The sequence below is a fragment of the Tetragenococcus halophilus subsp. halophilus DSM 20339 genome, assembly GCF_003841405.1.
In the GTDB taxonomy this organism is placed as follows: domain Bacteria; phylum Bacillota; class Bacilli; order Lactobacillales; family Enterococcaceae; genus Tetragenococcus; species Tetragenococcus halophilus.
The window spans coordinates 518,144-575,814 of sequence record NZ_PXYA01000003.1 but is presented as its reverse complement, the minus strand read 5'-3'; the positions used below and the strand labels follow the sequence as shown (position 1 = coordinate 575,814).

General features: G+C 36.6%; 56 protein-coding genes and 3 pseudogenes (1 of these 59 cut by a window edge). 43 read left to right on the top strand and 16 right to left on the bottom strand.

What is annotated here, in order from left to right; genetic code table 11:
* The first annotated feature begins 54 nt into the window (after positions 1-54).
* The 3 genes from ltrA (C7K42_RS12560) to C7K42_RS12550 all read left to right on the top strand — a co-directional run bounded on the left by ltrA (C7K42_RS12560) (position 55) and on the right by C7K42_RS12550 (position 3,168).
* Positions 55-1,353, top strand: coding sequence for a group II intron reverse transcriptase/maturase (gene ltrA, locus C7K42_RS12560; protein ID WP_014124169.1), 1,299 nt, complete (start codon positions 55-57; stop codon positions 1,351-1,353).
* 159 nt (positions 1,354-1,512) lie between these two features.
* Positions 1,513-2,031, top strand: coding sequence for a PBECR4 domain-containing protein (locus C7K42_RS12555; protein ID WP_231834382.1), 519 nt, complete (start codon positions 1,513-1,515; stop codon positions 2,029-2,031).
* 759 nt (positions 2,032-2,790) lie between these two features.
* Entirely contained in the window at positions 2,791-3,168 is a 378-nt protein-coding gene (locus C7K42_RS12550; protein WP_014125704.1) for a pyridoxamine 5'-phosphate oxidase family protein, read from the top strand.
* A gap of 443 nt (positions 3,169-3,611) precedes the next feature.
* Here the strand turns inward: C7K42_RS12550 and C7K42_RS12545 are convergent, their stop codons facing one another.
* Positions 3,612-4,298 carry a DUF6448 family protein gene (locus C7K42_RS12545; protein WP_014125702.1) on the bottom strand — a complete coding sequence of 229 codons (687 nt, stop codon included), beginning with the start codon at positions 4,296-4,298 and terminating at the stop codon, positions 3,612-3,614.
* A 148-nt stretch (positions 4,299-4,446) separates the two neighbouring features.
* Between C7K42_RS12545 and C7K42_RS12540 the strand changes: the two genes are divergently transcribed.
* Positions 4,447-5,127 carry an IS6-like element ISTeha2 family transposase gene (locus tag C7K42_RS12540; RefSeq protein ID WP_016897246.1) on the top strand — a complete coding sequence of 227 codons (681 nt, stop codon included), beginning with the start codon at positions 4,447-4,449 and terminating at the stop codon, positions 5,125-5,127.
* A 234-nt stretch (positions 5,128-5,361) separates the two neighbouring features.
* On the opposite strand, the gene C7K42_RS12535 is transcribed toward C7K42_RS12540, so the two are convergent.
* Both C7K42_RS12535 and C7K42_RS12530 read right to left on the bottom strand, forming a co-directional pair.
* Complete coding sequence (locus tag C7K42_RS12535; RefSeq protein WP_014125700.1) at positions 5,362-7,056, bottom strand: oleate hydratase; 1,695 nt, start codon at positions 7,054-7,056, stop codon at positions 5,362-5,364.
* A 39-nt stretch (positions 7,057-7,095) separates the two neighbouring features.
* Entirely contained in the window at positions 7,096-7,230 is a 135-nt protein-coding gene (locus C7K42_RS12530; protein WP_014125699.1) for a hypothetical protein, read from the bottom strand.
* A gap of 155 nt (positions 7,231-7,385) precedes the next feature.
* On the opposite strand from C7K42_RS12530, the pseudogene C7K42_RS12525 reads away from it, so the two are divergent.
* Positions 7,386-7,862, top strand: a pseudogene (locus tag C7K42_RS12525) (IS6-like element ISTeha2 family transposase); the annotation flags it as partial.
* A gap of 367 nt (positions 7,863-8,229) precedes the next feature.
* Here C7K42_RS12525 and C7K42_RS12520 read toward each other — a convergent pair.
* Positions 8,230-9,552 (bottom strand): IS1380 family transposase, encoded by a 1,323-nt coding sequence (locus C7K42_RS12520; RefSeq protein ID WP_014123528.1) that lies wholly within the window; start codon positions 9,550-9,552, stop codon positions 8,230-8,232.
* A 276-nt stretch (positions 9,553-9,828) separates the two neighbouring features.
* On the opposite strand from C7K42_RS12520, the gene C7K42_RS12515 reads away from it, so the two are divergent.
* Positions 9,829-10,671, top strand: coding sequence for a hypothetical protein (locus C7K42_RS12515; RefSeq protein ID WP_094244138.1), 843 nt, complete (start codon positions 9,829-9,831; stop codon positions 10,669-10,671).
* Between the two features lie 165 nt (positions 10,672-10,836).
* Here C7K42_RS12515 and C7K42_RS12510 read toward each other — a convergent pair whose 3' ends face one another.
* The gene (locus C7K42_RS12510; RefSeq protein WP_002331383.1) at positions 10,837-11,517 is read right to left on the bottom strand and encodes an IS6-like element IS1216 family transposase; all 681 of its coding nucleotides are present in this window, start codon (positions 11,515-11,517) and stop codon (positions 10,837-10,839) included.
* A gap of 368 nt (positions 11,518-11,885) precedes the next feature.
* Between C7K42_RS12510 and C7K42_RS12505 the strand changes: the two genes are divergently transcribed.
* Together C7K42_RS12505 and C7K42_RS12500 are read left to right on the top strand one after the other, a co-directional pair.
* Positions 11,886-13,214 carry an IS4 family transposase gene (locus C7K42_RS12505; protein WP_094244139.1) on the top strand — a complete coding sequence of 443 codons (1,329 nt, stop codon included), beginning with the start codon at positions 11,886-11,888 and terminating at the stop codon, positions 13,212-13,214.
* A gap of 189 nt (positions 13,215-13,403) precedes the next feature.
* Positions 13,404-14,069 carry a class I SAM-dependent methyltransferase gene (locus C7K42_RS12500; RefSeq protein WP_014125693.1) on the top strand — a complete coding sequence of 222 codons (666 nt, stop codon included), beginning with the start codon at positions 13,404-13,406 and terminating at the stop codon, positions 14,067-14,069.
* A 114-nt stretch (positions 14,070-14,183) separates the two neighbouring features.
* Here C7K42_RS12500 and C7K42_RS12495 read toward each other — a convergent pair whose 3' ends face one another.
* Positions 14,184-15,476, bottom strand: a complete 1,293-nt coding sequence (locus C7K42_RS12495; protein ID WP_014125692.1) for an acyl-CoA thioester hydrolase/BAAT C-terminal domain-containing protein — start codon at positions 15,474-15,476, stop codon at positions 14,184-14,186.
* Positions 15,477-15,548: 72 nt separating this feature from the next.
* Complete coding sequence (locus tag C7K42_RS12490) at positions 15,549-16,562, bottom strand: phosphotransferase (RefSeq protein WP_014125691.1); 1,014 nt, start codon at positions 16,560-16,562, stop codon at positions 15,549-15,551.
* A 386-nt stretch (positions 16,563-16,948) separates the two neighbouring features.
* Here C7K42_RS12490 and C7K42_RS12485 point away from each other — a divergent pair, with 386 nt between their 5' ends.
* The 7 genes and pseudogenes from C7K42_RS12485 (at position 16,949) to brnQ (ending at position 23,017) form a co-directional block, all read left to right on the top strand.
* A complete protein-coding gene (locus tag C7K42_RS12485; RefSeq protein WP_050989782.1) occupies positions 16,949-17,284 on the top strand; it encodes a helix-turn-helix domain-containing protein in 336 nt (111 codons plus the stop codon).
* A 15-nt stretch (positions 17,285-17,299) separates the two neighbouring features.
* Complete coding sequence (locus tag C7K42_RS12920) at positions 17,300-17,467, top strand: hypothetical protein (RefSeq protein WP_014125689.1); 168 nt, start codon at positions 17,300-17,302, stop codon at positions 17,465-17,467.
* A gap of 85 nt (positions 17,468-17,552) precedes the next feature.
* Positions 17,553-18,518, top strand: a pseudogene (locus C7K42_RS12480) (glutathione S-transferase family protein).
* A gap of 568 nt (positions 18,519-19,086) precedes the next feature.
* Entirely contained in the window at positions 19,087-19,947 is an 861-nt protein-coding gene (ltrA, locus tag C7K42_RS12465) for a group II intron reverse transcriptase/maturase (RefSeq protein WP_014125684.1), read from the top strand.
* A 53-nt stretch (positions 19,948-20,000) separates the two neighbouring features.
* Positions 20,001-20,357, top strand: coding sequence for a group II intron maturase-specific domain-containing protein (locus C7K42_RS12460; RefSeq protein ID WP_014123482.1), 357 nt, complete (start codon positions 20,001-20,003; stop codon positions 20,355-20,357).
* A gap of 387 nt (positions 20,358-20,744) precedes the next feature.
* Positions 20,745-21,626: a serine hydrolase gene (locus C7K42_RS12455; protein ID WP_014125683.1), complete on the top strand. Its 882-nt coding sequence runs from the start codon at positions 20,745-20,747 to the stop codon at positions 21,624-21,626.
* 74 nt (positions 21,627-21,700) lie between these two features.
* The gene (gene brnQ, locus C7K42_RS12450) at positions 21,701-23,017 is read left to right on the top strand and encodes a branched-chain amino acid transport system II carrier protein (RefSeq protein WP_014125682.1); all 1,317 of its coding nucleotides are present in this window, start codon (positions 21,701-21,703) and stop codon (positions 23,015-23,017) included.
* 164 nt (positions 23,018-23,181) lie between these two features.
* Here the strand turns inward: brnQ and C7K42_RS12445 are convergent, their stop codons facing one another.
* Positions 23,182-23,481 carry a hypothetical protein gene (locus tag C7K42_RS12445; RefSeq protein WP_231834352.1) on the bottom strand — a complete coding sequence of 100 codons (300 nt, stop codon included), beginning with the start codon at positions 23,479-23,481 and terminating at the stop codon, positions 23,182-23,184.
* Between the two features lie 107 nt (positions 23,482-23,588).
* On the opposite strand from C7K42_RS12445, the gene C7K42_RS12440 reads away from it, so the two are divergent.
* The gene (locus C7K42_RS12440) at positions 23,589-23,804 is read left to right on the top strand and encodes a helix-turn-helix domain-containing protein (protein WP_014125680.1); all 216 of its coding nucleotides are present in this window, start codon (positions 23,589-23,591) and stop codon (positions 23,802-23,804) included.
* Between the two features lie 175 nt (positions 23,805-23,979).
* The gene (locus tag C7K42_RS12435; RefSeq protein ID WP_014125679.1) at positions 23,980-24,288 is read left to right on the top strand and encodes an MGMT family protein; all 309 of its coding nucleotides are present in this window, start codon (positions 23,980-23,982) and stop codon (positions 24,286-24,288) included.
* A 385-nt stretch (positions 24,289-24,673) separates the two neighbouring features.
* Here C7K42_RS12435 and C7K42_RS12430 read toward each other — a convergent pair whose 3' ends face one another.
* Both C7K42_RS12430 and C7K42_RS12425 read right to left on the bottom strand, forming a co-directional pair.
* A complete protein-coding gene (locus C7K42_RS12430) occupies positions 24,674-25,111 on the bottom strand; it encodes a VOC family protein (protein WP_014125677.1) in 438 nt (145 codons plus the stop codon).
* 62 nt (positions 25,112-25,173) lie between these two features.
* Positions 25,174-25,953 (bottom strand): helix-turn-helix domain-containing protein, encoded by a 780-nt coding sequence (locus C7K42_RS12425; protein ID WP_014125676.1) that lies wholly within the window; start codon positions 25,951-25,953, stop codon positions 25,174-25,176.
* Between the two features lie 162 nt (positions 25,954-26,115).
* On the opposite strand from C7K42_RS12425, the gene C7K42_RS12420 reads away from it, so the two are divergent.
* The 5 genes and pseudogenes from C7K42_RS12420 to C7K42_RS13330 all read left to right on the top strand — a co-directional run bounded on the left by C7K42_RS12420 (position 26,116) and on the right by C7K42_RS13330 (position 29,526).
* A complete protein-coding gene (locus tag C7K42_RS12420; protein WP_014125675.1) occupies positions 26,116-26,472 on the top strand; it encodes a DUF2200 domain-containing protein in 357 nt (118 codons plus the stop codon).
* Positions 26,473-26,722: 250 nt separating this feature from the next.
* Positions 26,723-27,316: a GrpB family protein gene (locus tag C7K42_RS12415; RefSeq protein WP_014125674.1), complete on the top strand. Its 594-nt coding sequence runs from the start codon at positions 26,723-26,725 to the stop codon at positions 27,314-27,316.
* A gap of 185 nt (positions 27,317-27,501) precedes the next feature.
* Positions 27,502-27,922, top strand: a pseudogene (locus C7K42_RS12410) (23S rRNA (adenine(2058)-N(6))-methyltransferase Erm(C)); the annotation flags it as partial.
* A 502-nt stretch (positions 27,923-28,424) separates the two neighbouring features.
* Positions 28,425-28,955: a hypothetical protein gene (locus tag C7K42_RS12405; protein ID WP_124175438.1), complete on the top strand. Its 531-nt coding sequence runs from the start codon at positions 28,425-28,427 to the stop codon at positions 28,953-28,955.
* Positions 28,956-29,400: 445 nt separating this feature from the next.
* Positions 29,401-29,526 (top strand): hypothetical protein, encoded by a 126-nt coding sequence (locus C7K42_RS13330; RefSeq protein ID WP_256729338.1) that lies wholly within the window; start codon positions 29,401-29,403, stop codon positions 29,524-29,526.
* A gap of 828 nt (positions 29,527-30,354) precedes the next feature.
* On the opposite strand, the gene C7K42_RS12400 is transcribed toward C7K42_RS13330, so the two are convergent.
* A complete protein-coding gene (locus C7K42_RS12400) occupies positions 30,355-30,525 on the bottom strand; it encodes a transposase (protein ID WP_014125670.1) in 171 nt (56 codons plus the stop codon).
* A 535-nt stretch (positions 30,526-31,060) separates the two neighbouring features.
* On the opposite strand from C7K42_RS12400, the gene C7K42_RS12395 reads away from it, so the two are divergent.
* Positions 31,061-31,477, top strand: coding sequence for an ester cyclase (locus tag C7K42_RS12395; protein ID WP_014125668.1), 417 nt, complete (start codon positions 31,061-31,063; stop codon positions 31,475-31,477).
* A gap of 148 nt (positions 31,478-31,625) precedes the next feature.
* On the opposite strand, the gene guaA is transcribed toward C7K42_RS12395, so the two are convergent.
* On the bottom strand, positions 31,626-33,191 hold the full coding sequence (gene guaA, locus C7K42_RS12390; protein ID WP_014125667.1) for a glutamine-hydrolyzing GMP synthase: 1,566 nt from the start codon (positions 33,189-33,191) through the stop codon (positions 31,626-31,628).
* 40 nt (positions 33,192-33,231) lie between these two features.
* Complete coding sequence (gene coaA, locus C7K42_RS12385; protein ID WP_014125666.1) at positions 33,232-34,155, bottom strand: type I pantothenate kinase; 924 nt, start codon at positions 34,153-34,155, stop codon at positions 33,232-33,234.
* 186 nt (positions 34,156-34,341) lie between these two features.
* On the opposite strand from coaA, the gene C7K42_RS12380 reads away from it, so the two are divergent.
* The 14 genes from C7K42_RS12380 to C7K42_RS12315 all read left to right on the top strand — a co-directional run bounded on the left by C7K42_RS12380 (position 34,342) and on the right by C7K42_RS12315 (position 48,454).
* Positions 34,342-34,953 carry a class I SAM-dependent methyltransferase gene (locus C7K42_RS12380; protein WP_014125665.1) on the top strand — a complete coding sequence of 204 codons (612 nt, stop codon included), beginning with the start codon at positions 34,342-34,344 and terminating at the stop codon, positions 34,951-34,953.
* Positions 34,950-35,966, top strand: coding sequence for a LacI family DNA-binding transcriptional regulator (locus C7K42_RS12375; RefSeq protein WP_014125664.1), 1,017 nt, complete (start codon positions 34,950-34,952; stop codon positions 35,964-35,966). The genes C7K42_RS12380 and C7K42_RS12375 overlap by 4 nt, the downstream gene beginning before the upstream one ends.
* Positions 35,967-36,143: 177 nt before the next feature.
* Positions 36,144-37,445, top strand: a complete 1,302-nt coding sequence (locus C7K42_RS12370) for a pyrimidine-nucleoside phosphorylase (RefSeq protein WP_014125663.1) — start codon at positions 36,144-36,146, stop codon at positions 37,443-37,445.
* Between the two features lie 11 nt (positions 37,446-37,456).
* A complete protein-coding gene (gene deoC / locus C7K42_RS12365; RefSeq protein ID WP_103096945.1) occupies positions 37,457-38,158 on the top strand; it encodes a deoxyribose-phosphate aldolase in 702 nt (233 codons plus the stop codon).
* Complete coding sequence (locus C7K42_RS12360) at positions 38,131-38,529, top strand: cytidine deaminase (protein ID WP_103096947.1); 399 nt, start codon at positions 38,131-38,133, stop codon at positions 38,527-38,529. Before deoC ends, C7K42_RS12360 begins: the two co-directional genes overlap by 28 nt.
* 63 nt (positions 38,530-38,592) lie before the next feature.
* The gene (locus C7K42_RS12355; protein ID WP_103096948.1) at positions 38,593-39,663 is read left to right on the top strand and encodes a BMP family lipoprotein; all 1,071 of its coding nucleotides are present in this window, start codon (positions 38,593-38,595) and stop codon (positions 39,661-39,663) included.
* A gap of 218 nt (positions 39,664-39,881) precedes the next feature.
* Positions 39,882-41,420, top strand: coding sequence for an ABC transporter ATP-binding protein (locus tag C7K42_RS12350; protein WP_373852843.1), 1,539 nt, complete (start codon positions 39,882-39,884; stop codon positions 41,418-41,420).
* Positions 41,413-42,546 (top strand): ABC transporter permease, encoded by a 1,134-nt coding sequence (locus C7K42_RS12345; protein WP_014125658.1) that lies wholly within the window; start codon positions 41,413-41,415, stop codon positions 42,544-42,546. Before C7K42_RS12350 ends, C7K42_RS12345 begins: the two co-directional genes overlap by 8 nt.
* A complete protein-coding gene (locus tag C7K42_RS12340) occupies positions 42,546-43,502 on the top strand; it encodes an ABC transporter permease (RefSeq protein WP_014125657.1) in 957 nt (318 codons plus the stop codon). Before C7K42_RS12345 ends, C7K42_RS12340 begins: the two co-directional genes overlap by 1 nt.
* Before the next feature lie 87 nt (positions 43,503-43,589).
* Entirely contained in the window at positions 43,590-44,408 is an 819-nt protein-coding gene (locus C7K42_RS12335; RefSeq protein WP_103099662.1) for a purine-nucleoside phosphorylase, read from the top strand.
* Positions 44,409-44,423: 15 nt separating this feature from the next.
* On the top strand, positions 44,424-45,128 hold the full coding sequence (gene deoD, locus C7K42_RS12330) for a purine-nucleoside phosphorylase (RefSeq protein ID WP_103099661.1): 705 nt from the start codon (positions 44,424-44,426) through the stop codon (positions 45,126-45,128).
* A gap of 180 nt (positions 45,129-45,308) precedes the next feature.
* Positions 45,309-45,674, top strand: a complete 366-nt coding sequence (locus C7K42_RS12325) for a hypothetical protein (protein ID WP_103099660.1) — start codon at positions 45,309-45,311, stop codon at positions 45,672-45,674.
* 125 nt (positions 45,675-45,799) lie between these two features.
* Complete coding sequence (locus C7K42_RS12320) at positions 45,800-46,993, top strand: iron-containing alcohol dehydrogenase (RefSeq protein WP_103099659.1); 1,194 nt, start codon at positions 45,800-45,802, stop codon at positions 46,991-46,993.
* Positions 46,994-47,125: 132 nt separating this feature from the next.
* Complete coding sequence (locus C7K42_RS12315; protein WP_012345024.1) at positions 47,126-48,454, top strand: ISL3 family transposase; 1,329 nt, start codon at positions 47,126-47,128, stop codon at positions 48,452-48,454.
* Positions 48,455-48,581: 127 nt separating this feature from the next.
* On the opposite strand, the gene gpmA is transcribed toward C7K42_RS12315, so the two are convergent.
* Positions 48,582-49,250, bottom strand: a complete 669-nt coding sequence (gene gpmA, locus C7K42_RS12310) for a 2,3-diphosphoglycerate-dependent phosphoglycerate mutase (protein ID WP_014125652.1) — start codon at positions 49,248-49,250, stop codon at positions 48,582-48,584.
* A 134-nt stretch (positions 49,251-49,384) separates the two neighbouring features.
* Positions 49,385-50,059 carry a ribose-5-phosphate isomerase RpiA gene (gene rpiA, locus C7K42_RS12305; RefSeq protein ID WP_014125651.1) on the bottom strand — a complete coding sequence of 225 codons (675 nt, stop codon included), beginning with the start codon at positions 50,057-50,059 and terminating at the stop codon, positions 49,385-49,387.
* Between the two features lie 302 nt (positions 50,060-50,361).
* Between rpiA and rpsL the strand changes: the two genes are divergently transcribed.
* From rpsL to tuf, 4 genes are all read left to right on the top strand, one after another.
* Positions 50,362-50,775, top strand: a complete 414-nt coding sequence (gene rpsL, locus C7K42_RS12295; RefSeq protein ID WP_014125650.1) for a 30S ribosomal protein S12 — start codon at positions 50,362-50,364, stop codon at positions 50,773-50,775.
* Positions 50,776-50,816: 41 nt separating this feature from the next.
* On the top strand, positions 50,817-51,287 hold the full coding sequence (gene rpsG / locus C7K42_RS12290; protein ID WP_014125649.1) for a 30S ribosomal protein S7: 471 nt from the start codon (positions 50,817-50,819) through the stop codon (positions 51,285-51,287).
* Between the two features lie 77 nt (positions 51,288-51,364).
* Positions 51,365-53,449, top strand: coding sequence for an elongation factor G (gene fusA / locus C7K42_RS12285; RefSeq protein ID WP_103099761.1), 2,085 nt, complete (start codon positions 51,365-51,367; stop codon positions 53,447-53,449).
* Positions 53,450-53,599: 150 nt separating this feature from the next.
* On the top strand, positions 53,600-54,787 hold the full coding sequence (tuf, locus tag C7K42_RS12280; RefSeq protein WP_014125647.1) for an elongation factor Tu: 1,188 nt from the start codon (positions 53,600-53,602) through the stop codon (positions 54,785-54,787).
* 251 nt (positions 54,788-55,038) lie between these two features.
* On the opposite strand, the gene C7K42_RS12275 is transcribed toward tuf, so the two are convergent.
* Entirely contained in the window at positions 55,039-56,499 is a 1,461-nt protein-coding gene (locus C7K42_RS12275) for an aminotransferase-like domain-containing protein (RefSeq protein WP_428843390.1), read from the bottom strand.
* Between the two features lie 96 nt (positions 56,500-56,595).
* On the opposite strand from C7K42_RS12275, the gene thiD reads away from it, so the two are divergent.
* Both thiD and C7K42_RS12265 read left to right on the top strand, forming a co-directional pair.
* Positions 56,596-57,432, top strand: a complete 837-nt coding sequence (gene thiD / locus C7K42_RS12270; protein ID WP_014125645.1) for a bifunctional hydroxymethylpyrimidine kinase/phosphomethylpyrimidine kinase — start codon at positions 56,596-56,598, stop codon at positions 57,430-57,432.
* On the top strand, positions 57,416-57,671 hold the start of the coding sequence (locus tag C7K42_RS12265; RefSeq protein ID WP_103091665.1) for an ECF transporter S component. Its footprint extends 272 nt past the window's final position; 256 of the gene's 528 nt are visible here — the first part of the coding sequence; it begins with the start codon at positions 57,416-57,418; its stop codon lies off the right edge, out of view. The genes thiD and C7K42_RS12265 overlap by 17 nt, the downstream gene beginning before the upstream one ends.

Genomic DNA, 57,671 nt, shown 5'->3' with positions numbered 1-57,671 from the left:
GAAAAGTAGTGAGGACGATCTTGGATCCATCTACACCTAGAGGAGGAACAGCGCATGAGATTCATTGAAAAGATCACGAGCCAGCAAAACATGAGACAAGCCATCGAGCAGGTCAAAAAGAATAAAGGCGCTCCGGGTGTTGATAAAATGACAGTCGACGAACTTGACCATTATTTCTATCAACACGGACATTCCCTTGTTCAAGAGATTCGATCGATGACTTACCGTCCGAAAACAGTCAAACGAGTTTATATCCCTAAGCCCGATGGAAAACAAAGACCTTTAGGGATTCCAAGTGTCGTGGACCGTGTGGTACAACAAGCAACCGCGCAACAGCTGAGTCGCATTTTCGATGTTCACTTCAGTGAAAGCAGTTATGGTTTTCGTCCCAATCGAAGTGCACATCAAGCGATTGAAAAAGTTCTTGATTACTTGAATGAAGGTTATGAATGGCTCATTGATATGGACATTGAGAAATATTTTGATACGGTTCATCATGATAAATTAATCTCGACCCTTAGAGAACGGGTCAAAGATAGAGAAACGCTTCACTTAATACGTGTTTTCTTAAAAGCAGGGATTATGGAAAATGGCTTTGTTCGTCCGAATGAAACGGGCGTTCCGCAAGGCGGACCTTTAAGTCCCATTTTAGCGAATATTTATCTGGACAAATTGGATAAAGAACTAGAAGCAAGAGGACTCTATTTTGTCCGTTATGCGGATGATACGGATATCTTTGTCAAAAGTGAGCGGGCAGCCAATCGTGTAATGAAATCTATTACGAGTTGGATTGAAAGAAAGCTTTTCTTACGAGTGAACGTCACAAAAACCAAGGTGGTACGACCGACACAGAGTCAATTTTTAGGGTTTACCTTCTGGAAGAACCAGAAGGGTTGGCAGTGTAAACCGAGCAAAGTCAGTAAAACAAAGCTCTATGATAAAACGAAAGCCATCCTTAAAAGAAAACAGGCTGTGTCACGACCCTTAGCGGTGACATTCACGAAACTCAACCAAACGATAAGAGGCTGGATCAATTACTACCGTATCGGGAATATGAAAACCTATCTAGCAAAGTTTGGGCAATGGTTACGACATAAAGTCCGAGTGATCATCATAAAGCAATGGAAACTGCCACAACGAATCTATACGAATCTACAACAATTAAACCGATTATTCAAATGCCATTTTACCAAAGAAAATATTTATAAGGTGGCAAATTCGAGATTAGGTTGGTATAGGAAATGTGGCATGGACGTCGTCAATTTTACCCTAAGTCCGAAAGTTTTAGCCATAAAGAAAAAGGATCGACCTGGATTGGTCAATCCTTTAAATTACTATCTTAATCAAGCGTGAAAACAATACAAATGGAGCGCCGTATACGAGAACCGTACGTACGGTGCGACGGGAGGGGCGGAAATCTTATTTCCCCTCTACCCTATTGGGAAAAAGGAGCATTCTTCGCACGTGGCAAAAAAAGAATACAAACGCATGTCTATAAAAGAGACAACCTAAATTACCAGACAGTTAAACGTGATTTATAAGGCTGCCCATCTCTTACAAGAACATTTTGTAGATAAAAAAGTATCCTTTGTCGGAGAAGTCTCAACGGTAGCGATTATTTTTTCGACAACTAATTTTATGCACCTCTGTGGCATTGATTATCGCAGAGGCACACACTTGTTTTTTCAAGATGCCTTAGACAGGAAAATAAATTTACAGGATATTCAAATCAAAACGGATGGGACGACCTTTCAGAAATTACAAGTAATAGGTAGCCTTGATTTATTATTGGGGAAGCATATTTCTATTGTTGGCAGAGGTGTTTACTCTTCTCTTCGCTATGATGCAGCTATTCGAACAAGGAAAAAAATATTGGCTCTATCTTTGAAACAAAACGGATTAATCTATATCCCTATCTCTTTGTTAAACCTATCATCAAAGGAAATTGGACCTGGACAAAAAGTTACTGGCATTTTTAGCGAGGATTTAACATCCGGGGAACTTAAAATGATTATGGAAGTCATCGATTAATCATTAATAGTGATATGCGACGTCATTTTGAAGTAATTATTCTATTTTGGGTTATAAAATAAAGCATTTTAAGACGATTTCAAATCATTCATGTGGGTTATTTTATCACGGATGAGCTTGAAATCGTCTTTTATACGTATCAGATTGAAATGTTCGGCATACAATCTATCGTTGTTACTACATTACTAATTGTCACTTGTTAAGGAACTTGGATCCTTTCTAAACATTCCCTAGAGATAAATTTTACTTTATCCCTCCGTTAATATCCAATTTAAGCACCCTTCCGATTCAGGGTTAATTTGCATATCAAGTGCAGTTTATGTTCTAGTAAGATTAGCCCATTTAGTCCGGCTGAGTTGACTTATGGATATAAGATATGGTCATAGCAAATAGACACTACGTATAGTCTGTTAATTTAGTGTTATTAATCTTAAGTTATGAGTACGAGGAGGTATATTCCTCCTCTATGCTATGTTTTTCTGCATCAAAAAAAGCAGGAATCAATTATACGTTTTAACTAATTCGATTTGGTTCATATCTAGAATTGCGTCCATGTTTTGCTCCTTTAATACACAGGAACTCAAGATTGCAAGAACCGGTTGAATATCTTCACGAGCTTCATAAAAACCATTGATTAAATGTGTGGCACCTGGTCCAACTTAGCCCAAGGGGTTCTCCAACCAACACTCCCATTGAACATATGTTCTTTTAGTGGTATGATTCCTATGAAATACGATAGATTAATATAGGAGGCGAAATATGTTAAGTGAAAATTTTTTCAAAGTTATCCAGCACGAGGGTGTGGTTTCTGTTACATCATGGGGAAGCAGTGAGACCCCACATGTTCGTTGTACTTGGAACTCATATTTACGTATAACTAACGATGAACGCATCTTAGCTCCAATCGCTGGATTTACAAGCGTTCAAGCAGATATGATAAAGAACGACAAAGTTATCTTAACTCTAGGTAGTCGAGAAGTTGAAGGTTTCAATGGTTATCAAGGAACAGGATTCTTAATTGAAGGACGGGCACGTTTCCTCGATACTGGCGAAGAGTTTGACCAAATGAAAGAGGACTATCCCTTTATGAATAAATTACTTGAAGTTACCGTAGAATCTCAAAAACAATTGCTTTAATCTCTTATTAAAAGTTTGGTTATTATGAATTACTATATTTCTAAAAGGGTTAATCGTTTAAGAGACATGAAAACCAGCAAAATGATGCATTGATTAAAAAAAGGACTTTACTGCTTAAACAGCGTCAGAGTCCTTTTTTATCTGGATTGTAAGTAGAACGCAAATAAAAAACCGCTCTACAAAAATGTAGATCGGTTCCATTACTTACAATTAATTGAAAAGTCCAAATCCACTATTCCAGCTAATCTTTTCAGCGCCATCTAGAGCAACGAAAACTTGGTTCTTAGCATCTGCGTCATCACCTGCAACTAAAACAGTTGTTTGGTGGGGAGCACCAATAGTTTTGAAACAATTTTTAAGATGCTCTCTACACAAGAGAGCTGTCTAACAAAAAATAAGTTTCTTGAAAAAACTTCTTTTTTGTATGATTTATGTTTATTTAATTAAAACCAGTCACTAAAAAGTTGTGTAAACCAGTTGCCTTCTGTTTCTTCTGACTCTGCGTTCACTTCTTCAGTATGTGCGTCCTGTTCCTCTTTATGTCCTTCTTCTTCATGTGCTTCATCATGACCTTCTTCGAATAAGTGGGTGAACGTGACGTAGTTTTCAACATAAGCACGGCCTGCCTCTGTGTCACCAGTTTCAAAAATCTTGGTTTCAAGTAGGTCAGTAAATACTTCTTCGACGTGTTCGCGGTTGTCATCGGTCACAAAGCCTGCTTCTTCTAATGGGGCTAAGCTTTCTTGTTCGATACTCTCATCAGCAGCTGCCACTCCTGGATCAACCGGTTCATGACTGATTCCTGTGTAAGGAGCACCTTCACTAGTACGGTGGATACGGACAAAGTTTTCAAAGAGGTAATCATCAGCTAAGTCGTTAATTTCTGCATCTTTTGTTTTATTTTTCACGGACATTGTACGCTCAAAGTACGTTTTTAATTCTGCTTCGTCCGCTTCTGGCACCCAATGTGCGATATAGTCAAAGCTTCTTTCCTCTAAAGACGTTTGGAGGGCGTCATAGACTGGTCCTTGTTCCGTATCGCAGTGTGCTTCAGCAGTCAGTGGATTGGCTAAAAATAAACCTGCGCCAACTGCTGTAACTCCGAGTAACTTTTTAAAATTCTTTTTCATCTTTGTTTCCTCCATATTTTTTATATTTTAGTCACTGATAACATCTTCAACAACTTGACTACAGTATAGAAGAAAGGTTCTGTTGCAAAGTTCCCCATAACACCTGATTTATTGTAAAATGTAATAAAAAAGAATGCGAGGACAACAGATGAATCATTTTAAGGGCAAACAATTCCAAAAAGACGTGATTATTATCTCTGTTGGGTATTATCTTCGCTATAATTTGAGTTATCGTGATGTTCAAGAGATGTTATATGATCGTGGCATTAACGTTTCTCACACAACAATTTACCGTTGGGTTCAAGAATATGGTAAGCTGATCTATCAAATCTGGAAAAAGAAAAATAGACAGTCCTTTTATTCGTGGAAAATGGACGAAACTTATATTAAAATTAAAGGGAAGTGGCATTATCTCTATCGTGCAATCGACTCAGAAGGCATGACACTGGATATTTGGCTAAGACGAAAGAGAAATACTCAGTCTGCTTATGCTTTCTTTAAACGACTATACAAGCAGTTTGGGGAACCGAAAGTTATCGTGACAGATAAAGCACCATCAATTGCTAGTGCTTTTAGGAAGTTACAAAAGCAGGGGCTATACAGCGAAACTGAGCACCGGACAGTCAAGTATCTCAATAACTTAATTGAGCAAGATCATAGACCTGTTAAACGTCGAAATAAACTTTATCAAAGTCTTCGTACTGCATCAACTACGATTAAGGGCATAGAAGCATTGAGAGGCATATACAAAAAGAACCGAAGAAATGGAACGCTCTTCGGCTTTTCGGTATCTACTGAAATTAAAGTTTTGATGGGTATACCAGCATAGTCAAAGTATCAGAATGGGACTTTTGTACTCAGTATTGAAACTTTGCAACAGAACCGTATATCCAAATAATTTACTGTTATAAATTGTTTTGAATCGTTTAGAAAAACTTCTCGCAATCCTGGTTTATTGTTTACGACTATCATCTATACCAAAAAAGCCGCAACCTTTGATTACAGGATCAAGGAAGCAGCTTTTTTGTGTAGGCGCATGTATTCATTTTTCAGTCTGCAGGTCTTACGCAAACATCTTCTTCGCCGCACGAGCCAACGTTTTCAAATCTTTGTCATAGCGTGGTGTAGGTACCAACCGTGACATTGGTATGCCGGCAAAGTGGAATGCCGCAATTTCCCCAGAACGGACAGCACTTTGTTCTGTGAAAATCATTTGATAGGGTTGTTCGACGAATTCTCCAGTGAAAGCCAGATTGGTGGAATGAGCTGGAATCACTTTTGGCCGATCACTTTTGGCACGATTGTTGAACAATGCAGAGGCATACGGCATATACACAGGAATATTGTTGATGACACTATCCATGATCAATGCTTCTTTGTCTCGAATATTGCCCGGTCCGGGATCGACTTTAGACAACTGGCCAATCAATTCTTGCACCATTTCTTTCCCAGTCATTTCGATATAGGGTTTAGTCACAAATTCTCCTACTCGACGCGGATATAAGAAGTACCCCCAAATGACGGTTTCATTCGGTTTTTGACTGGTGAAGTGTGGTTGGTGATGGACCACGATCGACATATTGACATCTTTTTGATGTAAAGGCGAAATCGGCGTTGTGGAAATAAATGAATTCAAGGCATTTCCTGGTTCTTGTGTAGTGATACGTGTGATTTCATTCAGTAATAGATGGTCTTTGGTCGTCAAAGTAAAGCTGACCCACTCGCTCGCATCACGATCCGCGAAAAATTTATCCGGGGTACCCAAATTATAAAACTGCTCAGCCGCTTTCTTCCAAAGACTAGAGGCTGCACCGTAATCCATATTTTCTGCAGCTGGTGTATCAAGATCACCTAATGTCGCTGAATCAGTGATTGACCCATTGGTAAAGATAACAGCTGTATCATCATCAACTGCAACATACTCTTCTTGATTGGTCGTCACATTCAACATATGCAACCCAGTCACAGTGATTTTATCTTGCATCGTGGTGTCTTTGAACGACCAATCTGTGACTAACCGATCGAGGACGATGTGGCACCCTTGTTCTTTCAAGTAATTGATCAAAGGCAGCATAATGCTTTCATATTGATTGTAGCGTGTCCGATTGACCCCAACTAAATGCTCGATTTGTGTAAATTCGTAAATCATTTGGTGCATATAGCGCCGTAATTCTTGCGCGGAACTCCGGGTCCGAAAGGCAAACGTTGTTTCCCACATGTACCAAAAATTGGATTCAAAAAAGGCTGGATCTTCTTTGAAGTATTCGGCAATGGTGACATTGTCTAATTTTTCTTCATCACTGTCAGACATCATGATCATTTGTGTCAGCAACATACGGCTTTTATTGTTCAAACCTAAATGACCGCCATCAATGATCCCCTTGCCGCCTTCCAATAGTCTGGCTTTATCAAATGTCCGATGTTTCGCATCAAAATCGCGGGTATCTTCTGCAGCGGTCATGTTTGGTTCCGTCGCAGAAGGAATCCGATCCAACAGATCCATCAAGTCCACGTAGGTTCGATAGTTTAACATTCGGCCGCCTCGCGCCACATACCCTTTTTGATTCTCCATAGGATGATTCTTGTTCCAGTATTCATCTGTGACATCCCCAGTAGGTGCCCCATCATTTGATCCATGATCGTCGAGAGAGTAAAACGTGATTTGGTCGCCTTGCCATTTGCCTTCTTGAATCAGGTAAACTGCGGCTGCCATATTGGATAATCCTGCACCGATCATGATTGCTTTTTTCTTTTGCATTGCGCTTCCTCCTATTTATACATCTTGCTCAACTTCCAGTTAATTCAATGTTGAATCATATTCATCGTATAACCAAGCATCATCTTCAAAGAAACCTGTCTTCTTCGCTAGATATCCTGCACCAGCTGCAGCGATGCCTAAACCGATACTTGATAAGATCATTTTTTTCTTCATGTGATTTCGCTCCTTCGTGATTATTCTATGTCTTATTCAACTTACGGGTTCATTGTAGTCCTTAGGAGGAAATAGTTCAAGTGGTTCTGTTGCAAAGTTCCCCATAACACCTGATTTATTGTAAAATGTAATAAAAAAGAATGCGAGGACAACAGATGAATCATTTTAAGGGCAAACAATTCCCAAAAGACGTGATTATTATCTCTGTTGGGTATTATCTTCGCTATAATTTGAGTTATCGTGATGTTCAAGAGATGTTATATGATCGTGGCATTAACGTTTCTCACACAACAATTTACCGTTGGGTTCAAGAATATGGTAAGCTGATCTATCAAATCTGGAAAAAGAAAAATAGACAGTCCTTTTATTCGTGGAAAATGGACGAAACTTATATTAAAATTAAAGGGAAGTGGCATTATCTCTATCGTGCAATCGACTCAGAAGGCATGACACTGGATATTTGGCTAAGACGAAAGAGAAATACTCAGTCTGCTTATGCTTTCTTTAAACGACTATACAAGCAGTTTGGGGAACCGAAAGTTATCGTGACAGATAAAGCACCATCAATTGCTAGTGCTTTTAGGAAGTTACAAAAGCAGGGGCTATACAGCGAAACTGAGCACCGAATTGTTACTTTGTTTTGTTATCCTTTTCTTATAAACAAGAATATTACCTGATAATCCTCTCATAAGCCTTCTAAGCATATTTAAGTTACTTATGTATAATTAGCCATATTTTGTTTTAAAACGATCACAGCAAAGAAATAAACAGCAAATAAAGCAAAATAGATTCATTCACCTGGATGATTTCTAAAAAGCTTGTGGATAACTTTCGTGCCGAATGAAAGCGTCTTTTTGATGTTATTGAATCATTTCTTTGCCTTTTTTGGCAAATGACGGTGCTGGACAACTTTCTATATCTAAAAGTGAACATACTTCTTCCTAGAATGTCTTTAAGGCGAAAATCAAGACGCTATTTTTTCTTCTTTTTTTCTCATTTTTATAGATTCAGTCGCTGGATTCTGGCAAGAACGTCCCAGAATAAAGTGTCATAAACATTCGTATTCGAAAGATGGATTTGAATTTGTCGTGCATGCGCCGTCATTCTGCCTGCTATATGAAACAGTTTAAAACGGATGGTATCGATCACTGTCGCTTTTTCTGTCGAAGGAAAGGTTAGATGCTTCATCAAGTGAATAATGTTGTAAGCCATAAAACTTAAGGCTAAACGCGCTTGATTGGCGGTAAACGAAGCGCTATCTGTTTTTTCGGCAAAGAAGCCGCCTTTCATTTCTTTAATGAAGTTTTCCATGTTCCCTCGTTTTTGATAGAGTTGAAAAATCGTCTTGGGATCGAGATTCTCAAAGTTTGTAACGATAAACTGAAAATCGCTAAAAAGTAAGGACCCGGCAAGACGAGTGGCTTTCATGGCGACTCGACGTGATTGTCGCCATTTGTTAGCCCGATAGTCCATTAGAAAATATTGCTGTTCGGTTTTCGTATAATCGGTGTCATCTTGATAAAGGACTTGATGTTGAATGTGGTCGAGCAAACGGGCGTTGCTTTTGAGTTTGATCACATAACGGACTTGACGGTCTTCGCAATGGGAAAAAATTTCGGGCTTGGCAAATCCGCTATCTCCACGAACCATGATCAGAGGATCACTGGATCGCTGCTGATATCGATCTAACATCTCCTCGAGATAATCTTCGGCATGGGTAGACGTATAGGATTTTCCGTGACGATGGCGAACATCTAAAGCAAGCCCGGTCAATCCTTCAAAAGTGACAAACGGATGATAGCCATTGATGCCATAGTGATAGATAAACTCGGCTTCTTCTTGTTCCCCGTAGGTGGGACAAGCCGTCGAATCAAAATCGAGCACTAAGTGTTGTGTATTGTCATGGTCTAACCATAGATCCGCTAAGTCTTTGGCTACTTGTGAAAGTTGCGACACATTTTCTGTCGTTAATGTATGCAGAAAGGTCGAAAGCATGGACTGCGAACTAAGGTTTTCTTGTTGAAGCGCTTCTTGAAAGAGGCGATCGTATTGCACTTTATTGGCGTCTCGATCGCGTGAATATCCCGCAATCAATTGATAAAGCCATTGTTTCAAGATTTCTAGCCAGGAATGATGTGAAAATTTGCGGCCATCGTTGATATAAATCCGTTCATTTAATAACTGATCAAAATGAATCTTCTTTAAAAATTCGGCAACCAATACCATTCCGGCATCATTGGTTAAGGCGCCCCCATCATTGGCGATAGAAATTTTCTTTTGAGAATTGAACATTAATGGTTTTTGTTGTAAAGTGAAAGACATAAGAACGCACTCCTTATTGTTATGTTTTGTCGACTTTACAATAACACGAAGTGCGTTCTTTTTGTACACCCAAAAGGTGAAGCAACTAAACTTTTAGAAAAATGAGCATACCAAGGATTGAATCATTCTTGGAAAAATTTATAAATCATTCAGGATTCATAATGTTTTTTAAGATTTTTTGGTTTTGAAAGGAGTGTTTAATTACGGATAAAAAAGAAGCACTGGAACAACAGATTAAACTAAAGGGATTAGAATCTTTTCTGCTAGAGCAAGGAATTGACAAAAAAAGCATTAAGAAAAGTAAGGTTGAAAATAAGAAATCCAAGAATAGCAGGAGATCCGAAAGAAGAATATCTCTGGTATTACGATAAAGGACAAACTAAAAACCATGTAACGATTCCTGTTTCGCAAATAAAAGGGGTTAGTAGGCTTAGTGGTTATTCATGGTTTGAATTGTTGAATTATAGTGTTTTAGGTGTTCCACCTGATATACCACTACAATCATTTAATTTAAATAAAATAAAATTTCTCAATTTATTATTACTGCTAGAAACAAAAGATACAAGAACCGTTAAGCAAGCCTATCAAAAGAAAGATGACATAACGTTTCATTGCTATGTAAAGGGCGATGCGAAAGAATACTATGGTTCAGAAGGAAATCATCGAACAATCACAGCTAAAATTTACGGATGGGATGTACTAAAAGCTCAATCCGTTGATTATCATGTGTTTAACGAACAGAAATATCATGAACTCCAGTTATACAAAAAACAAAAAGCAAAAATAAAAGCGTTGATTGCTCCCCTAAACTTGTCCATTGATAACGATGATATGATCATTTTTAAATTTCGTGAATGTTACAAACAGATCAATTTATCTTTTGAAGATCTAAAAAGGGAATGTGATTCAGCAAGTGAACTCAACCAGACTATGAACTTTATAAAAGAATCTCTTCAAAGAGTAACTAGCTTAGTCAACTTTTATCGGTTTCTGTATCAACGTTATCCGCAGAAGCTAAAAAAAGCCTCTTATTTCTTACTCGAACATAGTGATCCCAAAAAAAGGCAGCATCGTGAAAAACAATTAGCAAAGTTAATTGCCCTAAAATCTGTTTGGTAACTTCAATATAGATGTTTTATATATAAAAAAGAAAGGACTGATCGTATTGTTCTTTCGTAACTCTTTAAGAAATTTATGCTCGATCGTTTATTTTTTGTGTATGTTTTTATTGGTTCTGTTGCAAAGTTTTAAATAAAGAATAAAACCCCTTACGGTATCTATGATTTAAGCTGGGATTCCCAATAATACCTTGATTTCAGTACAGACCGAAAACCCGAAGAGAGTGCCTTCTTTTCGGGTTTTCTTATATAATCCTCGAATGGCTTCCATGCCTTTAATCGTGGTAGAGGCAGTGCGTAAACTTCGATAGAATTTATTGCGTCTCTTTACTGGACGATGGTCTTGTTCAATCAAATTATTCAGGTATTTAATGGTACGATGTTCTGTCCCTTGATAAAAGCCGTATTCTTTTAGTTTCTTAAAGGCACTTGTAATAGAGGGGGCTTTATCTGTGACTACAACCTTCGGTTCATCAAACTGCTTCACTAACCGCTTAAGAAAAGCATAGGCTGCTTGTGTGTCCCGTTTTTTACGTAACCAAATATCCAAGGTTAAACCATCTGCATCGATGGCTCGATACAAATAATGCCATTTTCCTTTAATTTTGATGTACGTTTCATCCATTTTCCATGAATAAAAGGATTTTTTATTTTTCTTTTTCCAAATTTGATAGAGTAGTTTGCCATATTCTTGCACCCAACGATAAATCGTCGTATGAGAAACGTTAATGCCACGATCATATAAGATTTCTTGAACTTCACGATAGCTAAGGTTATAACGAAGATAGTAGCCCACGGCTACAATAATCACATCCTGCTGAAATTGCTTTCCTTTAAAATGACTCATCGTCATTCCTCCTGCTATCTTTTTCTATTATTCTACCTTATCTGATAGTAGATTTAAAACTTTGCAACAGAACCCAACGAATTATCCACTCGATACGGTAAAACGCGACGGCGTATCGAGTAACTTTGTCGCAGTTTATCGTATCGTAATCATGAATGAAAGAATACGAAAGGATAAACATTATGAAAAAAATTATTGATTATTGGAAACAAGAAGCAGAGCGCTCCTTAGAAGGCAATGTCATTAACTTAAGCGTGTTGACAATAGAAAAAGCAAGAATCCATGAAATGTTGGGTTCTTGCTTTTTCTATTGCACTCCTTCGTCTATACTTAAAGTGTAGAGAGAACAGTGAAAGGAGTCCTTAAAAATGCGAGCTACCTTATTGGAATTTCAAGACTACGTACAGGAAGCTCAGTCAATTTATTTAGAAGACATTCGCGAAGGAAACCCCCAAGCATTTACTCGGAGAAGGAAAATTACGCCGTATCAACTGATGCTTCAAATGTTTGCGCAAAAAGGCCGCACCCAATTTTCTGAACTTTTAAATTTTTATCGCGAATTAGAAACACCTTTGGATATTTCAACCGTTGGGTTCTACAAAGCACGTATGAATTATAATCCTAAGGCCATCCAATTGATGATGAAAGATTATCTATCGATGATTTATGAAAACCGTGCGAGCTCTTTAGTAAAATTCAATGGGTATATTCTAACCGCTATTGACGGTTCCACACTTACGTTACCTTCTTCATCAGAAAATATGGAGAAATATGGCGTAACTAACGATGCTCTAGAGAATAGTCCTGTGATGGCAAGAGTGTCAGTACTTTATGATTGCATCAATAAGTTAGTCATTGATACGTGCGTCGGTGCGTACGCTTCTAGCGAACGAACATTTGCCGCCAAACATATAGATGAGTTAAAAGAAATGATGAGATATCCTACCATTACCACATTTGATCGTGGCTATTTTTCCATGCGACTCGTGGATCAATTAATAGAAAATAAACAGAAGTTTGTCTTAAGAATGGACAAGCGCAACTTAAAACGTTATTCCCAACAGTTATCTTCCGGTGAGGATCAAATGTTTGATATGACTTTTGACAGGAAACAAACCAACTACTATCGGAAAGATCAGCGCTTCCGAACAAAGTTGATGAATACCTCGTATCGCTTACGTTTTGTGAAGATTCCTATTCTACGAAAGGATACGAACGAATGGTACAATGAGGTACTATTGACCAACCTTACACAAGAAGAATGTTCTTTAGAAGGGCTGCGGGAAATCTATCGTTTGCGGTGGGAGATTGAAACAGTCTATAATGTGTTGAAAAATCGTATGAAGCTAGAAGAATTTAGTGGATTTCGAGAACGGCTGATTTTTCAAGACATCTATTGTTGTGTGTGGTTATACAATCTAACGATGCTTCATATTATGGAGGTAAATGAATCCAAGGCGATCCCTCAAGAGCGCTATAAATACGAAATGAAACGAAATATTAGTATTTCAATTGGCATTATCAAAACCTATTTCATCCAATCAATCATGGGGGAAACCTATGAAAAACGAGAAGAAAGTATCATACAAATGGAGAACTTATTAACAGCGTACCTTGTCCCCATTCGACCCGATAGAAAGGCCAGGCGACAAGAAAGTAAAAACAAATCGAGACGCTCTTATCGTTATACTTACTGAACAGAAGGCTTTTTGTCTTTAGCTGGTGTATTTAAGTCGTTCTTTTTTACAAAAATTAAAAAATCCAAAACAAAACACAGTGATAGCTTGTGTTTGTTTTGGATTTTATTTTGTCAACACGCTTAAGTTAATGACATTGCCTTAGAAGGTTGGAATTTTTCTTATTTAGATGATAGTGGTAGATGGGAAATGGACACACTACCTTGGGATTATTTAGAAATAGTAAGGCAATATTTAAAAGAAACTGATCAATTGTTAGACATGGGGACAGGAGGAGGAGAGGTCCTTTTAACTCTTGAGCATCCCGGTCATAAAACTTCTGTCACTGAAGGTTATCTACCTAACTATCAACTATGTAAAGAAAAATTGGAGCCTCTAGGAATTACTGTGAAGTTTGTTAAAGAAGACGATGTTCTTTCTTACAAAGAGAATACCTTTGATATCATCATTAATCGGCATGAAGCTTTTAGATTGGACGAAGTATACCGTACATTAAAGCGTGGAGGCATATTTATCACGCAACAAGTCGGCTGTGAAAATAGTCGTGTTCTCTCAAAACGATTGCTGAAGAAAGAATTAAAAGTTGATTTGCGCAACCAATTAAGCTATCAGTTAAAACAAGCGGAAAAAATCGGTTTTGAAGTATTAAATAGCGATGAGTTTTATGCTCAACTTAAGTTTTTTGACGCCGGTGCTATTGCCTATTATGCGTCTATTATCGAGTGGGAATTTCCTGATTTTTCAGTTGAAAAATGTCTTGAAGGACTAACAGAATTACATTATGAAATTGTGAAAAAAGGATTTGTACCTTCGATTGAACATCGCTATATGATGGTACTTGGCAAATCACGATAATTGTTAAATAAAAAATGTAAAAACGAATTGCTTCTACGAAGAGAACCAGCTCGTTTTTTAAACAAAATAATATAATTTAAAGTAGTCATTGTCTTATGTTTAAATTATTTTAGCTTATATTTCGTCAATATTATTTTCATCAAGGAAAGTAAGAATTTGTTTCCAAGAGTCCTTGGCGGCTTCGGCATTTCCTCGCTTTGAACCACCAAATGTCATTGTCATTTTACCGCCTATGTTCATAAAAACATTCGCAGGTAAGTTAACTAAGCTATAGGGAAATGATAAAAAATGGCCTGCATTTTCATAGTATAAATAACGATTACTTTTAGACCATTTTGTATTTTGAAGGTTAGCTTCCATTATTTTTACATATTGACTTGAGGGCCACAATTGGTCACCTTCTCCAGCGATCAATAGCATAGGCGAATGAATATTTTCTACCGGAATCCTTGCTTTTTCTAATGCTTTTTGCTTTTTCAATGTATCATCCCAAATAGATAGATAAGAGATTGGTTTTTTTAGTATCCAGTTTTTTAACATAGACGTGATAGTTTTGAAACGAAACTTAAATTTAACGTTTACTAAAGTTTGTTGATTACTAGTCCATGAAGGTACAGGCGAAAAAATGCCATTTTTCATCCCAGGAGTCATGTAGGCACTAGGCGCACTAGCTATAATGGATTGGTAATCGTCAAATGTTGCTCCCAAAAGCAGCGCGAGTTCTCCTCCTCTTGAATGCCCCATTAGGTTTATATCTCCATTGACATATGGATGATTTTTTAGCCACTTTGTCGCTTCTTGAAAATACTCTAACGGAATGTTTTCAAGATCTTTTGGAAGCCCCTCTACGCCAAAATAAGCCAAAGCAAGTGTTGTATATCCCTTAGTAGCTAATAAAGCTGCCGCATGTTCTTGGGCCCCTCCATCTGATCCACTTAATATTATGACAGCAGGATATTGTCCTTTATGTTTGGGATGAAATAGCGTTCCAATTGTCTTGCCATGTTGCACAGTTTCTTTTATAGTATCATTCATATAAAAATATCTATTAATTGTTATTGCATCAACCTCTTTTCCTTCTACTTGCAAAACTAAGTCAATAGAAATTTTATCTGCATTATTTTTTTCATAATAATCACCTAATTTGGAACCACTATGCTCCATAGACCAGAACAAGCCTGAAGGGTCAGCTTCGACATGAGTCCCCGCAACCGGTTGTTGTGATACGTTAGCAGTACCTTCTTCATTCGTAACAAAGCTTGCATAAGAGCGAAACTTCTTTTGTTTTTCATCATATGTCGAGGCATGAATCGTTACTTTCGTATTTTTCTTAGCTCCAACAATTTTGATTATCAATTCTTCATCAATATATGAATGGATAGGGTTAACTTGCAATGTTGCAGTCATAAATTCTCCTTCAATAAAGTCTCTGCTTCATCTTTATAAATAACTTTATTATACCAATACTAGATTTTTAGGTTAAGTCATTAATGGAAAAACTTTACGTTCAAAGTTCTCTATCTCTTCCTGTTTAAATTTAAAGGCAATCCGGCCTGTATCATTGATAATAGCGTTAAGGAAAAAATAACAAAAATAAGATTGTTTCAGCTTTGGCTGAAAGTTTATATCAAAAATAGAAAAAAGATGACGTAATTCATTGTCAAATTCTCCTGCAATGTATTTTTTGTAAAAAGAAGCATCTTGATGAACATCTAATTCATTCCAGATAAATTTAAAAAAATCGTAGAAGAAAACATAATTATCTGCGGTTTCCCAGTCGATGTACCATAATGTTTTCCCGTTTTGTTCATGGCTTAAAAGAATGTTATCCGACCACATATCTCCATGTAGGTTAATGAATGGAAACTTCATAGAAAACAATTCTGGAGCAATTTTTTTCGTTATTTTTTCAAATTGTGGGCTATAAACAGTGTGCGAACTTATTTCCCATAATTGATTTAATGTTTGATAACCAATTTTTGTAAGACGTGTCAAGTAGGTAAAATAATCACGGTAATTGTTATACATCCTTTTAAAAATGAAGGGCTCGTCGTCGGCTGTTTTTTCATCGAAGTTGATAAATTCTTCGACCAACATGTTGTGTTTAGTATCTTGTTTGCTTAATGTAGGAATACGAAAGAAAGGAGAAAAATAAGCGTAGTTCTCTATTTTCCTCTGATAGCTTTCTTTATCCGAACAGATCGTAAGAACTTTATCATCTGAAAAAATTTTAATATCACCATTAATACAGAACCATAAGATACTCCCATTGAAATACTTCGTTTCAGAATGCTTAATTTCAGTGATAAATTGTTTCTCTTTTTTTGGCATGTTGAGAGTATTGATCATAGGATGATTGGGTCTTGTTGTTTTAAAAGCCATTCTAAAGTCTGTATCAAAAACGTAGATTCCGTTTTCCAAGTAAGAGCTCATGTCCAATAGTTTGGCTTGTTTTTCTAGGGCTATTTCGGTGTATTCTTTCGGTTCTTTCAACTTCTTATCTCCTATTCTATATTATGATTTTGCTATTAGATTAAAAAAGTTGTTTTATTTAAGTGTTTTGATTATTTTAAAAGTCTTTTCTTCATATCCCAAATATTTATAAAAATTCACTGCATGTCCATTTACTTTAAAAATGCCTAAAACGAGGAGGCGTACATATAAAAAAGCAGAAGAAGGTCAGAAACAGCAAATTTCTAACTGTATGAAACAGTTAGATAAAAAGACACCTTAGTTTACCTAGGTATTACCCTTATCTTCTTACTTTTTTAAGAAGTTATTGTATGAGAATTCCTCTTCGTAATTTTTTACTTGCAACCATGCAGTGCTATGCTTTATTAAAGGACAATGTTTAACTAAGAATGAGAGGAGGAATTTTTGTGAAGATAAGTGAGCAGATAAAAAAACAACGCGAAATGAAACATTGGTCTCAGCAAGAACTAGCTGATAAGTTGCATATTTCACGACAATCTATTTCTAAGTGGGAGCAGGACGTTGCGTTACCTAGTTTCGCTAACATTGTTGCTATTAGTGATCTTTTTGAAATTTCACTGGACGAACTTATCAGAGGAGATGAAGAGCTTATGAATAAATTTAAAACGATTCAAAAGTTTACCCCGGTAGAAAAAATTGTATGGGTAAGTCTCATTATGATCGTGCTTATTTTTGCTGTTTTATTTGTTTTTAATACCAATTTTCAAGAAATGATGCCTTGATTACACCTAGGTGGAATGATTTTCTTTATAGCTTTACTCTTTTCACTTGATTGGCAAAAGATCAACCAAGCACTTTCAAAAAAAGCTGTAGTGTTAAGCATTATTACTCTAGTTTTATTATTAATACCGTTTCTTCATGAAGAAATCATTAGTTATTTTCAAACGATATCAGAGCTTTCGTAGATGAAAAACACTTTATTATTGAAATAACTATGGATCATTTATAATAAACTGAAAAGGCTATTTTGAAGAAAGTGGGGTAAAAATAATGGGAATGTTAGTAAATGGGGAGTGGCATAAAGAAGATAGGCCTGCTAGTGCAGATGGAGAAGTCGTAACGACGAATTGGCAATTTCGTCATTGGATTACACCGGACGGTAGTGCTGGTCCAACAGGAGAAGGCGGTTTCAAAGCAGAAGCGGGACGTTATCATCTGTATGTTTCTTATGCTTGTCCTTTTGCCAGTCGGGCACTTATGATGCGTAGTTTAAAAGGATTACAAGATATCATTTCTTTATCCGTAGTTAACCCTGTGATGTATGATCAGGGATGGAGTTTTGAAGACGGCGAGGGTGTAATACCTGACCCGGTGATCAATGCGAATTATTTACGAGAAATTTATACTTTTTCTGACCCAAATTTTACTGGAAAAGTGTCTGTCCCTGTTTTATTTGATAAAAAAACAAACCAAATTGTTAATAATGAATCATCTGATATTATTCGTATGCTAAACAGTGCCTTTAATTACGCCGGAGCAAATGATGATAACTATGCGCCAAAAGAATCATTATCCGAAATTGAAGCCTGGAATAACATCATTGGGCCTGAAATTAATAATGCAGTATATAAAATAGGTCTTGCAAACGAACAAGAATTTTACGAGCAAGAAGTTACTAAGTTGTTTGATAGATTAGATGAAATTGAAGAAAGATTATCAATAAGTCGATTCTTAGTGGGTGAACAACCAACGGAGTCAGACTGGCTCTTATTTGCAACTTTAATCCGCTTTGATATAGTATACTTCTGACTTTTTAAATGTAATATTAGACGAATAATGGATTACAAAAATTTATGGCGCTATACTCGCGAATTATATAATTGGCCAGGAATTAAAGAAACAGTAAATATATCGCATATTAAAAAACACTATTATATTAGTTTAACTTCTCTTAACCCTAGTGGTATCGTGCCTAAGGGTCTGAAAATCAATCTTAGTATAGATGAGGAATTATAAGAGAATATAGTAGAAAGAACTATAAATTTTTTGAAATTTGTAGTTCTTTTTCTTTTGTGCGCTCGGCATGGGCGATAACTTGGTGGTGAAAGTCCACTACAGGCTTGGCAGTAGGAACTGTTAGCCAAAAGCAAGGGTGTCCACTGCGAAGTGGAATCTGAAGGAAGCTGGAGGCAAACACTCGCACTGACGAACAGGAATCTCATAAGAAGGCTGAATTGGGACGGACGAGCTTGCAAAACAAAGCAAAGTCCAATACTGCCCGAATCCCATACAGTAAATGAGGCGGTGACGTGAGTGGAAAGTTATCACACCTTACCCGAGGAGGTCTGCCTAGCGATAGAAATCGTAGTAACAACGAATAGGCAGAAGTCAGCCAAGGTCATAGTAGTATCCTATGGATATGAAGGACTGAACAATAATAACTTTGAAGTAAACAAGGAGGTGGACGTGCTCACCAGGACCGCAGCCAATACCGTGGTAAAGACCGATAGGTAGCTCACTCGTGGAAGGATAAGCTGGAAGCAAAAGAAGAAATGAGGAGCGCGTAAGGGAGCACGACAATAAGATGATGAACCAAAGTGGCTTTCCATTAATGAACGAACTCGTCAGCTCAATGAATATAGATCGAGCGATCGAGAAAGTCAAAAAGAACAAAGGAGCACCGGGAATCGATGATATGACGGTATCTGAAATCAAATCTCATTTGAACAAGTATCGTCGTCCCTTTGTACAAAAGCTGAGAGAAGGGACCTATCGCCCACAACCAACAAAACGTGTGGAAATTCCTAAAGGAAACGGCAAGAAACGAAAATTGAGCATCCCCGTCGTACGGGACCGCGTAGTACAACAAATGATTTTACAAGTCATCACGCCCTTGATCGACCCGACCTTTTCGGAAAACAGCTATGGGTTTAGACCTGGAAAAAGCTGTCAACAAGCAATAGCGAAGGCAGGCCAATATTATGAAGAAGGCTATGACGTGGTTGTCGACTGTGATTTAAAGAGCTATTTCGACACGATTAACCATCAGAAACTTATGCATCGTATGCAATGGTACATCGAAGAAAAGGCCGCTCTCCAACTTATTTGGAATTTCTTAAACGCAGGAGTAATGGAGGGCGAAATTCTTCGTCCAACTTCAAAAGGAGCCTCCCAAGGGAGCCCGCTTTCTCCTCTTTTAGCCAATGTTTATCTGGACCAATTGGACAAGGAACTCGAAAGAAGAAACCATCGGTTTATTCGATACGCGGACGATTTTATTATCTTTGTCCAAAGCGAGCGGGCCGCTCAGAGAGTCCAAGAAAGTATTACCCAATTCCTGGAAAAGAAATTACGATTGACGGTGAATCAAGAAAAGAGCCAAATCATTAAGGCGCATCAATTAGAATACCTGAGCTATCGTATGAGAAAAGATAAGGGAAAGTAAAGAGCCGACCCACAGCGTCGGCCAAACAAAAGTTCAAAAGAACGCTGAAAAGATTGACGAACCGAAAAAGGGTGGGCACGCTAGATGAGATGATCAAAACCATCAATCAGTACACCCAAGGTTGGATTCAATACTATAAAGACGGAGAACTAAAAACTTTCCTAGCTAAACAGATGGAATACTTACGACATAGGTTGCGAGCCTTGATTTGGAAAAGATGGAAGAAAGTCGATACGAAATACCGCCAACTGAAGGCAAGAGGGGCCTCTCATAAAGAGGCCATGACGTATGCGAATAGCCGGAAACAGTATTGGCGAATTTCAAAATCAAAACTTCTAAATAGAATCTTCAGCAAAGAAAAGTTCAAACAATGGAAACTCAAGGATTTCATTGAAATCCTTGAGAAATAAAAGCTTAAATTATTGAACCGCCGTATACGGAACCGTACGTACGGTGGTGTGAGAGGTCGACTAATCAATTAATGGTTAGTCTCCTACTCGATTATATAAAAATCTTTTGTTTTTTTACAAGTTCAACAGGAAGAAATTATTTTCTTTTAAGCTTTATTTAGAACTTATTTTTAAATATAGCAATTAGTTCTTTCCTGTTTTTGTATTTTAAAAATATACTTTTTCTCGTTATTTAAAAGATAATGACTTTGCCTCTATTCTTTCATGTGATAAGTTAGTATTATTGTTTTGAATTAATTTAGTTAGTGAAAATTCAGAAAATAAAAATAATTCTTAGAAGCCATTTTTATTAAAATTATAAAAGGGAAAGGACTTGTAAATAGAAAAATGAAAACATTTATAAAAATTTTTCCTCTCCTATTAGGAGCGATTTTCTTTTTAGTATTAGGCTTTTGGTTAGGTGAGCATACGACAACTAAACCAGAAGAAAAAGCGGTAACTGAAAATACGACGGAAAAGCAAGCGACAGCTGAAAAACCAGAAGAAGATAAAAATGAACTGGAAAACGAGTTGCAGAAAAAAGGAGATGAGTGGGCTGAAATTTATCCCAATTCATTAGAATTTAGAGTGTACGATCTGGAAAATGAAGAGAGTTATACTTACACAAATAATGAAAAAGAAGAAAAGTATGTGACAGCAAGTATTGCAAAAGTAGATATAGCGATGTTATTGCTGCATGAAAAAGAAGAAAAACAAGAAGACTTAACTGAGGAAGAAACTGATCTTTTATCTAGCATGATTATGCATAGTGATAATGAAGCAGCGACAACTATTTTAGATTCATTAGGGGGTTATTCTTCGCTACAGCAACTTTTTGATGATCTAGAAATGAATGATACAAAAGCAGATGAAGAAACATGGGGGAAAACGACAACGACAACAAAAGATCAAATAAAGTTACTTCAAGAACTATATACACCTTCACAATATTTAAATGAAGACTCACAAAAACAGATTATTGATTTGATGGACCAGATTGATCCTGACCAAAGTTGGGGAATTTATGCCGGGTCAAGTGATGTTACTTTTAAAAACGGTTGGTTACCTAATGATATAAATGATGAATGGACTGTTACAAGTATTGGTAAAGTAACGCGTGGAGATAATAGTTATCTTGCAGTGGCTCTATCTGATCAAAATCCAACGATTGAAGAGGGGAGTCAAGTCATCGAAGACTTAACGCGTATTTCAAGCGATTATTTGTTGTAGTCATAAAATACGCAGTGATTGATTAAACAGTAGGATTTATTTTTCAAAAGAAATATATAGATGAAGGTGAAGAAATGACAAATAAAAGTAATAAAATTACTTCTAGGCAAATTTTATTCATTGGACTTATGGTCTTTTCTCTTTTCTTTGGTGCAGGAAATTTAATCTTTCCCGCAGGATTAGGAAGCGAAGCAGGGGGAAATTTATGGCGTTCTATGGCCGGCTTTTTAATTACAGGAGTAGCTTTACCAGTTTTGGGATTAGTAGCCATTGCTAACGTTAGCGAAGACGGAAATACTGAAAGCTTAGCAACAAAGGTTCATCCAACTTTTGCTAAAGTTCTAACCATTATTACTTATTTATCGATTGGACCATTAATGGCGGCTCCCAGAACAGGGCTTGTTTCCTTTGAAATTGGGGTGTCTCCTTTTTTAAATCAAAGCAATTCACAGATAGGACTACTAATTTATAGTATTGCCTTTTTTGGATTGGTGTATTACTTAGCCTTATATCCTAGTAAATTTATGGATCGCTTTGGCAGAATAGTAACGCCTGTTTTGCTATTGATTTTAGGTGTTTTTATTGTGACAACGATCTTTAATCCAATGAATGATTTTCAATTACCTCAAGGACAATATGCGCAGGCGCCTTTTTCTAGCGGAGTAAAAGAAGGTTACTTAACAATGGATACTATTGTGTCGATTGTTTTTGCAACAATTATTGTTAATACCACTAAAGACTTAGGAGAGTTCAATCAGACTGTTAGAAAAAATGTTATTTTAAAAGCAGGAACTATTTCTGCGATTTTATTAGCTTTTATTTACTTAGGAATTGCATATATAGGAGCAAGCAGTTCTACACTGAGTTTTTCTTCTGGAGCAGATATATTAGCAGGAGTTGCTAACAATTATTTTGGAAGTACAGGGAACTTTCTTTTTGGCTTAGTTGTTATATTTGCTTGTCTTCCAACAGGAGTAGGTTTGCTATCTTCATGTGCATGGTATTTTAACAAACGATTTCCACGTATAACTTATAAAAAGTTTTTATTATTTTTTGTTTTATTTAGCGCTACCGTAGCTAATATTGGGTTGGAAAAACTCATTCAATTTTCTGTACCTGTATTAAACGTAGTTTACCCTATAATTATTGCATTAATTTTATTGAGCTTTATTAATAAGTATATAAACTGCGATACAATCGTTTATCGTAGTGTTGTTGGAATCATATTATTTGTTAGTTTAAACGTTGGATTGAAAGAATTTAATTCAAGTTGGGATTATATCACACCTTTTGTCACTCTTCCTTTTTCAGATCTAGGCTTTTCTTGGATTATCCCTGCCGTTGTAGTAGGTGTTATTGCTAAAGGTATTTCTTTTGCATGGAAGAAATAACATGCAGTAATAAATACGCGAAAGAAAACAAAAATTGTTTCACTCAAAAGGCATCCTATTGAAGTGGGATGCCCTTTCATAATATTGTTGTATTTTTGGCATTAGCAGCAACGTTTATTGTTTTATTACTAACGCATACGGGATTCACAAAAAATTGGAAAATCTTAGAAATGTATCTTTTCTCTGCTTCGTAATTCTTCAAACTGACTTTCTAAAACATTGGTATTAACGAGGAAATCATCAAGAAAAACTTCAAAGATTTTTGCGTTAGCATGATATTCTTGAATAATTTTCTTTTTGTTTAGTGTTTCCTTTTCGTGCTTAAAGAACTTATCAATTACTTCTAAAACAACTACCCAGGATTGGAGTTCTTCCAAGGTCTCCTTTAATTTGTGGAGATCTTGCTGAGTGATTGCTTTAATAGGTTGGTTTTTCTTTGTTATAAGTTCTTTCTTTTCTGTCATCATAACCATCTCCCTTTTTGAAATATTGTATATTTTAATTATATCTGTATTACAGATGAAAACAATATCTTTAATACAGATATTTATAATAAAAAGAGGTGATAAAAATGAGTTATAAAAATATTCGTTCCATAAGAGAAGATAATGATGTAACACAACGGCAAGTGGCTGAGTTACTAAATGTTTCGCAAAATACTTATTCACAATACGAGACTGGGAAAATAGAATGGACAGCAAGCACTTTGATTAAACTAGCTGATTATTTTGATGTTAGTGTAGATTACTTGCTTGATAGAACAAAGAATAAAGGATGTAATAAATAGAGATGAGTAAAGTAGGGCATTAATTTAATTGTTTAAGAAAACTAATTGTTTTGGAATATTTAACGATAAATATCAATTTTTACTGATCTTACTTGGAAAATTCAACTATGAAAAAATTGTAGAAAAAATGCCAAGGAGATCTATATTACGTTAGAAAAGCGAGTGTGATTTTCTTATGAAACGTGTTTTAGATGAAGATTTGATCTACGAGATTCTCTCTGCTGTAGAAGAAATACCAGAAGGTTGTGTTGCTACATATGGACAAATTGCCAGATTAATTGGCAGAGAAAAAAATGCAAGACTTGTTGGAAGAGTTCTCAGCATGTCTGAATTTTACGGAAAATATCCTTGTCATCGTGTGGTGAATCATGCAGGAAGATTGGCTCCGGGTTGGGTAGAACAAGCAGACTTTCTTCGCGAAGAAGGTGTTTCTTTGAAAGATGAAAATCACGTCGACTTGAAGAAGTTTCAGTGGGAAGACTAGTAATGATTTACTGATTTAACGATAGGTAAATATAGCTCAGGTTCTTTAACAATATTTTTGGTGTAAGAGGTTAAACAAAAGCTAGGCATATGTAGAGCTGAGAACTAAAATAAGTATATTTTTTTCAACTAGATGAAAAGAGTTCTATTTTAGTAAGTATAACTTATTGAACGGTAACTAATAATAGAGATCGTAGCTAATTAATTACATTACTGTATATTACACTTGTAAGAAATGAGAGAATTTGCTTAAAAGTGTGAAAAAGGAACAGTATAAGCTTTAATAGCTATGTTGTTCCTTTTTCAGTCAAATGGTTTAAATTGTATATTCGTTATTCCGGAAATACATTCTTCGCCAACAGTAATTTCGTGCCAGTTTTTCTGTATTATTCTTTCCGCATGTCAGGATGTTCGGTAATAATTTGCCATTCGACGCCAAATTTGTCGTTTACCTGCCCCATTGCTGGACTGAAACTGGTCTCTTGAAGAGCCATTGTTTCTTTGCCGCCTGTCAGTAAAGCAGTGAAAATTCTTTTAGCATCGGCAACTTCTTTGACATCAATCAAAATAGTCACGGTTGTTCCTGGCTGTTGAAACTGACCAGGCAAAAGATCTGCAAGCATCAGTTGGGAGTTTCCGATATTTAGATGAGCATGCATAACATTATTTTCATAGCCCTCAGGTACTTTTCCATCAAATTCTTGCGGCCAATCTTTTAATACTTCCCGAGTCTCTATTTCTGCATCGAACACTTTAGCATAAAAATCAACTGCTTCATTTGCTTTCCCATTCAACAATACATAGGGTGTAAATTGTATATTCATATCCACTCTTCCTTTCACTTTTTAGTATATTCAGTATCTCAAATGCGGAAGAAAAATACTTCTTATGGATTGCGGAATTTAAATGTATCCGATAGCAGTTTAGGTAAATTAATCAAAATGGGTGGATCTTCGGGAAGCGCTTCTCTTAGATATATATCTATCTCTTTGCTTGAATCTTTGGGAAATTGAAGAGGGTAGTCTGCTTTTCCGCGTAAGCAGTCGTCTAGTACAAAGTAACGCAATGGATTGAATGTTTTTTCAATTGAACAAGCGAGTAGATAGTATTTTCCTTTAGGAACATGAGTAAACGTATGTTGTACTTTCTTTTGCAAAGCTGTGCCAACAACTGGTTTATGATTGGGGATGGAGCTATTAAATAAACCAACAAAAGTGATGCTAGTTTGATAGCTTTTAGGATAGTGAATCGTTACAGATAATTGATAGCTATCTTCTTCTTGAATTTTTTCAGCATAATAGGAAGTGGACGTTGTATCATCATAGTTCTTTGCTAAATCATAAAGAGACTCTACTTGATTTTTATACTCACGTGGAGATAGTCCCGTTTTTTTGGCAAACATTGTAGAAAATGTTCCAAGACTAGAAAAGCCAGCGTCAAAACTGGAATCTGTGATCGAACGTTGCTTTTTTAGAAAGTCTTGCTTTGCTTGTTCAATTTTTATAGAAGATAGGTAATCAGCTGCAGAAAATCCAGTGAACTTTTTGAATTCTCTACTAAAATGGTACTTACTATAGCCGAAGTGAACTGCGATGTCCTCAATAGTAATTTCATCCGATACATGTTTTTGCATGTACATAAGAATAGCGGTCATTGTCTCTTTCATAAAAGGAAGCCTCCTATAATGGTTTCCGAATGTATCAAGAATGATATTTTATATGTAAGCGTTACCCTTCACCTAGAGTATAACAAAAAGAGAGAGTTTGATAATGAATAAAGCTTCTCATATGATAAAATAGAAAAAATGACAGGAATGAGGCACATATAAATGACAAAACATAAAATTTTTACGATGAGTGTAGCCAAAGTTTATCCGCACTATATTACAAAAGCCGAGAAAAAGAATCGGACAAAGGCAGAAGTGGATGAAATTATTCGCTGGTTAACAGGCTATAGCCAAGAAGAATTAGATGCGCAGTTAGAAAATGGCACAGATTTCGAAACTTTCTTTGCGCAAGCGCCTGAAATGAACCCGTCTAGAAACTTAATTACAGGGGTCATCTGTGGCGTTCGAGTAGAAGAGATCGAAGAACCGACGATGAAAGAAATCCGTTATTTGGATAAACTTGTAGATGAGCTAGCCAAAGGAAAACCAATGGAGAAAATTTTGCGAAAAACAGTATAGAGTAAATAACACTTTGATATAATTATATGAAGACGAATCTATTAATAGTTATACTGAAGCAAATAATATATTTTTTACTATTGTTGCTTTTATCCTACCAGCCACTTTATCATACACTCCAATAAACGAATTACTTATTGATTTAAATCTAAGTGAATACTCGTTTAAAACATTCACTGTTTGTTCCAAAGAAAAAACTCTTTAGCTTGAATGGCTGAGATATTAAGTCTAAGTGTAAAGGAGCAACTTAATGCATAATAAAAGAAATAGCTATTCTTCATCTACTGATAATGATAAGTATCTAAAAAAAGTTACTGTTGGAAAACGAAAGTCTCATAATGCGCCGATTAAATTAGTTGATTATAATCCAAACTGGGTGGATTTATTTGAGAGGGAAGCCAAAAGAATTAAATCAATACTTGGCAATAAAGTTTTACAATTAGAACATGTGGGGTCTACATCGGTGCCTGATTTATGTGCTAAGCCAATTATTGATATTTTACTGGTAGTGGAAGATTCTTCCTATGAATCTTCATACGTTCCTGTTTTAGAAGCAGTAGGATATACATTAAGAATACGAGAACCAGAGTGGTATGAACATCGCTTATTTAAAGGACCAGATACAGATACTAACTTACATGTATTCAGTGAAGGGGCACTAGAGATTAATAAGATGCTTCGATTTCGTAATTGGCTACGTACAAATCGTGAAGATCGTGAAAAATACGCTAAGGTAAAACGTAAACTTGCTCAAAATACTTGGGAAAATGTGCAAGATTATGCTGCCGCAAAAACGGAAACTGTAGAAGAAATTATGAAACGAGCGAATTCAAATATTTTGTAGTTACACATAAATTGAAAATGTATAATACGAGTAGATAGAGGAGGTAAATTATGTGTATTAGTATAGCAGTGACGAAAAAAGCTCTTTTTAATCTATAACATCGATTGAAAGGAGATATAGTATGGGATTATTTTCTATTTGTGTAGTAGATGCAGTTCATTATAATCAACAAAAGGAAGATTATAATGGACAAGAAAAATCCAAAAAATGCACAGAATTTCATAACATCTAAAGGTATATAAAGATATTCTAAGTTATACAAACATTAATAAAAATGATCATGTGTTAGAAATAGGTTCAGGGAAAGGCCATTTTACTAATGAACTATTAAAAATTAGTGGCTTTGTAACTGCAATTGAAATTGAAGACAGGTTATATAAAATTACTAAGAATATGACATCAACTTCTGACAATATTGAAGTTCTCAATTACGATATATTGAAATTTAATTTTCGTAAATATGATGTTCAAAAGATTTTTGGTAATATTCCCTTCAATATAAGCACAGATATTATCAAAAAAATTACTTTTGAGAGCCATTCAAAATATAATTATCTTATCGTTGAATACGGATTTGCTAAAAGGTTACTAGACATGCAGCGAGCTTTTGACGATGAATGTGGGATTTAAAATGCTGAGAACTAAACCGGTAAAATAGACACCCGCATATACCAACAATCACTAGGTTGATACACAGTGTCATGAGTCTATACGGATTGACAAAATGGGATTGAAAGTCGTCCACTGTCCAATTTGTTGAACGTAAGAAATTTATCTGAAACGATAAAAAAGTCAGGAGCAATATACCAAGAGTTGAAAGCATTACAAATCGGCAGACGAGTGATTGATTACTGGAGTGAATCCGGTTGCCTTTATAATGGAAGAAACGTATATATTCTCTTTTCTACACAGACCCTTCTTCAATTATTCTAGATATAATCAGTCATTTGTTATTATTCTCCAGTTTAGGTATGATGAGCTGAAGAGAAAAATAAAGTTGTTCCAAAGTAAAGGGTGAGTGGATATTATTGTTGAAAATAACCGTGACTTAAACGGTGAAACACTTCAAAGCATGGCGCCAGTTAGTTTAATGATGGCTATTTTTCTGTTGGCATATACGATATGGTTCGGATTTGCGTGGGGCTTAGTCGGTTGGATTCTTTTTACTGTGAGCTTATTTATATCCACTATTCTATTTGTAAAGAGTATACAAAATATTAAACATTCCAAATTATTTGAAGTACATGAAACAGAATCAGGTAAACGGATCGGTAAAGCCATGGGCATTCTCAGTGGTGTCAGTTATGGAATTCTATGGTTATCCGTCATTTTGTTAGTTATTGTTGATTGGTATGCACTGATTATGCCAGTAGTAACACTTATTATTGGATTACATTTCATCCCTCAAGCAAAAATTATGAATCGAACATTAGATTATTTTGTCGCGCCAATCCCCATTACAACAGCACTGATTTCTATTATTCTAGTGATTAACTCAGATTTATCATGGCAATCTGCCTTCGCTATTGCGAGTATCGGTGGTGCCATTGCAACAATAATCTATGGGTTTCATATTTTGAGTACATATCATCAACTAACCAGTCACAACGCTGCAAATAAAAATGGTAAAACGCCATAATTTAAAGTAGCAATCACAGTTTAAAGAATATAGGGCATTTTATACACAAAAATAAGGATTTAATTAATAATAAAATATTTTCTCGTTCTTTTATCTTTGTGTATTATAGAACAACATATTTTTATTAAATGTGGGTTGTGGAATTTGCTTGTATTGTCGATGATCAATATGCACTTTAAATGGTAAGTTTCTATCTTTTGGATAAACTTTTTGACGATAAGACGTGTGCTTCAATAATTCTTTCGCCTTTTGGGTGAGTGGATGAATGTATCGGAACATTAGACCATTAATCTTCTCAATAATTCAAAATTGTTATAATCAAACAAAGGGTACAGTTATGAAATATAAAAACATAGAGCAAGTCATCCATCAATTTCATCCTCACGATAGAACTGCTCGTTAAATGCATTGAATCAAAATCTGCGACCGAACAGGAGAGGTCTTAATGGAGAGAAACGAACAAAAAGAATACTCAAAAGAAGGCGCTGTTCCTGTACTGATTGACATCATTCACAACTTCGAAAGAGAACAAATAACCATATCACAAAATTTAAACAGATTAAAAAGATAACATGGACACTCTTTTTCATCAGGGTTCGTAAGTTGTACTACTTGTAATAAATAATTGCTTGTTATACGCTAAATTAAGAGTAATCCTATATCGTTTTAAATCATTCAATTTTGTTTTTTGATGAAGGGGGGATACAGTTGGAAGCTATAATTATTATATTCGTATCCGTACTTGGTGTAGCTATAGCTAGTATAACAACATTAAAAAGAAGAAAAAAGAAGGATAAATAAAAATGAAAAGAGCCAAAACAAGCAGGCCTACTGTTCATACTTCATCACACACAAAGAATTTCCGGTCCTGGTGATAATTTTGGTATTCTCTGGCATTTGCTTAACTTGTTACAACTATGTCCACTTAACCGATATAAACTTTGAATTTAAATTATCTTGTTCATACCAGTCAGACTATTATTCATTTAAAAATAATACGGAAAAATTAGCAGCGAGTACCGTCATTAAAAAGTCTATTTACCCGAATAACACATATACAATTGAATCTATTTTACTAAGCATGGACTAAAAATTGGCTACGCTTCGCTTTGTTGGGTTTGTGCGTAGTCGTTACTTTTAACCTCCGTTATTCTATAAATAACCATGAACACCTTTAAAATATACAAGTACCATTTCTGACGCTGTTTACATATAATGTAATGAATTGATCAGAAAGCTCTTTATTCCATTTCTTTCTATCTGGTTTAATACTTTTTAACCGCTTTCCTCAATACTTTTTTTGTTCATATACTTTTGATTAAAACTTCATTGAAGCTCTCAAACTTTTTGCCGTTAACGAATCTGCCTTATCAATCATTTCATTTCTTTGGGTGATCCCTCAAAAAATGATTTTTCCGGTTTCTTTATCTGGGGTATATTCTTTCTTCCAGTTAAATATCGTTGCTCCTGAAATCCCATATTCACGTGCCAAAGAAGGAACACTTTGTCCTTGTTCATTTAATTGAAGGCTCAATTCTTTTGTTTCTTGATTATATTTCTTAGCTATCATTGGACATCCTTTCATAGAATATTATTGGATTCTACAAATATGTGTCTATGAATTTAACCTAACACCATGATAAATGACAGTTTAAATTTTGCTTCTTCTAATTGTATATAGCTAATATTTTTTCTATAAGTACCGAAGTAATTATGGAATTCCTTAATTATGACTGTAGACTTTGATGTTTTCCCAGTTACTTATATTGTACTGTCCATTGATATTGCTACAATATCATACCAACCGTTTACGTTACACTGGTTTTGTTTATTCCAACCGATAGCAACAATGGTCCCACCTGATTTAAATACCATGCTATGACGTTGACTTGCTGCTATGGTATTTATTTTATTGTAACTAGGTGACAACTTAGTAACCATTTTATATCAACTACTTTCAAAAGATCATTATATTTATATTATATAAGCTTTAAAAACAGCTATTCTTTGAATTAATTAAGCGTTTTTATATTTTAATAGTATGATAAAATAAGTATATGTTTTCACTGTGCTACAATAATTTTAATAATAAGGGGGATTCCAAAATGAATGGTAAGGAAATATATAGTGCTTGGGTTAGAGCTTGGAATGAGGACATAAATATACTTGATGGTATAGTTGATAAGGAGTGTGTTGTTCACCAAGCTAGAACCGATAATAAGAAATCAGATGAGTTAAAGGGTATAGAAGCTGTAAAAAACGTTATACAATCTAGTGCAGCGTATTTTAACGATATAAGTATGACATTAGTTGTTACACCTATTGAAGAAAATAATTATGTTTCGGCAAGATGGAATTTTAAAGGAAGATACAACGGGGAAATGCAAGGTGCAAGAGCAAAGAAGGGCACAAGCATTTCTTTTGAAGGGACAGATATATTCTTTATAAAAGATGGAAAAATAAAAGACTATTGGGTTTCCTCTGATGTAATGGACTTTATGAACCAACTTGAAATGCTTTGACTTGTTTGAACGATACACGAAAGATAGCTTTTTTGAAAAGAGGACATATTGATCCCTTTGTGTAAAATGATGTGTTTTAGTTATTGTGATCATTTGAAAAAAATTCCTCCAAAAGCCTTGAAAAAAGCTCTTTGAAGGAATTTTCTTACTACTCCCATTCCACCGTAGCCGGTGGTTTACTCGTCACATCATACACGATGCGATTTACATGTTCGACTTCGTTTACAATCCGTACGGAGATGTGTTGCAATACATCCCACGGGATGCGTGCAAAGTCAGCGGTCATACCATCAATGGAAGTAATGGCGCGGATGCCGACTGTGTAATCATAAGTTCGTTCGTCGCCCATAACACCGACAGAACGGATGCCGGGTAGTACGGTGAAGTATTGCCAGATATCGCGGTCTAAGCCAGCATTTGCGATTTCTTCACGTAAGATCGCATCGGATTCACGGACGATTTCTAGTTTTTCTTCGGATAGTTCACCTAACACACGGATACCTAAACCAGGGCCTGGGAATGGTTGACGCCAAACGATAGCATCCGGCATTCCTAGTTCAGTACCTAATGCGCGGACTTCATCTTTAAACAACGTATTCAATGGTTCAATTAATTGGAAGCTCATTTCTTCTGGTAGCCCACCCACGTTATGGTGAGATTTTATCGTTTGCGCTGTTTCAGTACCTGATTCGATCACGTCGGTATAAAGAGTACCTTGCGCTAAGAAACCAATACCTTCTTCACCAGCTAATTTGATGGCTTCATCGTTAAATAAATAGATAAATTCATTTCCTATGATTTTACGCTTTTGTTCTGGATCCGTTACACCAGCCAGTTTGTCTAAAAAGCGTTTTTGGGCATCAACTTTGATAATGTTTAGACCGAATTTGCCACCTAAGCTGTTCATCACTTGTTCCGCTTCATTTTTACGCAATAAGCCATGGTCAACAAAGATACAAGTTAACTGATCACCAATGGCTTTATGTAAAAGCACACCAACAACACTAGAATCTACGCCACCTGATAGGGCAAGTAAAACTTTTTTATCGCCTACTTTTTCGCGAATAAGAGCAGTTTGCATATCGATGAAGTTTTCCATCGTCCAATCGCCTTTACATTGGCAAATATCTAAAGCAAATTCCTTTAATAAGTCATTACCGTATTCGGTATGACGGACTTCCGGGTGAAATTGTACACCATAAATTTTACGTTCTGCATTTTGAATGGAAGCAATCGGACAATCTTTACTTGTCGCTACTACTTCAAAGTCAGTCGGAAGATCTTTGACTAGATCCCCATGACTCATCCAAACGGTTTGATTATCAGGTGTAGAACTAAACAATTTAGCTTTTTCTGCAGTGATTTCGATGCCGGCTTTACCATATTCACGGTTTTGAGCTCTTTCAACAGTACCGCCGAGACGATGTGTTACTAACTGCATGCCGTAGCAGATACCTAGGATTGGGATACCTAGTTCAAAAATTTCTTCATCAATACCAAAGGAGTCGGTGTCATAGACACTGTTTGGACCGCCAGATAAGATGATTCCTTTTACATTCATTTGTTTAATTTCCGCAGCTGTCGTTTTATGACTTAACAACTCAGAAAAAACGCCACAATCGCGGATGCGTCGGGTAATGAGTTGGTTATATTGGCTACCGTAGTCCAATACAATAATTTTTTCTACATCTGCCAAATGTTCAACGTTATTCACGATAATTTCCCTCTATTCTAATTAGTTTTAAGCAAAATATTTAAAATTTGCGTAGCAATATTTTATCGATTTTATGGTAATCAGTTTTATGAAGAATTATATCTGCTCGCGATCGTGTGGGCAAGATAAATTCTTTTAAGTTTTTCAAATTAACATTTTTCCATACGGATTTTGCCATGTCAATCGCTTCTTTACGATCACCCATAGCGTATTCATAATAGTAATTTGAAGGATCTTGAAAAGCAGTGTCCAACAAGGACTCGAAACGTTCTAAGTACCAACGTTCCACTAAAGCAGGATCTGCATCGACATAAATGGAAAAATCGAAAAAATCACTAACGTAGATTTGTTGATTTGCGGGCAATTGAAATACATTAATTCCTTCAACAATCAAAATATCCGGTTGCGAGATTGTTTCATATTCCCCTTCGATGATATCATAGCTTTTATGAGAATAAAGCGGAATTTTCAAATCTTTTTCACGAGATTTTACACTGTTTAAAAATTCAATGAGTCTTTCCATATCATAGCTTTCAGGAAAACCTTTGCGATCCATAATACCACGTTCTTCTAACACGCGGTTTGGATGCAAAAAGCCATCGGTAGTAATTAGTTGCACATCTTGTTTAGGAAACAATCGTGATAGTAAGGTTTGTAATAGACGTGCTGTCGTACTTTTTCCTACGGCTACACTACCAGCAATACCTATAATAAATGGGGGGACTTTTATATAACGATGTAAGAAAAGCCCTTTGCTTAAAGTTAATGATTCGTATTCTTTCATATGTAAATGAATCATGTGACACATCGGAATGAAAACATCTTCTACATCTTGCATTGAAATCCGGTCGTTCAAACTTTTAATATTATCTAATTCTTCTTGCGTTAATGGCAGATGTTTAGGTGTATAAAAACCTTGCCATTCGCTACGAGGAATTTGATAGAAATTCATATATTCTTCCATGGTTCCTCCTCACATAACAAATAAACAGATTATTTTTTGGATCGCTGTAATTCTAAAATCAACATAAATATTTTAACACAAAAATAAAATAGCTCCTAGTTACAGTAGAAAAAAAGCAGAACTTTCATTTACTTTAAGCAAAAAATCGGTATGATAAAAGTAACAATACAAAAAAGGAAGAAAAATATGACTAATCACTATTATCAAGCAAATTCAGATACTCCTCACAATATTTCAACTTGGTCTTTTGAATTACTAGACAAAAATTTCCATTTTATCACGGATAGCGGCGTATTTTCTAAGGGTACAGTCGACTATGGCTCAAGAGTGCTTATTCAAACTTTTTCATGGCAAGACTTACCTGAGGGAAAGATTTTGGAAATTGGTTGCGGTTATGGTCCAATAGGATTGGCAATCGCCCATGCGAGTGATCGACAAATTGAAATGACAGATGTGAATGAACGAGCGATTCAACTTGCTAAGCAAAATGCTAGACAAAACCAAATTGACAATGTAGATATTCATTCTTCTGATATTTATAGCGCTGTTTATGAAAAAAATTATGCGGCTATTTTAAGTAACCCGCCCATTCGTGCTGGGAAAAAAGTAGTACATCAGATTATTGCAGATAGTTATCACTACTTACAAGAAGCAGGAACATTAACGATTGTTATACAGAAAAAACAAGGTGCACCCAGTGCGCAAAAGAAAATGCAGGATGTATTTGGCAATGCCTCAATCATAAAAAAAGATAAGGGATACTATATTATTCAAAGTTACAAGGAGGAAAAGAAATGAAGCTGACTATCCGACAGATTGCCGAAATGGCAGGCGTTTCAGTGACAACCGTTTCTCAGATTTTGAATCATAAAGGAAGACGCTTTAGCGCAGAAACACGGCAACGAGTCAATGATATCGTTGAAAAATATCAATATAAACCAGATTTTTTTGCTTCTAATTTGATTACTCGTCATTCAAAAACCATCGGCATGATTGTTCCGGATGTAACAGATTCTTTCTTTTCTAAAATTGTTGAAGGCGCTGAACGTTATACCAATCCTCTAGGTTACATGTTAGTCCTTTGTAACTCTCATCATGAATTAGAAAAAGAGATTCAATTATTACAACAGTTAGCAGATCGTTCAGTTGAAGGTGTTATTTTAGCTACCCCTAATATTTTGCCGGAAGAATATAGTGTTGATAGTGAATTTTCACAGACTATGCCTCTGGGTTTGATTGACCGTGGTATTAATCAACGCGATAATGGGCGTTTGATGGTTAAGGAATATGAAGGAGCTTATCAAGCTGTTTCATATCTAGTAAAAAGCGGGCACTATAATATTGGTTTAATTAAAGAAAATACCGATTACTATCAATTAGAAGAACGATATAACGGTTATTACCAAGCTTTAAAAGATGCCGGTATTTTGTTTAAACATGAAAATGTAGTAACGGCTGATTTAACGGTCGAAGGTGGATATTATGCTGCTCAACAATTACTAAAACAAAAGCATCTCACGGCGATTTTTTGTAGTAATGATGCTATGGCTATGGGTTGCTACCGCGCTATTTACGAACAAAACTATAAAATACCTGATGATATTTCGGTAATTGGCTTTGATGGGCTGAGCTTTTCTAAATTTATGAATCCGCCATTAACTACTATAAAACAGCCAGTGTTTGATATTGGTTTTACTGCAGCTAAATTTATTGTAGATGCTATTGAATTTCCGGAACAGCGAATTCCGAACAAAATTTTTGAAACAAAATTAATTTTTCGTGAGAGTGTAAAAAATTTAGCATCTGAATGATTTAATTTTTTGAATTGTTACAACTTAGGATTGACAATTATGAAAGCGTCTTGTATTCTAAATTCAGAAAGGGCTTTCATTTATGAGTATGTTTAGTAAACCGTTTTACTTAAATGTTTTACCTCCCTTTAAAGTATTGTATAATAAATTAAAAATCAGGAAGCGGGGTTTGTCTGAATGCGCATGGTTGATTTAATTGAAAAAAAGCGGGATGGGTACGCTTTAACCAAAGAGGAAATTGAATTTATAATTCAAGAATACACAAAAGATAAGATTCCTGACTATCAGATGAGTGCTTTTCTTATGACTGTCTTTTATGAGGATATGACTGATGAAGAAATTACAGCTTTAACTTTAGCAATGGCTGATTCAGGAGAAAAGATCGATTTATCTTCGATTGAGGGGATTAAAGTTGATAAACATTCAACTGGAGGCGTTGGAGACACAACGACTTTAGTTTTAGCTCCTCTAGTGGCAAGCGTAGGTGTGCCAGTTGCTAAAATGTCTGGTCGTGGTTTGGGCTATACTGGAGGAACGTTGGATAAATTGGAATCTATACCAGGGTTTAAAATCGAACTTTCTGACCGTGCGTTTATTGACGAAGTAAATAAAAACAAGGTAGCAGTGATCGGCCAAAGTGGTGACTTAGCTCCAGCAGATAAAAAACTATATTCCTTACGTGATGTGACGGCGACAGTTGATTCAATTCCTTTAATTGCAAGTTCGATTATGAGTAAGAAAATCGCTGCAGGTGCAGATGCGATCGTTTTGGACGTTACAACAGGTGAGGGTGCATTTATGAAAAACCTTGAAGATGCAAGACGATTGTCTCATACAATGGTTCGTATCGGCGAACTTGCTAAGCGGAAAACGATGGCGGTCATTTCTGATATGAGTCAACCTTTAGGAAAGGCGATCGGAAATGGTTTAGAGGTTGTAGAAGCCATCGAAACCCTGCAAGGAGAAGGCCCTAATGATTTATTAGAGATGTGTTATGTGCTTGGTAGCCAAATGTTAGTCTTAGGTGAAAAAGCAGAAACTTTAGAAGAAGCTCGAAGCCTGTTAGAAGAAGCTGTTTCTTCCGGAGCAGCGTTTGAAACTTTTAAAAATATGATCAAAAATCAAGGCGGTGACGAATCTATATGTAGCCAACCTGAGAAATTATTAACAGCGCCTTTTAAAATCGAGTTACCTGCTAAAAAAGCGGGTGTTGTTACACAACTTGTAGCCAATGAAATTGGTATTGCTGCCATGATGTTAGGCGCAGGTCGTCAAACCAAAGAAGAAACGATCGATTATGGTGTAGGATTAAAGTTACATAAAAAAGTTGGCGAACAAGTAGAAAAAGGAGAATCCTTAGTGACAATTTATAGCAATACTGAACAAATTGAACCAATCAAAGAGAAATTATATCAAAATATTCAGATCGGAGAAGCTGCTGATAAACCAATATTAGTCCATGAAATCATTACAGAGTAGGGGTTAGAAAAATGGAGTTAAATCGTATAATCGACTATACGCTTTTAAAAGCAGAAGCCACCCGAAAAGAAGTGCTAGAGGTGATTGAAGAAGCAAAAAAGCAACGTTTTTATGCTATTTGTATCAGTCCCAGCTGGGTTTTTCTAGCAGCCAAGGAATTAAAACGTGACCCAACAGTCGTATGTACAGTGATTGGATTTCCTTTTGGAACAAATACTTCAGAAGCTAAGGCATTTGAGACAAAAAATGCTATCGAAAATGGTGCAGATGAAATTGATATGGTGATGAATATCGGAGCGCTAAAATCTGGTATGGAAGAAAAAGTCCAAGCAGATATTCAAGCAGTTGTTGATGTAGCTAAGGATCAAGCGTTAGTAAAAGTTATTATTGAAATGAACTTATTAACCAAAGAAGAATTATTGAAAGCTTGCGAACTTGCACGAGCAGCTGGGGCTGATTTTATAAAAGCTTCTACTGGACTGTTAAAAGTAAATACTACAGTAGCAGAGGTAAAATTGCTAAAAGAAATTGTTACTCCTGAAATGGGCGTCAAAGTTTCTGGCGGTATTTATGATGAAGATGAAGCATTAGCCATGCTTGAAGCGGGTGCTAGCAGGTTAGAAATAAGTGCTAGTGTATCCATGATGACTAAAAACAATAAAATGAAGAAATTAGGAGGTGGAAGATGGCAAAGGCAAAAGAAGAATGGATAGCAGTAGCACAAAAAGCATTGAAAAAAGCTTATGTTCCTTATTCACATTTTCCAGTAGGCGCTTGTTTGGTGACTAAGCAGGAGAACATATACCAAGGTATTAATATTGAAAATGCTTCATATGGTTTAAGTAATTGTGCAGAACGGACAGCCATATTTAAGGCAGTTTCTGAAGGGGAGCGAGATTTTGAGCATTTAGTTATAGCTGGTAATACGTTACAACCGATTTCTCCTTGTGGTGCTTGTCGCCAAGTAATGGTTGAATTTTTTGAACAGGATATGCCGGTAACGCTTATAGGTGAGCATGGTGCAAAAAAAGAAATGACGGTGGAACAACTACTTCCCTATTCATTTATTGGGCAAGATTTATGATGGATTTGAAACAGTTAAAAGCTGTTTAAATTAAAAATATTTTTTAGGAGGATTTATAATAAAATGAAAAAAGCGAAATTATTTGGGATCGGTACTATAGCGATGGCTAGTGCCTTACTATTAGGTGCGTGTGGTAATGGTGGAGGTTCCGGCGATGGCGGCGGTAATGGAGAGGGATCAAATGCTCCGGCAGCTTTAATTACTGATACAGGTGGTGTTGATGACCGCTCGTTTAACCAATCTGCTTGGGAAGGATTGCAAGATTGGGGAGAAGAAAATAATGTAGAACGTGGAAACGACGGATACCAATATTTCCAATCAGGCAATGAATCAGATTATATCCCTAATATTGACCAAGCACTGAATGCTGGATTCCAGACAATTTTTGGTATTGGCTACAAATTGCAACCAGCGATCGAAGAGCAATCACAGAATAATCCGGATACCAATTTTGTTATTGTTGATGATATTGTCGAAGGGGATAATGTAGTTTCGGCAACCTTTAAAGACCATGAAGCTGCTTATTTAGCAGGGATTGCAGCTGCATATACCACAGAAACAGATAAAGTTGGATTTGTAGGTGGTGTTGAAGGTGAAGTTATTGATCGTTTTGATGCTGGTTTTACAAAAGGTGTAGAAGATGGCGCTGAAAAATTAGATAAAGATATCGAAGTGTTGAACCAATATGCCGGTGATTTCTCTGCGCCTGATAAAGGACGCTCGATTGCTCAAGGTATGTACTCGCAAGATGCAGATATTATTTATCATGCTTCGGGTGCTACAGGAAATGGCGTATTCCAAGAAGCGAAATCAAGAAACGAGTCTGGTGACGATAAAGTTTGGGTTATCGGTGTTGACCGTGACCAAGAAGATGAAGGAAATTATGACAATGATGGAGAAGAAGATAATTTCACCCTAACTTCTACATTAAAAGGCGTAGGAACTGTTGTTCAAGACTTGGCACAAAGATCTGCAGACGATGACTTTCCGGGTGGCGAACATTTAGAATATGGTCTAGATGAAGATGGTGTTGGCTTAAGTGATGGTTATTTATCAGATGAAGCAACAGAAGCTGTTGAAGAAGCTAGAGATGATGTTACAAATGGTGATGTTGAAGTTCCTGAAAAGCCATAAAATAATAGGGCTCGTTGATCGTCGGCAAAATGTCGGCGATCAACGCATTGATTTTTTCTTTCAATAAAAATAAAGAGCGATAACGTTAATGTGTTCTTGCTCCTTTTTATTGAGAGAAAAAATCTCTATTATAAAAAGTTTACGATGCGCGATTGTTTGTTTCAGAATTACTTCCAAAGGATGTGAAAAATGTGTCAGAGGAACAAGTTGTAGTGGAAATGCGCGACATTACAAAAGAGTTCGGACTCTTTAAGGCAAATGATCGGGTAAATTTGCGTTTGAAAAAAGGTGAGATTCACGCTTTACTAGGGGAAAATGGCGCGGGTAAATCAACGCTGATGAATATGTTATCTGGATTATTGGAGCCAACTTCCGGAAAGATCCTTATTGATGGTAAAGAGGTAACGATCGCTGGCCCGAATACAGCAAATCAGTTAGGAATCGGCATGGTCCACCAGCATTTTATGCTAGTAGATGCATTTACGGTAACTGAAAATATTATCTTAGGAAACGAACCTAGTCATTTAGGAAAAATTGACCGGAAAAAAGCTCGTCAAGAAATTATGGAAGTTTCAAAGCGATATGGTTTGCGAGTGGATCCTGATGCTTATGTGCGAGATATTTCGGTAGGAATGCAACAAAGGGTAGAAATATTAAAAACATTATATCGTGGTGCGGATGTATTAATTTTCGATGAACCAACTGCAGTATTGACTCCGCAAGAAATCGATGAATTGATCGAAATTATGCGTGGGTTAGTAAAAGAAGGTAAATCGATTATTTTAATTACGCATAAATTAGACGAGATCAAGTCGGTGGCGGATGAGTGTACTGTTATTCGTCGCGGTAAAGGTATTGGCACCGTGACGGTCAAAGATGTTTCCTCCCAAGATTTAGCTGATATGATGGTAGGACGTTCTGTACTATTTAAGACGGATAAGAAAAAAGCTGACCCGAAACAAAAGGTATTATCGATTAAAGATTTAATTGTTAAGGAAAATCGTGGTGTTGAAGCGGTAAAAGGTCTTAATTTAGATGTTCATGCAGGAGAGATCGTTGGTATTGCAGGTATAGATGGGAACGGACAGTCTGAATTGGTACAAGCACTAACAGGATTACGTAAAGCAGAAGGTGGCTCTGTTCAATTTAAAGGTACTGATATCACTAACCTCAGGCCAAGGAAAATCACTGAAAGCGGCGTAGGTCATGTGCCAGAGGATCGTCATAGATGTGGCTTGATTTTAGATATGTCGATAGCCGAAAATCTTGTTTTACAAAATTATTACTTGAATCCTTTTAGTAAAAACGGTGTATTAGATTACGGCAGTATCCATGAACATGCACGAACATTGATTGAAGAATATGACGTACGAACAGTCAATGAAATGGTGCCGGCCCGCTCCTTATCTGGTGGGAATCAACAGAAAGCTGTAGTTGCACGTGAAGTGAGCCGTGATCCGGATCTTTTAATAGTAGCCAATCCGACTCGTGGTTTAGATGTAGGCGCGATTGAATTTATTCATAAGCGTTTGATTAACCAAAGAGATAATGATAAAGCTGTTCTTTTAGTAAGTTTTGAACTTGACGAAATATTAAATGTATCAGATCGAATCGCTGTTATTTATGATGGGAAAATCGTTGGTATCGTAAAACCAGAGGAGACTTCTGAACAAGAACTTGGATTGCTCATGGCCGGTTCTTCTTTGGAAAAAGCTAGACAAGAACTTGCTCAACAGGAGGTAACAGCTGATGAATGATCGTAATGTAAAAATTCGTAATATTTTAGTTCCTGTCCTTTCGGTTATTTTAGGCTTAGTCATTGGTGCAATTCTCATGGCCGCTTTTGGTTTTAACCCGGTTATTGGTTATCAATCGATGATAAATGCTTCTTTAGGGAATTTAAGAAGTATCGGTGAAACTTTACGACAAGCTACACCACTGATCTTTACCGCATTGGGATTTTCAATTGCTAATTCTGCCGGCTTTTTCAATATTGGGCTTTCCGGTCAGGCTTTATGCGGTTGGGTGGCAAGTGTTTCTTTAGCGTTAGTCTTTCCTGATTTGCCTAAAATTATTTTACTTCCGTTGTGTATCATTGCGGGGGCTTTAGCTGGCGCGCTAGCAGCTGCAGTTCCAGGTGTTTTACGTGCCTATTTTGGTACGAGCGAAGTAATTGTAACGATTATGATGAACTATATCGTTTTATACTTAAGTACCTTTATTTTACAGGATTGGATGCCAGAAAGTTTTCGTTCTAGTCTGGATTCCTCAAATCGAATTACTGAAAATGCTAGTTTGAATATGGAAAGTCTTTCGACCCTTTTTGGTGGTTCACGGGTTAATGCAGGGCTGTTTCTAGCTTTATTGGGCTTAGTTGTCGTCTGGTTTATCATGAAAAAAACAACGCTTGGCTATGAAATACGGGCTGTCGGATTAAACCCAAACGCCTCAGAATATGCTGGAATGAGTAGTAAAAGAACGATTATTTTATCCATGGTACTTTCTGGGACTTTTGCCGGTTTAGGTGGTGTCGTAGAAGGGCTAGGAACTTATCAAAACTTTTTTGTACAGACAGAGTCACTTTCAATTGGTTTTGATGGATTAGCTGTTTCCCTTCTAGGTGCAGGTACATCTATTGGAATTTTACTTTCGGCACTATTATTTAGTATTTTGCAGATTGGTGGTTTAGGTATGCAAACTGGTGCAGGAGTGCCATTTGAAATTGTCAATGTTGTAATTGCCTTAATTATCTTCTTTGTTGCTATTAGTTATATTATGAGAGTGTTACTTGCTAAAATCATGCCGGATAAAAGGCAGGAAGAAGTGGTCCATAATATTGAATCTTCAACAGACGATCAGGATGGAAAAGGAGGCGGCCTATAATGTCAACGATTGGATTGATATCTTTAATTTTAACATCTGCACTGGTCTATTCGACCCCTTTGATCCTTACAGCGCTAGGTGGCACGTTTTCTGAAAGAAGCGGTGTTGTCAATGTGGGGTTAGAAGGTATCATGGTTATGGGCGCTTTCAGTGGGATTGTCTTTAATTTAGAGAACGCTGGGAGATTCGGTGGTTGGACGCCTTGGTTAGGAATTATTGTTGGCGGTATAGTAGGATTATTGTTTTCACTACTACATGCCGTAGCAACCGTCAGTTTTCGTGCTGATCATATTATTAGTGGTACAGTGGTTAACTTAATGGCACCAGCTTTAGGCGTCTTTTTAATCAAAGTTTGGTATGGCAAAGGACAAACAGATAATATTGATAGTAATTTAGGCTATTTTTCCTTTCCCGGCTTAGAAGATATTCCTGTTATTGGGGATATTTTCTTTAAAAACACCTTTTTGCCAGCATATTTAGCGATTGTTATTGCTATTATTGCTTGGTATGTAGTTTCTAAGACACGCTTTGGTTTGCGCTTGCGCTCAGTGGGTGAACATCCGCAAGCAGCAGATACTTTGGGCGTAAATGTTTATTTGTTCCGTTATTCTGGAGTTCTACTTTCGGGTCTATTAGGTGGTATGGGTGGTGCTATCTTTGCACAATCCATTTCAGGGAACTTTTCTGCAGGAACTATTGTTGGGCAAGGCTATATTTCCTTAGCTGCGATGATTTTTGGTAAATGGAATCCATTAGGTGCTATGGGTGCCGCGATTTTCTTTGGCTTTGCTCAAAGCTTGAGTATCATAGGAGCTCAGCTTCCGGTGATTTCTTCTATTCCGCCTGTGCTTTTACAAATCGCCCCGTATCTATTGACAGTCATTGTCCTTGTTCTATTTTTGGGTCGTTCTTCGGGACCGCAAGCAAGTGGAAAAAATTATGTAAAATCTAAATAAAAAGTTTAGTTAAAGGGGCGGGCTTAGGGAGCTTTTATAAGCGCCGCTTCTTTTTATAAATAAAAAATTTAAAGTAGGAGTGTTCAAATGGATTCGTTACAAGGAAAACTTAAGGAAACTACGGAATTTATTAAAAATAAAGGTGTAGGCGACGTTGAATTTGGTTTGATTTTAGGTTCAGGCTTAGGTGAATTAGCTGAAGAAATTGAGGATGCACAAACGATTAATTATGACCAAATTCCACATTTTCCAGTTTCTACTGTTACAGGTCATGCTGGCCAATTGGTGTATGGTACATTAGCTGGAAAAAAAGTACTAGCTATGCAAGGGCGTTTTCATTACTATGAAGGTTATTCGATGCAGACCGTAACTTATCCGGTAAGAGTAATGGCTGCTTTAAAAGCCCATTCTTTAATTGTGACAAATGCAGCGGGTGGCGTAAATCTAGACTTTACACCGGGAGATTTAATGCTGATTACTGATCATATTAACTTTATGGGAAGCAATCCATTATTTGGTGAAAATATTGATGAATTAGGGCCACGTTTTCCCGATATGAGTGAGGCCTATCGTTTAAGTTATCGCACAAAAGCCCAAGAAGTGGCAGAAAAGCAAAATATTCATTTAAAAGAAGGAATCTACATGGGATTTTCTGGCCCTACCTACGAAACGCCAGCTGAAGTTCGTTTTGCACGAACTGCCGGAGCAGACGCTGTGGGAATGTCAACAGTGCCAGAGGTCATCGTTGCATGTCACAGTGGCTTAAATGTATTAGGTATTTCTTGTGTGACAAATTTAGCGGCTGGTATGCAAAAAACTTTGGATCACAAAGAAGTTGTAGCAACGACTGAACGAGTAAAAATTGATTTTAAAACGTTAGTGAAAGAAACATTAAAAGCTTTATAGATAAGGAGGAATCACATGAGCGTTCATATTGAAGCAAAACCCGGAGAGATCGCAGATAAAATACTACTTCCTGGTGATCCGTTGCGGGCAAAGTATATTGCTGAGACGTTTTTAGAAAATCCAGTTTGTTATAACCAAATCCGTGGGATGCTAGGTTATACGGGCGTTTATAAGGGTGAACGAGTTTCAGTGCAAGGAACCGGTATGGGGATGCCTTCTGCTACAATTTATGCTCAGGAATTGATTGAATCTTACGGTGTTAATAAGATTATTCGTGTGGGTACCTGTGGCGCGCTTTCAGAAGAAGTCCGTGTTAGAGAACTTATTTTAGCTCAAGGGGCAGTGACAAGCTCTGCAATGATTCAAAAACATTTTCATGATTTTTATTATGCACCAATCGCTGATTTTCGTTTGTTGAAATCGGCCTATGAAATTGCTGAAAAACAAGGCTTTACTACTCATGTCGGAAATATTTTATCTGAAGATACATTTTATAAAGATGATATGACAGAAACCTTTCAATTAGCTGAATTAGGGATTAAAGGTGTAGAGATGGAAGCAGCGGCATTATATTATCTGGGAGCAAAATTTGGGGTTCAGACGCTTGCCATTTGTACCGTTAGTGATCATATGATTACAGGCGAGGAAACGACAGCACTTGAAAGACAAACGACTTTTGATGAGATGATCAAAGTTGGATTAGATACAGCTTTGAGTTAGAAAAATAAGTGTCATTTGAGATAAGTTATCTTTTATATTTTCAATAATGTAAAAGATAACTTATTTTTTATATGTTATTTTTATTAGTCAGTAAAGGTCTATATATTAGTTTATATTTGAGCTGTTAAATTTATTTTTTTATTATTTTACTCTATTATAAATAAAAAGGAGGAATGATTGATGAGATGGGTAATAAAGCAGGAAGATTTAGATAGAGTAAAAGAAGAGCACGGGAATGCTCAAAGTATTGTTGGTTATGCTGATGAGCATAAGTTGCTAACAATTCCTATTCCGAAAATGTATGCAATTTTGCTAGATGATAATGAACTAAAACTTGTTCAATTGAATATGAATATGGAAGTAAAAAATATTGACACTATTCCCATAAGTAGCATTGATGCTATTAAAATTAGTGGAACGGTAGTCAAAAAAGTGGTGGTGACAACCAAAGATACTAAAGTCAAGCTAGCTGTGAAAACCTTAGCTGTGGGTATACAAAAAGCACAAAAAGAAATGATAGAAAAATTGGGAAGTTTAGTTAAATAAGATACCATTTATTTTTCAAAAAAGTATAATCAAAAGCTATTCATATCTTATTTTTAGAAGCTATGAATAGCTTTTTTGACTTTAAACAAAATTCTAGCGATAATAGACGAAAAGGAGGTTTTCTCATGGAAAATTTTGACTTTCATGTAACAACAGATATACGTTTTGGTAAAGATCGTTTGGGTGAATTGCCTCAGGTTTTAAATAATTTTGGTAAAAATGTGTTGCTTGTTTATGGTGGAGGTAGTATTAAGAGAAATGGTTTATATGACAAATTATATGAACTGTTCAACCAAAATGATAATAACGTAGTTGAACTAGCTGGTGTGGATCCTAATCCGCGAATTGAAACGGTGCAAAAGGGAGTACAACTATGTAAGGAACATGCGATCGATGTTGTTTTGCCTGTTGGCGGTGGTTCAGTGATCGATTGTAGTAAAGCGGTTGCAGCTTGTGTTTTTGTTTCAGGTGATTTATGGGAAAATTTTGTTTTGCAGAAAAATTATAAAGGACCTGCGTTACCTATAGTGACTATTCTTACATTAGCAGCTACGGGTAGTGAAATGAACGGAACCTGCGTTATTTCAAATATGGATGCTCAAATAAAATTAGGTGTTCATGGAACAACCAATTTACTCCCAAAAGTTTCCTTTCTTGATCCGACAAATACATTCAGTGTAGGTGCCTATCAAACAGCTGCGGGTTCAGCAGATATTCTTAGCCATTTGATGGAAAATTATTTTAACGCTACAGAGGGTACTGAGGTACAAGACGAGATTGCTGAAGGGCTCATGAAAACTGTTATCAAGTATTTACCTGTTGCCTTAGACGAGCCGGATAATTATATTGCTAGAGCTAATTTGATGTGGGCTAGTACCCTGGCTTTAAATGGATTAGTTGGCAAAGGAAAGAAAGGTTCTTGGTCATGTCACGCAATGGAACATGAGTTAAGTGCGTTTTATGATATCACCCATGGTGTGGGGCTTGCGATGCTTACACCTAGATGGATGGCCCATATTTTAGATGAAGATACGCTACCAAAGCTTCAACGATTTGCTGAAGAAGTTTGGAATGTGAAAGAGAAAGAGCCAAAAAGAACAGCTGAGATAGGGATTCAAAAATTGTATGATTTCTTTGTTTCTTGTAATATCCCGATGACGCTTTCTGGAGTAGGAATTCAAACGGAAGAAAATTTTGAAGAAATGGGGCAACGTGCTGTAGCTCATAGTTCAATTTCAAATCAGGGATTTGTTCCGCTGCATGAAGACGACGTTGTATCTATTTATAGAGATTGTATGTCTGAATCATCATTTGTATAAGATAAAAAATGGGTCTATAATATTTAGTGTTGTTACTAAAAAAATTAGTAATAACACTAATTTTTTATATAACAAAAAAGCATTTGTTTCCTTTATAATTAAGTTGGACACCAAAATAAAAGGAGAAAACAAATGCTTCAATACAAAGATATCAAAATTAAAGATCAAAATCTAGATGTAGGCCTTAAAAACTTACTCAATATTAAGGACCCTCACATCTTTTTTTCCGCTCAAGCAGTTCAAAAAGAACCCATTCATCATCGAATGACGAATGTCTTTTACGGTGTCCTTACCTACACCCCGAAAGCTTGCGAATGTTGTGGCCTCATAAATGAAGAGAATCTTCTTATTAAACATTCGCCAAAGGCTTCGGATATTCAATTAATTCCTTATCAGGAAGTGCCCAGCGTTTTACGCTTATTTAAGCAACGATTTTATTGTAAATCCTGTCATCATACTTTTAGTGCCAGGACCTATTATATCGCCAAAGACTGTTATATTTCGCAAGCCTTGAAGTTTGCCATTGCGATAGACTTGAAGAAAAAACTATCGATGAAAGATATTGCTTTACGCTATGGGGTCTCATTTAAAACTGTGGAACGCGTATTGGATACCTTCTATCAAGGACTTAAATTCAATCCCAACCATTTACCGAAACATTTGCTAATCGATGAATTCAAAGGCACGAAGGACTGTGAAGGAGCCATGTGTTTTATCTTCAGTGACGCTCAGACAGGAAAAATTATCGATATCTTGGACGATCGCCGCAATTTCAAACTGATTGCTTACTTTCAACGATTTACTCAACAAGCGCGGAAAAGAGTCCAACATGTGGTTATGGATATGAATTCGGCTTATGGAAAAATGATCCCTCAAGTATTTCCGAAGGCCAAGATTCTTGTGGATCATTTCCACATTATCCAACAGATTTCTCGAGCTTTTAACCAGCAGCGGATTCGGTCGATGAACCAGCTGGACAAAAAGAGCGCCCAACAAATGAAGGATTATCGCAAATTAAAAAAATACTGGAAACAGCTCCAAAAAAAGCATAAAAACTTGGGGTACGACCATTTGAAACAGTTCCCTCTTTTTCGCCAAAAATATGTGACGGAATCGGAAGTTGTGGATTACTTATTAACCATTGATCCCGTGCTTAAGGCTTCTTATGATGTTTATCAAGATCTGCTTGACGCTTTTGAAAACGGCAAAGCGCAACCATTTTTCGCTATCATTGATCAACTGTCGCCTTTATTAGAAGAACCCTTTAAAAAATCCTTACGTCACCTCCAAAAGTACCGTAAAGAAATTACCTTATCTTTTACTCAACCGTATTCCAACGGCAAACTTGAAGGGAAAAACAACTTGATTAAAGTAATTCAACGGATTGCCTTTGGCTTTCGTTCTTTTAATCATCTACGTAAGCGAGTGCTTATTCAACAAGGGCTTCTTGAGATCTTATAAAATAACAAAAAAAGAAGAACCGAAGTCCTTCTTTTTATAAAGGTTTTGCTTAAACAACACTATTTGACAAAGAGCCTAAAAAATTCGCAGGGAAAATGACGTTTCCTGCGAAATTTTTTACATATTATTATAAATAATATTTTTCTTTGACTGTTAGGTCGTCGTTTAATTCATAAACGCTTGGTTTTCCGGTTGGAATTTCAAGATCCATAATGTCATCATCAGAAATTCCTTCGATATGTTTTGCTAAAGCCCGTAAGGAATTGCCGTGTGCTGCAACTAAAACAGTTTTTCCTTCGCGCAATGCAGGAGCGATTTGATCTTCCCAAAATGGCAAAGCACGTTCAAGCGTAACTTTCAAGTTTTCGCCACCAGGAATTGTTCTTGGGTCTAGATCAGCATAACGACGATCAGGTTCAGGGTCTGTTAATGGAGGCAACGTATCATAAGAACGACGCCAAATATGGACTTGTTCGTCACCGTATTTATCACGCGTATTTTGTTTGTTTAAACCTTGTAAAGCGCCATAGTGACGTTCGTTCAAGCGCCAAGATTTTACTTCTGGTACCCATAATTGGTCGGTTTCTTCTAAAATATAGTGGCAAGTTTTAATTGCGCGAGTTAAAACAGAAGTATAAGCAATATCAAATTCAATGCCCGCTTCTTTAAGTTTTTGACCGGCATCTTTTGCTTCTTCTACACCTTCTGGCGCCAAGTCTACGTCGACCCAACCAGTGAACTTATCTGCTTTATTCCATTCACTTTTTCCGTGACGTGCAAAAATTAATTTTGGCATAAAAAAATCTCCTTTAATCATTTAATTACTGAAATTTTCATTCCGATTCCATTATACACGTTTTTAGTTATTTTTTCCATTAGATTCCCAAAGCCACATGAAAACAAAATAAATATACAGTGAACATTCTATATTTAACGAATAGCAGAAATAAGCTTTGCACCATCTTCTTTACCGATAATCACTGTATTTACCATATTCAAGAATAAACCATGTTCCACTACGCCGACTGTTTTGTCCAACTCCTTAGCTAATTTTTCAGGATCATCGATTTTTTTTAAATGAAGATCGATGATTGAATGGCCACTATCGGTTACCTTTAATTGATCTTTGTCCATACGAAAACTAGGTTCATAGCCCTTTTTTTCGAACAAATGAAATAGTTGCTGCTGACCATAAGGAATGACTTCTACCGGTAATGGAAAGTTGCCTAATTTATCTACCATTTTTGACTCATCAACGATCCAAATGACTTGTTCTGTGTAAGTAGCGACGATTTTTTCAAAAAGTAAGGCAGCGCCTCCGCCTTTTAACCCCTGATAATCAGCGCTTATTTCGTCAGCGCCATCGATGATTATATCCACCTTTTCAACTTCATCGATTGATTTGATGGGTACGCCGATTTCTTCTGCTTGTTTTTTTGAAGTAGTAGAGGTGGGAACGCCAATAACATTAAGTTTTTCTTCTTTTACTTTCCGACCAATCTCTTTGATCATATAATAAGCAGTAGATCCAGTGCCAAGACCTACGATCATCCCATCTTTAACATAACTAGCTGCTTTAATACCGACAGTTTCTTTTACGTTCACGTTTATCACTCCCACATTTTTTGTAAGCTCATTTACTATCCATTATATCACCTAAATTTTAAAAATGATAGCGTTCTATAAAAATAGCTAATAAAAAAGGATGGAAAATGTTGACAAGCCGTGAAATGCGTGGTATTCTTTCAAAGGTGCTTTATAAACAGGTCTTTTGGATGAGACATGCTGACTGTATAAGTACATCTGATAAAGTATGCAGATTAAATTGTGCATTCTTTTTTATCGCAAAAAAAGAACCACCTGGATGTGTGGAACTATAAAGCAAATTAAAGGAGGGAAAATAAACAATGCCTACAATTAATCAATTAGTACGTAAACCTCGTAAATCGAGAACTAGTCAAACAGATTCACCAGCTTTGAATAAAGGATATAACAGTTTAAGAAAGAAACCGACGACTGTATATTCTCCGCAAAAACGTGGAGTAGCAATGCGTGTTGGAACTATGACTCCTAAAAAACCTAACTCTGCTTTGCGTAAATATGCTCGTGTACGTTTGTCAAACTTAATTGAAGTAACAGCTTATATCCCAGGTATGGGTCATAACTTGCAAGAACACAGTGTGGTATTAATCCGCGGTGGTCGTGTAAAAGACTTGCCAGGGGTACGTTATCATATTGTACGTGGTGCTTTGGATACTGCGGGCGTTAACGACCGTAGAAAATCACGTTCTAAATACGGAACGAAGAAGCCAAAAGAATAATAATAAATATACTGACCAATTTTTGAAAGGAGGAATTACGTATGTCTCGTAAAGGTGCTGTAGCAAAACGTGACGTTTTACCAGACCCTATATATAATTCGAAATTAGTGACACGTTTGATCAACCGAGTAATGATCGATGGTAAACGTGGTACTGCCACAAATATCATTTATAACGCATTCGATAATATTAAAGAAACTACAGGTAATGAACCATTAGAAGTTTTCGAACAAGCAATGAAAAACATTATGCCTGTTTTAGAAGTGAAAGCTCGTCGTGTAGGAGGTTCTAACTACCAAGTGCCAGTTGAAGTACGTCCTGAACGTCGTACGACTTTAGGTCTTCGCTGGATGGTAAATTATGCGCGTTTGCGTGGAGAACACTCTATGGAAGAGCGGTTAGCTAAAGAAATCATGGACGCAGCTAACAATACTGGCGGATCTGTCAAAAGACGTGAAGATACACATAAGATGGCAGAATCAAACCGAGCATTTGCTCACTATCGCTGGTAAGTCCCTCGCTTCTTTATTGTTGGTAAAAGGTATAACCATAGCAAAAAGTTAAAAGTTGAGAGGAGAACAAGCTAGAAATGGCAAGAGAATTTCCGTTAGAAAAAACTCGTAATATCGGTATCGTAGCACACGTCGATGCTGGTAAAACGACAACAACTGAACGTGTCTTGTACTATACAGGTCGTATCCATAAAATCGGAGAAACGCACGAAGGTGCTTCTCAAATGGACTGGATGAGCCAAGAACAAGATCGTGGTATTACGATTACCTCTGCTGCTACCACAGCACACTGGAGAGATCATCGTGTGAATATCATTGACACACCTGGACACGTGGACTTTACAATTGAAGTGCAACGTTCATTGCGTGTGCTAGACGGTTCAGTTACTGTCTTGGACTCACAATCAGGTGTTGAACCACAAACTGAAACAGTTTGGCGTCAAGCAACAGAATATCAAGTACCTCGTATTGTATTCTGTAATAAAATGGATAAGGTTGGCGCAGATTTCTTATATTCTGTCCGATCATTGCATGATCGTTTAGAAGCTAATGCACAACCTATCCAATTGCCAATTGGTGCTGAAGATAACTTTGAAGGTATCATCGACCTTGTGAAGATGAAAGCTGAATTTTATAAAGATGATTTAGGGACTACTTTCGAAGAAACTGAAATCCCAGATGAATATAAAGAAACAGCTCAAGAATGGCATAATAATTTGGTAGAATCTGTAGCTGATTTTGATGAAGATATCATGATGAAATACTTGGAAGGTGAAGAAATTACACCTGAAGAGTTACAAGCAGGTATTCGTAAAGCAACATTATCTGTTGAATTTTACCCAGTATTATGTGGTTCTGCATTTAAAAACAAAGGTGTTCAAATGATGTTGGATGCAGTAATTGATTACTTGCCTTCTCCAACCGACGTTCCCCCAATTAAAGGGATCGATCCGAAAACAGATGAAGAAACTGAACATCCTGCTGATGATAGTGAGCCTTTTTCATCACTTGCTTTTAAAGTTATGTCAGACCCTTATGTTGGCCGCTTAACTTTCTTCCGTGTTTATTCAGGTGTGTTGGATACAGGTTCTTATGTATTGAATGCTACTAAGGGTTCACGTGAACGAATTGGTCGTATTTTGCAAATGCATGCCAATTCTCGTTCTGAGATCGATAAGGTTTATTCAGGTGACATTGCAGCTGCTGTAGGCTTGAAGAACACTACAACAGGGGATACCCTTTGTGATGAGAAAAATCCAGTTATTTTGGAAACTATCAACTTCCCTGAACCAGTAATTCAAGTTGCTGTTGAACCTAAGTCAAAAGCTGACCAAGATAAAATGAGCGTAGCACTACAAAAACTTGCAGAAGAAGACCCATCTTTTAAAGTGGAAACCAACGCTGAAACTGGCGAAACTGTAATTGCTGGTATGGGTGAACTTCAATTAGACGTTCTTATTGACCGTATGAAGACTGAATTTAAAGTGGATGCCAATATTGGTGCACCACAAGTTTCTTATCGTGAAACTTTCCGTTCATCAACTAAAGCTGAAGGGAAATTTATCCGCCAATCTGGTGGTAGAGGTCAATACGGTCACGTATGGGTTGAATTTACTCCAAACGAAGAAGGAGCAGGATTCGAATTTAAAAACTCCATTGTTGGTGGGGTTGTCCCTCGTGACTATATACCTGCAGTACAAAAAGGACTGGAAGACGCCATGGAAAATGGTGTGTTAGCTGGTTATCCATTAGTTGACGTAAAGGCAGAACTGTTTGATGGTTCTTACCATGACGTCGACTCTAATGAAACAGCCTTCCGTATTGCGGCTTCAATGTCTCTACGTGAAGCTGCGAAAAAGGCAGATCCAGTTATTCTTGAACCGATGATGAAAGTAACAATTAGTATCCCTGAAGAATATCTAGGTGATATTATGGGACATGTTACAGCTCGTCGTGGTCGTGTTGAAGGAATGGATGCTCACGGTAATGCACAAACTGTAAATGCGTTTGTTCCATTAGATGAAATGTTTGGCTATGCAACAACGCTACGTTCAGCAACACAAGGTCGCGGTACTTTCATGATGACATTTGATCACTATGAAGCTGTACCAAAATCTATTCAAGCTGAAATTATTAAGAAAAACGGCGGAAATGCTGAATAAACTTAATAAATATTGAAATGAAATGCCACAAATACTATATTTTTTGTTGTATTTCGTGTACAATTGGTTACAATAAGGTGGGTGGAAATTCAGTGATGATTTTCTACCTATCAAATATAAAAAAATGTAATTTAGGAGGAACATTTAAAAATGGCAAAAGAAAAATACGATCGTTCTAAACCACATGTTAACATTGGTACTATCGGCCACGTTGACCATGGTAAAACAACTTTAACAGCTGCAATTACAACTGTTTTAGCTAAAAACGGATTAGGCGAAGCTTCAAGCTTTGATACAATTGATAGAGCTCCAGAAGAAAAAGAACGTGGAATCACTATTAATACATCTCACGTTGAATATGAAACAGAAAACCGTCACTATGCTCACATTGACGCACCAGGACACGCGGACTATGTTAAAAACATGATCACTGGTGCTGCACAAATGGACGGCGCTATCTTGGTAGTGTCTGCAGCTGACGGCCCAATGCCACAAACTCGTGAACATATCCTATTGTCACGTAACGTTGGTGTACCATACATCGTTGTATTCTTAAACAAAATGGATATGGTTGACGATGAAGAATTACTTGAATTAGTTGAAATGGAAGTACGTGATCTATTAACTGAATACGACTTCCCAGGTGATGATACTCCTGTTATTTCTGGTTCAGCTTTGAAAGCTTTAGAAGGCGACGAAGAATATGAACAAAAAGTCTTAGACTTAATGGCAGCTGTAGATGATTTCATCCCAACTCCTGAACGTGACCATGACAAACCGTTCATGATGCCGATTGAAGATGTTTTCTCAATCACTGGTCGTGGAACTGTTGCTACAGGTCGTGTTGAACGTGGAACTATTAAAGTCGGTGATGAAGTTGATATCATCGGTATTCATGAAAATGTTAAAAAGACAACTGTTACGGGTGTAGAAATGTTCCGTAAATTGTTGGATTACGCTGAAGCTGGCGATAACATCGGTACATTATTGCGTGGTGTTTCTCGTGATGATATCGAACGTGGTCAAGTGTTGGCTAAACCAGGCACAATCACACCACATACAAAATTCTCAGCTGAAGTTTATGTATTAACAAAAGAAGAAGGCGGACGTCATACTCCATTCTTCTCAAACTATCGCCCACAATTTTACTTCCGTACAACTGACATCACTGGTGTCATTGAATTGCCAGAAGGTACTGAAATGGTTATGCCAGGTGATAACGTAGCAATGGAAGTTGAATTAATTCACCCTGTTGCTATTGAAAACGGCACTCGTTTTTCAATTCGTGAAGGCGGACATACTGTTGGTTCAGGCGTTGTTTCTAACATTGAAAAATAACTCTATTTAGCTTAGAGATAAAAAAACTTCCCAAAAGCGTTTATTCGCTTTTTGGGAAGTTTTTTTGTTATGAAAAAGAAAGGTTATAAAGGAGCTTGTTGGCCCTAAGTCAGACAAAGTAAGGGCCATTGGCAAGGTAATTGGACTTACGTCAGTTAAAAGAAGGACCACAAATAAAGTTATTGGCCCAAACTTAGCGACAGTAAGGACCAAATAGCAAAATATTGACCCTGAGTCAGACGAAGTAAGGGTCAAAAGCATTCCTTAGTATATACATAAAATATTCTAACCATTTTTTTCAAATGCTCTGTAATTAAGGTTAGTTTTTGTTTAAAAATTAACCGTTCTTTGTCATCTAAAGGAGTATAGTTAACTCGCATCGAGGAGGTATGATTGCTAAATAAAAAAGAAGGGGCAACGAGTAAATTATTTCGTAGAAACATTTGCCAGTCATTTCTTGTTAATTTTTGGTGTCGCCAACTTAACCAATAATAAAGCCCTCCACTCACAGGAAAGAATTGCCAGTCTTGACTAAAAGCTTGTAAAGTATCTGTAAAGGCTTGACTTCTATCATGTAGATTGGTCGTTAGTTGTTGCTGTTGTGTTTTATAGTTAGATTGTGACAAAGCAGCTGTGGCGAAAAGTTGTGGTAATAAATCCGTTTTATTATCCATGACTTGTTTTGCATCAGCTAAACTTTTAACCAAGGGCTTTGGTGCAAATAACCAACCGATTTTTATTGAAGAACTGAAAATTTTAGATAAAGAGCCTAAATAAATCACTTGGTTAGGAGCTAAAGATTTTAAAGAAGGAAGTGCTTGGCCAAAATTTAATTCACGAAAGACATCATCTTCAATAATAGGTAGATGATATTTCTGGCAAATTTGTAAAACTTCTTTGCGTCGCTTCAAAGACATTGAATTTCCTGTTGGATTTTGATGATTCGGATTTAAATATAATAGTTTTATTTTCTTTTTTTGAATCAACTCTTCTAGAGCCTGGCAATCAATGCCTTCTTTATTTTGCACAACTCCTTTCAAATGAACACCTCTTGCAGCAAATAAAGGTAAAGAAAATAAAAATGAAGGGTCTTCGGTAGCAATGGTATCGCCTGGATTTAATAGTACTTGAATAAGCCAAAAAATACCTTGGGTAGACCCAGAAGTAATCAGTAGATCTTGTCCATAACCTGTAACATCTGGAAAAAAGCGTTTAGTGATTTGTTTTTTTAAAGGAATGTAACCTGTAGGCGTCATTTGTCTTTCTTCGTGTATGATCTGATCCCATGTCATAGTGGGAAATTCAAAGTCTGGAATCAAGTCATTGCTTAAATCACCTGTGTAAAGGTCCAAACTCTTTTTAGCAGCTTTTTGGTTTTTGATTTGGGTAATATAAGGATCTTCTTTTAATAGTGGACTAGAAAATAAAGCGTTCCACTGATAAATAGCGAATTGTCGGTTTCCCCATTGACCATGCGTTACGTGGGTACCACTACCTTGTTTACGCTCTAACCAACCTAAACTAGTTAACTCTTCAAAGGCATGTACTACTGTTGAACGATTTACTTGTAAAATTTGGGCTAAATTTCGTTCAGATGGCAGACGCTGCCCAGGTGTTAACTCAGTTTGCTGAATACTAGCAATAATTTGTCGTAGCAGTTGTTGGTAATAGGGCTCTTTTTTTGTTTTGTCGATTGTCCAGATAATAATCACCTTCTAAATTGGATGAGTTAAAAATAGTCCAATTGGCTCTTTTCGTCAAGTGAAACTATGCTATACTCGAGGGTAAATAAAAAAGGATGTGAAATTATGGAAAAAGTATTAACAATTGCTGGCTCTGATTCGAGTGGTGGTGCAGGTATTCAAGCTGACTTGAAAACATTTGAGGAATATGGCGTTTTTGGTTTTTCAAGTTTAACCTCTATTGTGACCATGGATCCTGATAATGGCTGGAGCCACGAGGTAACCTCTATTTCTGAAGAAATGTTAGAAAAACAGTTAATCTCTGTATTTGCCGGTGATCCAATGGATGTAATAAAAACTGGAATGATGGGTAACGAGAAAAACATAGCATTAGCTAGTCGGTATATCGATTTCTATCAAATCAAAAATGTCGTTATTGACCCAGTAATTGCTTGTAAAGGAACTGCACAAATTTTACAGCCTAAAAGTGTGGAAGGTATAAAAAAATATTTTCTTCCTCAAGCATTAATTGCTACACCTAACTTAGAAGAAGCAGGTATTTTATCTGGTTTGGGGGATCTAGAAAATATCGAAGACATGAAAAAGGCAGCATCAATCATTCATCAAATGGGTGCAAAAAACGTTATTGTTAAAGGTGGCCATCGTCTGGCTTCTGATAAGGCCTTAGATGTTTTCTATGATGGAAAAAATTATCAAGTACTTGAGGGACCGTTATTTGCAACCGATTTTAACCATGGTGCTGGATGTACTTTTGCTGCAGCCATTGCAGCCGGGATCGCTAAAGGTTACTCAGTCTTTAACGCTTGTAAAACAGCTAAGGCATTTGTGGCTGCTGGAATTGAGCATGGGGTGTCAATCAACCCCTATGTTGGACATATCTGGCACGGTGCTTATAATGAAGCAGAAAAAAGGATGGTAGCAGCAGATGAGAATAACGACTAGACATGTCGTAATGATTGCCCTTTTTACAGCACTGACAGTTATTGGCACGATGATTAAGATCCCTTTACCTACAGGTGCTTTTGTTCATTTAGGTAATGCAGTCTTACTTTTGGCAGTTTTATTTTTAGGCTATTTCAAAGGATCGCTTGCTGGAGGATTGGGCTTTGCTATTTTTGATATGTTAAATGGTTATGCTATAGAAGCGCCTTATTTTATAGTAGAAAGTTTTATTGTAGGTG

Bases quoted from the DNA above. Each gene is read 5' to 3' on its own strand.
- C7K42_RS12325 (WP_103099660.1), top strand. From the start codon at position 45,309: ATGAGATGGGTAATAAAGCAGGAAGATTTAGATAGAGTAAAAGAAGAG.
- C7K42_RS12340 (WP_014125657.1), top strand. From the start codon at position 42,546: ATGTCAACGATTGGATTGATATCTTTAATTTTAACATCTGCACTGGTC.
- ltrA (WP_014125684.1), top strand. From the start codon at position 19,087: ATGATGAACCAAAGTGGCTTTCCATTAATGAACGAACTCGTCAGCTCA.
- deoD (WP_103099661.1), top strand. From the start codon at position 44,424: ATGAGCGTTCATATTGAAGCAAAACCCGGAGAGATCGCAGATAAAATA.
- C7K42_RS12440 (WP_014125680.1), top strand. From the start codon at position 23,589: ATGAGTTATAAAAATATTCGTTCCATAAGAGAAGATAATGATGTAACA.
- tuf (WP_014125647.1), top strand. From the start codon at position 53,600: ATGGCAAAAGAAAAATACGATCGTTCTAAACCACATGTTAACATTGGT.
- C7K42_RS12495 (WP_014125692.1), bottom strand. From the start codon at position 15,476: ATGACTGCAACATTGCAAGTTAACCCTATCCATTCATATATTGATGAA.
- rpsL (WP_014125650.1), top strand. From the start codon at position 50,362: ATGCCTACAATTAATCAATTAGTACGTAAACCTCGTAAATCGAGAACT.
- fusA (WP_103099761.1), top strand. From the start codon at position 51,365: ATGGCAAGAGAATTTCCGTTAGAAAAAACTCGTAATATCGGTATCGTA.
- ltrA (WP_014124169.1), top strand. From the start codon at position 55: ATGAGATTCATTGAAAAGATCACGAGCCAGCAAAACATGAGACAAGCC.
- C7K42_RS12420 (WP_014125675.1), top strand. From the start codon at position 26,116: ATGACAAAACATAAAATTTTTACGATGAGTGTAGCCAAAGTTTATCCG.
- C7K42_RS12375 (WP_014125664.1), top strand. From the start codon at position 34,950: ATGAAGCTGACTATCCGACAGATTGCCGAAATGGCAGGCGTTTCAGTG.
- C7K42_RS12370 (WP_014125663.1), top strand. From the start codon at position 36,144: ATGCGCATGGTTGATTTAATTGAAAAAAAGCGGGATGGGTACGCTTTA.
- C7K42_RS13330 (WP_256729338.1), top strand. From the start codon at position 29,401: ATGGAGAGAAACGAACAAAAAGAATACTCAAAAGAAGGCGCTGTTCCT.
- deoC (WP_103096945.1), top strand. From the start codon at position 37,457: ATGGAGTTAAATCGTATAATCGACTATACGCTTTTAAAAGCAGAAGCC.
- C7K42_RS12545 (WP_014125702.1), bottom strand. From the start codon at position 4,298: ATGAAAAAGAATTTTAAAAAGTTACTCGGAGTTACAGCAGTTGGCGCA.
- rpsG (WP_014125649.1), top strand. From the start codon at position 50,817: ATGTCTCGTAAAGGTGCTGTAGCAAAACGTGACGTTTTACCAGACCCT.
- C7K42_RS12335 (WP_103099662.1), top strand. From the start codon at position 43,590: ATGGATTCGTTACAAGGAAAACTTAAGGAAACTACGGAATTTATTAAA.
- C7K42_RS12500 (WP_014125693.1), top strand. From the start codon at position 13,404: ATGGACACACTACCTTGGGATTATTTAGAAATAGTAAGGCAATATTTA.
- C7K42_RS12445 (WP_231834352.1), bottom strand. From the start codon at position 23,481: ATGACAGAAAAGAAAGAACTTATAACAAAGAAAAACCAACCTATTAAA.
- C7K42_RS12355 (WP_103096948.1), top strand. From the start codon at position 38,593: ATGAAAAAAGCGAAATTATTTGGGATCGGTACTATAGCGATGGCTAGT.
- C7K42_RS12435 (WP_014125679.1), top strand. From the start codon at position 23,980: ATGAAACGTGTTTTAGATGAAGATTTGATCTACGAGATTCTCTCTGCT.
- C7K42_RS12415 (WP_014125674.1), top strand. From the start codon at position 26,723: ATGCATAATAAAAGAAATAGCTATTCTTCATCTACTGATAATGATAAG.
- thiD (WP_014125645.1), top strand. From the start codon at position 56,596: ATGGAAAAAGTATTAACAATTGCTGGCTCTGATTCGAGTGGTGGTGCA.
- C7K42_RS12380 (WP_014125665.1), top strand. From the start codon at position 34,342: ATGACTAATCACTATTATCAAGCAAATTCAGATACTCCTCACAATATT.
- C7K42_RS12395 (WP_014125668.1), top strand. From the start codon at position 31,061: ATGAATGGTAAGGAAATATATAGTGCTTGGGTTAGAGCTTGGAATGAG.
- C7K42_RS12400 (WP_014125670.1), bottom strand. From the start codon at position 30,525: ATGATAGCTAAGAAATATAATCAAGAAACAAAAGAATTGAGCCTTCAA.
- brnQ (WP_014125682.1), top strand. From the start codon at position 21,701: ATGACAAATAAAAGTAATAAAATTACTTCTAGGCAAATTTTATTCATT.
- C7K42_RS12550 (WP_014125704.1), top strand. From the start codon at position 2,791: ATGTTAAGTGAAAATTTTTTCAAAGTTATCCAGCACGAGGGTGTGGTT.
- C7K42_RS12540 (WP_016897246.1), top strand. From the start codon at position 4,447: ATGAATCATTTTAAGGGCAAACAATTCCAAAAAGACGTGATTATTATC.
- C7K42_RS12345 (WP_014125658.1), top strand. From the start codon at position 41,413: ATGAATGATCGTAATGTAAAAATTCGTAATATTTTAGTTCCTGTCCTT.
- C7K42_RS12505 (WP_094244139.1), top strand. From the start codon at position 11,886: ATGCGAGCTACCTTATTGGAATTTCAAGACTACGTACAGGAAGCTCAG.
- C7K42_RS12535 (WP_014125700.1), bottom strand. From the start codon at position 7,056: ATGCAAAAGAAAAAAGCAATCATGATCGGTGCAGGATTATCCAATATG.
- C7K42_RS12530 (WP_014125699.1), bottom strand. From the start codon at position 7,230: ATGAAGAAAAAAATGATCTTATCAAGTATCGGTTTAGGCATCGCTGCA.
- gpmA (WP_014125652.1), bottom strand. From the start codon at position 49,250: ATGCCAAAATTAATTTTTGCACGTCACGGAAAAAGTGAATGGAATAAA.
- C7K42_RS12425 (WP_014125676.1), bottom strand. From the start codon at position 25,953: ATGAAAGAGACAATGACCGCTATTCTTATGTACATGCAAAAACATGTA.
- coaA (WP_014125666.1), bottom strand. From the start codon at position 34,155: ATGGAAGAATATATGAATTTCTATCAAATTCCTCGTAGCGAATGGCAA.
- C7K42_RS12920 (WP_014125689.1), top strand. From the start codon at position 17,300: ATGATTTTCTTTATAGCTTTACTCTTTTCACTTGATTGGCAAAAGATC.
- C7K42_RS12360 (WP_103096947.1), top strand. From the start codon at position 38,131: ATGGCAAAGGCAAAAGAAGAATGGATAGCAGTAGCACAAAAAGCATTG.
- C7K42_RS12455 (WP_014125683.1), top strand. From the start codon at position 20,745: ATGAAAACATTTATAAAAATTTTTCCTCTCCTATTAGGAGCGATTTTC.
- C7K42_RS12510 (WP_002331383.1), bottom strand. From the start codon at position 11,517: ATGAGTCATTTTAAAGGAAAGCAATTTCAGCAGGATGTGATTATTGTA.
- C7K42_RS12315 (WP_012345024.1), top strand. From the start codon at position 47,126: ATGCTTCAATACAAAGATATCAAAATTAAAGATCAAAATCTAGATGTA.
- C7K42_RS12520 (WP_014123528.1), bottom strand. From the start codon at position 9,552: ATGTCTTTCACTTTACAACAAAAACCATTAATGTTCAATTCTCAAAAG.
- C7K42_RS12320 (WP_103099659.1), top strand. From the start codon at position 45,800: ATGGAAAATTTTGACTTTCATGTAACAACAGATATACGTTTTGGTAAA.
- C7K42_RS12430 (WP_014125677.1), bottom strand. From the start codon at position 25,111: ATGAATATACAATTTACACCCTATGTATTGTTGAATGGGAAAGCAAAT.
- C7K42_RS12350 (WP_373852843.1), top strand. From the start codon at position 39,882: ATGCGCGACATTACAAAAGAGTTCGGACTCTTTAAGGCAAATGATCGG.